We start from the raw sequence: 57,671 nt of genomic DNA, 5'->3' as shown, positions 1-57,671 counted from the left end.
GACAGCGCAGAACGTGTGGAAGGAGCAGAACGCGTGGCAGCAGCCGAGCAGTTGGATGTGAACCCGGTGGAAACCGCGGACGTGTCCGTAGCCGAACCGGGGGACGCGACCGGGAGGAGCGCCCGGGTCGAGTCCGCGGGCCAGGTGTGGAACACCGAGCTCACCCCGCTGTCCTTCCTGCGCCGCTCCGCCGACGTCTTCCCGCGCAAGCGCGCACTCGTCTACGGTCCAGAATCGTTGAACTATGAGGAGTTCGCCGCGGCCGTCGAGCAGCGGGCGCACGCCCTGCGCGCCGCCGGTGTCGAGCCCGGCGACCGGGTCGCCTATCTCGTGCCGAACCTGCCGGAGATGCTCATCGCGCAGTTCGCGGTGCCGCTGGCCGGGGCCGTGCTCGTGTCGATCAACACGCGACTCGCCGCCGAGGAGGTCCGCTACATCTGCGACCACAGCCAGGCGCGGCTGCTCGTCGTCGACGCCGAGCTGTGGTCCACCGTCGCCCCGGTGGCCGACGTCCTCGGGACCGTCGAGCGGATCGTCGTCGCCGAGGACCCGCTGCTCGCGGCGGGCGCCGCTGCGGATGCGAAGGCCGAAGGCGCGGCAGGTGAGGCGGGGGGCGCCGCAACGGGCACCTCGGGCACGGATGCCGGGCCGGCCCGCACCTCGGGCACGGATGCCGCGGCCGAGGCGCTCGCCCACCCGGCGACCGTCTCCCTCGCCGAGTTCCTCGCCGGCGCGGACGCGCACACCGCGGACCTGCCGTGGACGGTGGCCGACGAGAACGCGACGTTGTCGATCAACTACACCTCGGGCACCACCGGGCAGCCCAAGGGCGTGATGTACACCCACCGCGGTGCCTACCTCAACGCGATGAGCGAGATCATCCACTCCCGCCACGACCACGCGAGCGTGTACCTGTGGACGCTGCCGATGTTCCACTGCAACGGCTGGTGCACGGGCTGGGCGGTGGCGGCCGCCGGGGGCACCCAGGTGTGCCTGCGCGAGGTCCGCGCCGAGGTGATCTGGGGGCTCATCGACCGCGAGGGCGTCACCCACCTCAACGGGGCGCCGACGGTGATGACGACGCTCGTCAACGCCCCCGAGGCGCACCCGCTCGACCGCACGATCGTCGCCACGGTGGCCGGCGCGCCCCCGAGCCCGACGATCATCTGGCAGCTCGAGGAGCTCGGCTTCCGGATCGTCCACGTGTACGGCCTGACCGAGACCTACGGTCCGCACACCGTGTGCGAATGGCAGGACGAGTGGGACGGCTACGATCGGCGGTCCCGGGCGCGCGTGCAGTCGCGGCAGGGTGTGGGGATGCTCCACACCGACCCGATCCGCGTGGTCGCGGTGGGCGGCGGGGACGAGCTCATCGACGTGCCGGCCGACGGGCGGACGATCGGGGAGATCGTCATGCGCGGCAACAACGTCATGAAGGGCTACTTCCGCAATCCCGAGGCGACCGCGAAGGCGTTCGCCGGCGGCTGGTTCCACTCCGGGGACCTCGGGGTCATGCACCTGGACGGGTACATCGAGCTGCGCGACCGGGCGAAGGACATCATCGTGTCCGGCGGGGAGAACATCTCCACCGTCGAGGTCGAGCAGGCGATCGTCGCACACGAAGCCGTGCTCGAGGCCGCGGTGATCGGCGTGCCCGACGAGAAGTGGGGCGAGCGGCCCAAGGCCTACGTCGTGCTGCGTGCGGGTGCGGAGCTCGGGGCCGGGGAGCTGCTCGACCACGTGCGCTCGCTGCTCGCACGGTACAAGACGCCGCGCGAGGTCGAGTTCGTCGAAGCTCTCGCGAAGTCCTCGACCGGCAAGATCCAGAAGTTCGAGCTCCGCGAGGCCGCCTGGTCCGGGCACGCCAGTCGCATCCAGGGCTGAGTCCAGTCGTCCCCGTCCGAAGTGCAGTATCTGAAGGTTTCTGAGAGCGGATCCGCGAATATTCGCAAGGTGTGACCGGTGTGTGCACTGCGGCTGCCGGTGCAGTCGCATACTGCGCGGTATCCGAAGAGCGACGCGCAATTGCGCGCTCGGTTCGGGATACCGCGCAGTCGGGCCTCGGGGGGGTGCCGGGCGCCGGGTGCCGAGTCGTCAACCGGCACCCGGTGCGCCGCTGTTCAGGCCTCGCGGAGCCCGAGGGGGCGTGCCGGGTCGTCGGCGAACAGGCGCCAGCGGTCGATGAAGGGATGCGTGTCCGTGCGCGAGGTGTAGTCGAAGACCCGCACCGGGTGGGTGCTGTCCCAGGCCGGCCAGCCCGGGTCGCCGCTCGCGGCGAAGCGCACCCACGCCTGCCGCATCTCAGCGCCGAGGTGCCGGTCGCCGTCGTGCGGACGCGGATGGGTGACGGCGGCGAAGCTGCCGTCGAAGTTCCCGAACAGCGGCGCGATGTCCGCGGCGTGCGCCGCTCCGATCCCGCCGTCGGGCCGTGCGGCGAACACGTAGACGAAGGTCCGACCGCCGGAGTCCGAATGGGCCTGGGCGGCATCGAGGGTCGACACGGTGAACATGCGGTCGGTCTGCACCGCCTCGAAAAGGGTGTCCGGGGACGGGCCCTCCGCCGTAGGCACGCCCGGTTCGGCGCTCGCGTCCGCAGTCGGTTCGGCAGCCGCACCCTCACCCGCACCCTCACCCGCACCCGCACCTGAACCCGCCCCCGGACCCGCACCGATACCTGCACCTGCGCCGGATTCCGCTCCTGCCCCGCCCAGCAGCGCGGTGTACTCCTCGCCCCGACCCGCCGGTCCGACGAGCGCGACCCGCTGGGCGGCGCGCGCCTCGGACGCGGGGGCCGAACCGGCGGTGAAGAAGCGGAACTCCTCGGTGGTCTGCCCGATGAGCACCTCGATCCCGGCGGCCGCGCCGGCGCGCAGCGCCTCCCACGGATCCGTGGGCACCACCTCACCGTCGACGACCGGGCACAGCGGCGGTGCGAAGGTCACCGCGAGCCCCCAGCGTGCGGCGTGGCGGGTCTGCCCCCGCACGAACCGGGCCATGAGGTCGGTGCACTCCGCCGGTGAGAGCGCGGCGAATCCGGCAGCCGTCGGCTCCACCCCGGCGAGCCCGGCGAACTCCGCGGTCACCTCGGTGGCGAGGCCGGCGTCGAGGACCATGGCCGGCGGGCTCTGCAGGACGGCGCGGGCGAACAGGCCGCGCGCGGCGGGCATGGTGAGGAGCATGTGGATCGACCCGGCGCCCGCGGACTCGCCGAACACCGTGACGCGCGCCGGATCCCCGCCGAACGCCGCGATGTTCTCCCGCACCCATTCGAGTGCCGCGACCTGGTCGAGCAGGCCGCGGTTCGCCGGGGCGTCGGGGAAGTGCGCGAACCCCTCGATCCCCAGCCGGTAGTTGAGGGTGACGACGACCGCGCCGGCCCGGGCGAGACGCGAGCCCTCGTAGGCGGGGTGGGCGGAGGAGCCGTCGACATAGGCGCCGCCGTGGATCCACACGAGCACCGGCAGGCCGGGACCCGCAGTGGCGCCCGCGGCTCTCGAAACCGAGGCGCCCGCCGCTCTCGACACAGAGGCACCCGCGGCTTCCGTCGCCGAAGCACCCGCTCTGCCTGACGCGGTGCCCTCCGCCCTGGCCTCCGAGGCGACCGCGCCCGCCACCTCTGCATCCGGGGTCGCCTCTGCCGCCGACTCCGCTCCCGGCAGCTCCGGCGTCCAGATGTTCAGGGTCAGCCAGTCCTCACCGTCCCGGTGCGGTGCGACCGCGGCGGGCCCCAGTGTGCTGAAGCGCGGCGGCGGCGGGCCGAACTCCGAGGTGTCGAGCACCCCGTCCCACCGGGGCACGGACTGCGGCGCGGCGAACCGCAGGTCCCCGACCGGCGGAAGCGCGTAGGGGATGCCGAGGAACTGCGAGCACCCTGATGCGGCGCGGCCGCGGACGGGGCCCGCAGGCGGTGTGACGAGCGGTGCAGAGGTGCGCGACGCATCGGCGGGTTCGATCATGCTCGCACGCTACCAGGAGAAACATTCGCGGCTGAGACCGGGATCACATCGATCCATAACAGTTCAGACCATAATGATCAGAACTGGCATTCGGTAGGAACCGATGAGTAGTGTGCATGTACACTCCTTGTGTATATCCGGGGAATCAGCAGTCCTCCCCCACCGTCCTCCGCGTCCACGCGCGGTGAGCGCCCCGGGTCGTTTCGCGCACCAGAGGAAGGGACTCCGATGTCCTCCATGTCCAACCGTCGTCCTCGCCGCTCGCTCCGTCGCGGAGCCGCCGGCATCTCACTCGCACTGGCGGTCGCACTGGCACCCGGCGCCGTGCCCACCATCCTCATGGCCCCCGCCTCCGCCGCCGTCAGCGCCGACGGGCAGACCCAGATCGGTGTGCCGGAGTACCGTGCGGCCGGCAACGATATGGTCGACAAGCTCTATGCCGACGCCGACGCCGGAGTCCCGCGTCCCGGGAACATGGACATCTGGCCCACCGACGACATCAACCAGAGCCTCAACATCCAGACCCAGTCGAACCAGCAGTCCTGCGCCGTGACGATGATGGGCCAGTCCCAGGGCTTCCCCATGCGGGCCGACGGCGTCTACGCCGATGTCGACCGCAATTTCGCGCAGACGACTCCGCGGGTCACGCGCAACTTCTACGATCAGCGTCCGCACTTCGACAACGGCTACATGCTCACCCGCCCCGCCACGGATGCCGATTCGGAGGACAGCCTCACCACCTCCGGTCGCGTGCAGGTCACCAGCGCCGATGCCGGTTACCTCACCCTCGCCATGGACGGCTGGGGCAACAAGATCGGCGTCTCCTCGCCGAACAACATCATGCAGCACTCCCGCCTGCGCCTGGCGACCAAGGAGCCGATCGAGAACTTCCGACTCGTCCTCCGGATGGACAAGCACGCGAAGGTCGACACGCGCATCACCACCATGGGCAACTGGAACGGCTGGTGGGCGCCGGGCTACACGCAGGCTCCCTCCAGCAACTTCACCATCACCTACGAGACCGATGCGGACGGCCTCACCTACGCCGTCATCGAAGCTGACGAGGTGCCGGCCGAGTCGTGGGCCACCGTCACCTTCCGCGGCGAGGTCCTCGCAGATGACTTCGCCGAGGGCGGCCAGCTCTACTCGTGGTCGGCCGCGACTGCGGACTTCTCCACCCTCCAGTGCGAGGCGCCGCTGCCCCAGTGGGACAAGCAGACCGTGCGCCCGGGCGACTCGGTGACCGTCGAGAACACCGGGGACGCCATCCCGCAGGGCACTCAGCCGGATGCGACCACCGCCGTCGCGACCCCGCCCGAAGGCTGGGGCGAGATCGCGATCGACGCCGAGACCGGAGTGCTCACCGCCGAGGTCCCCGGCGACGCGGCCCCCGGCGACTACACCTTCCCCGTCGAGATGACCTACGGCGACGGCACCACGAAGACCGTCGAGGTCACCATCACCGTGCTCCCGATGCCGACCTACGAGGACACCACCGTCCAGCAGGGCGAGGAGAAGACCGTCCCCGTACCCGTCGACCAGAGCGGTGAGCCGCTGCCCGAGGGCACGGAGTTCGCCCCCGGTGAGGGCGGCCCGGACTGGGCGACCGTGAACGAGGACGGCACCATCACTGTCAATCCCGGATACGACGTCCCCGAGGGCGAGTACACCGTGCCCGTCGTCGTCACCCGCCCCGACGGCTCGACCGAGAACGTCGAGGCGAAGGTCACCGTGGAGAACCCGAACGATCCGGCCTACGAGACCGAGACGGTCGATCAGGGTGAGACGGTCACCGTCCCCGCGCCGACGAACCCGGACGGCTCGTCACTGCCGGAGGGCTCGGAGTTCGCTCCGGGTGACGACGTGCCGGACTGGGTGACGGTGAATGAGGACGGCACGCTGACCGTGTCCCCGGGCACGGAGGTGACCCCGGGCGGGCACACCTTCCCGGTGGTTGTGACCTACCCGGACGGCTCGGAGGAGACGATCCAGGTCACGGTGGTCGTCAACAACCCGAACGATCCGGCCTACGAGACCGGCATCGTCGATCAGGGTGAGACGATCACCATCCCGACCCCGGAGAACCCGGACGGCTCCGCGCTGCCCGAGGGCACCGAGTTCGCCCCCGGCGAGGACGTGCCGGACTGGGTGACGGTGAACGAGGACGGCACGCTGACCGTGTCCCCGGGCGCGAATGTGACCCCGGGCGGGCACACCTTCCCGGTGGTTGTGACCTACCCGGACGGAACCTCCGAGACGATCGACGTCACGGTGGTCGTCAACAACCCGAACGATCCGGCTTTCGAGACCGGCATCGTCGATCAGGGCGAGACGATCACGATCCCGGCCCCGTCCAACCCGGACGGATCCGCGCTGCCCGAGGGCTCCGAGTTCGCCCCGGGTGACGACACGCCGGACTGGGTGACGGTGAATGAGGACGGCACGTTGACCGTGTCCCCGGGTGCCGATGTGACCCCGGGCGGGCACACCTTCCCGATCGTCGTGACCTACCCGGACGGCTCGGAGGAGACGATCCAGGTCACCGTGGTCGTCAACAACCCGAACGATCCGGCCTACGAGACCGGCATCGTCGATCAGGGCGAGACGATCACCATCCCGACCCCGACCAACCCGGACGGCTCCGCGCTGCCCGGAGGCTCTGAGTACGCCCCGGGTGACGACACGCCGGACTGGGTGACGGTGAATGAGGACGGCACGCTGACTGTGTCCCCGGGCGCCGATGTGACCCCGGGCGGGCACACCTTCCCCGTCGTGGTGACCTACCCGGACGGAACCTCCGAGACGATCCAGGTCACCGTGGTCGTCAACAACCCGAACACTCCGATCTACGAGGACGGCGAGGTCGACCAGGGCGAGACGATCACCATCCCGACCCCGGAGAACCCGGACGGCTCACCGCTGCCCGAGGGCACCGAGTTCGCCCCCGGCGACGACACGCCGGACTGGGTCACGGTGAACGAGGACGGCACGATCACGGTGTCCCCGGATGAGTCGGTGACCCCGGGTGACCACACCTTCCCGGTCGTGGTGACCTACCCGGACGGCTCCGAGGAGACGGTCGACGTCACTGTCACCGTGAACAACCCGAACGATCCGGTCTACGAGAACGGTGAGGTCGAGCAGGGTGAGACGATCACCATCCCGACCCCGGAGAACCCGGACGGCTCACCGCTGCCCGAGGGCACCGAGTTCGCCCCCGGCGACGACACGCCGGACTGGGTCACGGTGAACGAGGACGGCACGCTGACCGTGTCCCCGGGCACCGACGTGGAGCCCGGCGAACACACCTTCCCGGTCGTCGTGACCTACCCGGACGGCTCCTCCGAGACCATCGAGGTCACCGTCACGGTCACCGAACCCGGTGACAACGGCACCGGACCCGGTGACGACGACAACGGCTCCGACGACTCGAACCCGGGCGACGGCCCCTCGGACGAGCCCGGCCCCAAGCCCGGTGACGACGGCGACGAGGCGCCGAACCAGGACCCGGGTGACCGGGACCAGGGTGACCGGGACGACAGTCCGCTGCCGCGCACCGGAGTCGACGTCGCTGCGACGATCGCCGCCGCGGTGCTCCTGCTCGGACTCGGCGCGGGCCTGATCCTGCGCGCCCGCCGCCGCAGCTGACACCCGGCTCGCCGGAAACCCGGCGGACCCGACACCGCGCCCGCGCCGACACCACGTCGGCGCGGGCGCGGTCCGTTAGGCCGCCGGGCCCGGTGGACCCTGTGAACCGCGCGCCGGGCACCCAGCGCCCGGATCCCTCCCGCCCCTGCCGAACGAATTCCGAAATCTCGGACATTCCGTTCTGCGGAAGCACTGTCGTCCCCGCGCGGGTGCGCGAGACTGAGATGTGCGGATCGAGGAGGATCCGCACCCGTCGACCCGACAGGAGGCGCCCGTGGCCCTGCTCATCACCGCGATCCCGGAACTCGTGACGAACGATCCCGAGGCGCCCGACCTCCTCGGCGTCATCGAAGACGCGGCCCTGCTCGTCGAGGACGGCACCGTCGCCTGGGTCGGCCCCGAATCCGAGCTCCCCGCCGAGGTGCGCGCTCGGGCGCAGGAGACCGTGCGGGCGGGAGGGGCCGTGATCCCCGGCTTCGTCGACAGCCACAACCACCTCGTGTTCGCCGGTGACCGCTCCGCGGAGTTCGCCGCCCGGATGGCCGGCGAGTCCTACTCCGCCGGCGGCATCCGCACCACCGTCGCCGCCACCCGCGCCGCCTCCGAGGCCGAGCTCGAGGCCAACCTCGTCCACCTCGTGGAGCAGGCCGAGCGCTCCGGCACCACGACCTTCGAGATCAAGACCGGCTACGGCCTCACCACCGCCGACGAGATCCGCGGCCTCGAGATCATCCGCCGCCACACCGACGAGGCGACCCTGCTCGCCGCCCACGTCGTCCCGCCCGAGTTCGCCGACGACCCCGACGGCTACGTCGACCTCGTGATCGAGGAGATCATCCCCGCCGCGGCCGGCCTCGCGAAGTGGATCGACGTGTTCTGCGAGGAGGGCGCCTTCACCGAGGAGCAGACCGCACGCATCCTCGACGCCGGCGTCGCCCACGGGATGCACCCGCGGCTCCACGCCAACCAGCTCACCGCCGGCGGGGCGCTGCAGCTCGCCGCCGCCCATCGGTGCGCCTCGGCCGACCACGCGACCTTCGCCTCGGACGAGGACCTCGCGGCGCTGGCCGCCGCGGGCACCGTCGTCACCCTGCTGCCCGGCGTCGAGTTCTCCACCCGCCAGCCCTACCCGGACGCCCGCCGGTACCTCGCCGCCGGGGTCACGCTCGCGATCGCGAGCGACTGCAACCCCGGCTCGTGCTTCACGAGCAGCATCCCGTTCTGCATCGCACTCGCCGTGCGCGACATGCACTTCACCGTCGAGCAGGCCGTCTGGGCCGCCACCGCCGGAGGTGCGGCCGCCCTCGAACGCACCGACGTCGGCCGCCTCACCCCCGGGTCCCGGGCCGACCTGAGCATCCTCGACGCCCCGTCCTACCGCCACCTCGCCTATCGGCCCGGCGTGCAGCTCATCGCCGAGGTGCACCGCGCCGGTGAGCGGATCGCCGGCTCCCCGGTGAAGAACTCAGTTGAAAGGGCCACCCGATGACGCAGAATCCCGTCGACCTCGACCCGGACGGCCTGACCTTCGCGCAGGTCGTCGCCGTCGCCCGCCATGACGCACCGGTCCGCGTCCCCGAGCAGGTGCGCGCGGCCGTCGCGGAGTCCCGCCGCGCGATCGAGGCGCTCGCCGACGCCCCGCGCCCCGTCTACGGGGTGTCCACCGGATTCGGCGCGCTCGCCCAGCGCCACATCCCCGCCGCCCTGCGCACCCAGCTCCAGAAATCCCTCATCCGCTCCCACGCGGCAGGCGTGGGCGACCCGGTGGAGCGCGAGGTCGTCCGAGCGCTCATGCTCCTGCGCGCCCGCACGCTCGCCACCGGGCGCACCGGGGTGCGCACCGAGGTGCTCGACACCTACGTCGCGATCCTCAACGCCGGCATCACCCCCGTCGTCCACGAGTACGGCTCGCTCGGCTGCTCGGGCGACCTCGCGCCGCTGTCGGCGTGTGCACTCGCCGCGATGGGCGAGGGCCCGGTGACGGTGCGGGACGCCGACGGCACGGAGCGCCGGACCACCGCCGCCGAGGCGCTCGCCGCCGCCGGCATCACCCCCGTCGTGCTCGCGGAGAAGGAGGGCCTCGCCCTCGTCAACGGCACCGACGGCATGCTCGGGATGCTCATCCTCGCGCTGTTCGACCTCGAGAACCTCCTCACCGCCGCCGACCTCACCGCCGCGATGAGCGTCGAGGCCCAGTACGGCACCGACCGGGTGTTCATGCCCGACCTCCACACCCCGCTGCGCCCGCACGCGGGGCAGGCGGCGAGCGCGGCGAACATGCTCACCGCGCTCGCGGACTCCGGGATCGTCGCCGGCCACAAGGACTCCACCCACCTCGTGCAGGACGCGTACTCGCTGCGCTGCTCCCCGCAGGTCACCGGGGCCGCCCGCGACACCGCGGCCTTCGCCGCGCAGACCGCCGCCCGCGAGCTCCGCGCCGCGATCGACAACCCCGTGGTGCTGCCCGACGGCACCGTGTCCTCCAACGGCAACTTCCACGGCGCCCCGCTCGCCCACGCGCTCGACTTCCTCGCGATCGTCGCCGCCGACGTCGCATCGATCGCCGAGCGCCGCACCGACCGGTTCATGGACGCCGCCCGCAACCAGGGCCTGCCGCCGTTCCTCGCCGGGGACGCCGGGGTGGACTCCGGGCTGATGATCGCCCACTACACGCAGGCGGCGATCGTCAGCGAGATGAAGCGGCAGGCGACCCCGGCCTCCGTCGACTCGATCCCGTCCTCGGCGATGCAGGAGGACCACGTGTCGATGGGGTGGACGGCCGCCCGCAAGCTCCGCACCTCGGTGGTCAACCTCGCCCGAGTGCTCGGCATCGAGTACTACACCGCCGCCCGCGCGATCGACCTCCGCGCCGAGGCGCCCGGCCCGGTCACCGGCGCCCTCCTCGCCGAGCTGCGCCACGAGGTGCCCGGCCCCGGACCGGACCGCTTCCTGTCCCCGGAGCTCGCCGAGGCGATCGAGCGGGTGGCCGACGGGCGCGCCGTCGCGGCCGCGGAGACCGCGACCTCGCTCACGCATACGCTGGTGGACATCGACGGGACGGTGCTCGACGGCCGGACCGTCCCGACGGACTGAACCGAGCCGCCCGGCCGACGGGGGCCGGTGACCGGTCCGGCCTGCCGGTGGGATGATCGGCGGGCCGAACCGACGACGAGACGAGGAGCCCCATGCCCGAGGTGCCGGCCCTGCGACGATCCGTCGCGATCCTCCGCCACCTGGCCGGGTCCAACCGGCCGGTGAGCGCCGGGGCGCTCGTGCGCGCCCTCGAACTGCCGCGCTCGAGCGTCTACGAGCTGCTCGCCGTGCTCGAGGAGCTCGGCCTCGTCACGAAGTCCTCCACCGGCTACCTGCTCGGCGCCGGAGTGTCCGAGCTCGGCAGCGCCTACATGCGGACCAACCCGCTGCAGCGGATGGCGCAGCCGATCGTCCGCGAGCTCGCGGAGCAGACCGGCGCGACAGCCCAGCTCGCGGTGCTCCGGGGCTGGGAGACGGTGTACCTCGTCAAGGAGCAGGCGGTGCGCTCCGCGGCGGTCATCACCGCGACCGGGGTGCGCATGCCCGCCTACCTCACCGCCACCGGCCGGGCGATCATGTCCGCGCTGTCCGGACGCGAGGTCCTCGCCCTCCTCAGCGGCGAGGACGCGTTCGTCAACCGCACCGGGCGCGGGCCCACCTCGCTGCGGCAGCTCAACGAGCTCCTGCGCCGCACCCGGGAGCTCGGATACGCGGTGGAACGCGGCGAGATCAGTACGGAGATCACCACCGTCGCCGCCCCGGTGTTCGACGTCCTCGACCGGCCGATCGCCGCCGTCGGTCTGTCGGTGCGCGCGGAGGAACCCGGAAGGCCGGGGGATACCGGGGGAGCGGGCGATACCGGAGAACCGCGGCACACCGGGGGAGCGGGGGGCCCGGGCGGGTCCAGTGGCGCGCGCACAGACGGCCGGGGCGCCTCGGTCGCGGAGATCGACATCGCCGGCGACATCGCCCCGCATGTCGTCCACGCCGCCGCCCGGCTCACCTCCAAGCTGCGCTGAGGCCGGCGGGCTGCGCTGAGGCCGACGGGCTGCGCTCAGTTCGCCAAGCTGCGCTGAGGCCGGCGGGCGGCGCTGAAAAGCCGGCGGGCCGTGCGGTGAGAACTCGGCCGCCGCGGCCCTGAGACCGACCTGAGCCCGCGCCTCGTCTTCGATAGGGTGGCGGGACCCTGACGAGGAGGAGCTCCCGGTGACAGACCCCCCCAACGCCCCCGCCGCATCCGCCGCCGCGGCACCCACGATCCACGCGAACCCGGAGGCCCGATCCTGGCGCACCGAGCACGCGCCGGAGGTCATCGACTTCCACCGCTCGATCCCCGGCTACGCCCCCACCCGGCTGATCGAGGTGCCCGCGCTCGCCACCGAGCTCGGCATCGCGCGCGTGCTCGTCAAGGAGGAGTCCGCCCGCTTCGGACTGCCCGCGTTCAAGATCCTCGGCGCCTCCTACGCCGCCTGCCGTGCGCTGTCCGCCCGCCTCGGCTCACCCGAGGCCGCTCTGCCGATGGACGAGCTCCGCACCCGGCTCGCCGAGCGGGCGCCCATCGAGCTCGTCGCCGCCACCGACGGCAACCACGGCCGCGCCGTCGCCCACACCGCCCGGCTGCTCGGGCTGCCCGCGCATATCTTCCTCCCGGCCGACATCACCGCCGAGGCGAAGGCCGGGATCCGAGAGGAGGGTGCGGACGTCGACGAGCTCAGCGCCCCCTATGACGCGATCGTCGCCGCCGCGGCCGAGTACACCGACGCCGGAGAGGCCGCCGGTGAGGAGCGGCTGCTCATCCAGGACACCTCGTGGGAGGGCTACGAGGAGATCCCCCAGTGGATCGTCGACGGCTATTCGACGCTCCTGGTCGAGGCCGAGCAGCAGCTCGCCGAACAGGGGATCGAACGGGTCGACCTCGTGGCGATGCCGGTGGGCGTGGGCTCCTTCGCCGAGGCCGTCGTCCGCCGCTGCCGGACCGCCGACGGTGGGCTGCTCTCAGGCGGGACCGCTGCCGACACCCGTCGAGAGGTCAGTTCCCTTCGGAATCCCGCGGAGAACCGCAGCGAAGTGACCACTCGAGCGGAGGAGGCGCCTGCGCCGAGTGTGCTCAGCGTGGAGCCGACCGCCGCGCCGGGCCTCATCGCCTCGCTCGCGGCCGGTGAGCTCACCGCCGTGCCGACCGGGGCGACGATCATGGCCGGCCTCAACTGCGGCACCCCGTCCGCCGCGGCCTGGCCGGTGCTCCGCGCCGGCATCGACGCCGCGGTCACCGTCGACGACGCCCAGGCTGCGCAGGCCGTCCGCGACCTCGAGGCGCACGGCGTCGACGCCGGGCCCTGCGGGGCCTCGACCCTGGCCGGGGTGCGCGCCTGGGCTGCCGAGCATCCGCTGTCCGCCGATGCCACCGTGCTGCTGCTGAGCACCGAGAGCCGCCGCGCGAATCCGCTCCCGGCAGGGATGGGAGGAGCGGTGCCGTGCCGCCACTGACCGGTGACCCACAGCCGGCCGGCGGCCCTCAACCCGGCGTCAGCCCGCAGCTGACCGGCACCGTCGAGCGGGTGCGCACCGGGTCCGTCACCGTCCAGCACTGGTCGGGCCGCGAGATCTCCACCGGCGCCCGCAAGACCCCGCACCCGGGTCCCGTGGCGCTCGAGACGCTGGGCCTGAGAGGCGACGCGCAGGGAAACCGGAAGGTCCACGGCGGTCCCGACAAGGCCGTGTGCTGCTACCCGGCGGAGCACTACCCGCGCTGGGCCGCCGATGGGATCGCGATCGGGGAGGACGGCTTCTTCGAGAACCTCACGGTGTCCGGTCTGCCGGAGGACGCGGTGCACCTCGGCGATGTCTTCGCGCTCGGCACCGCGCGCGTCCAGGTCACCCAGCCGCGCCGGCCCTGCACCACGGTGTCCGCGCGCTGGGGCGATCGCGAACTGCCGCGCCTCATGCAGTCCACCGGCCGCTGCGGCTACTACCTGCGCGTCCTCGAACCCGGTGCGGTGGGTCCCGGGGATGCGATGGTGCTGGAGGAGCGGCTGCCGGATTCGATGTCCGTCGCCGAGGTCAACCGTGTGATGAACGTCGACCGGACCGACCGGGAGGGCATCGAAGGCCTCCTCGCCTCGCCCGAGCTCCCGGAGAAGTGGCGCACCCAGCTCACCCGGCGGCTGCACACCGGCACGGCCGAGGACGACTCCACCCGCCTCGGCGACTGATTCCCCGCCCACTCCGGGGCCGCCCGTCTCGGCGACTGACCCCCCGCCCACTCCGGGGCCGTCCCTGCCGCCCGACGGCGGCCGGCATCGCCGCCCTGCCCCCGATGCAGGTGTTTCTCGAGATGACAACTGAACATCGCTCGTGAGCGGGCGCTGGGAGTGGGATTCGATCGTGTTCTGCAGGAACACTCGCATCAGCGATCCGCGCGCCCCTGCCGCCCGGCAGGGTGCAAGACGCCCTGCGGCGTAGAGTAGGGGCATGGCTCGGCAGTATTGGACGGAGGCCGCGCATCGCGGCGCATGGCGCGAGGTGCCCGAACCCCACGTGCCCGACCCCGCTGAGCACTGCTGCCGCCGACCCCGCCTCCACCGATGCTTCCGCCGCCTGGCTGCGGGTGCGGACCACCGCCTCGGCGATCTCGAAGGGCACGGAGACCCTCGTCCACACCGGCTCCGTTCCGGACGCAGTCGCCGCGCTCATGCGTGCTCCGCACCAGCTCGGCGACTTCCCGTTCCCCGTGTCCTACGGCTACCTCGCCGTCGGAGTCGTCGACGAGGGTCCCGCGGAGTGGCTCGGCGCGCGCGTGTTCGGACTGCTGCCCCACCACAGCCACCATCTCGTCACCGCCGAGGACGTCCACCGGATCCCCGACGGCGTGAGCGACCGGCGTGCGCTGCTCGCCGGGGCGGCGGAGACCGGCATCAACATCCTGTGGCAGGAGCCGCCGCGCCTCGCGGACCGGGTCGCGGTCGTCGGCGCCGGGATGATCGGCGCCGCCACCGCGCTGCTCGCCGCGCAGATGCCGCTCGCCCGGCTCGAGGTGGTCGAGACGAACCCCGAGCGTCGCTGCCTGCTCACCGGGCTCGGCCTCACCGCCGTCCACCCCGACGAGGCGAGCGGCGACTGCGACATCGTCATCCACACCTCCGGCTCCGAGGCGGGACTCGCCCGGGCGCTCGCGCTCACCGGCGACGACGGCACGGTGGTCGAGGCCTCGTGGTACGGCACCCGCAGCCCGGCCGTGCCGCTCGGCGCGGACTTCCATGCCCGCCGGCTGTCGATCGTCGCGAGCCAGGTCGGGCAGGTCGCCGCCGGCCGCCGGCTGCGCCGCACCCGGGTGGAGCGGATGCGCGCCGCGCTCGCCGCCCTGGCCGACGAGCGGTTCGACGCACTCCTCACCGGCACCTCGCCGTGGCACGCGCTGCCGCAGGTGATGGAGGAGATCAGCGGGGACACCGCGCTCGCCGCCGCGACCCTCTGTCACGTCATCGACCACACCGCCCCGGAGCCGGAGGCGCCTCCGGCCGGCGGTGCCGACCCGGATTCCGACGCCGCCCCCGGAATCCCGCACTGACCACTGACCTGCGCCCCCACCGAGAGGACCCCGGATGTTCAGCCTCACCGTCAACGACCACGTGATGATCGCCCACAGCCTGCCCGACGAGTTCTTCGGCCCCGCCCAGGGCGTCCACGGGGCGACCCTCACCGTCGACGCGACCTTCACCCGCGCCGAGCTCGACCCCCACTCCGTCGTCCTCGACATCGGCCATGCCTCACAGCTCCTCGACGAGGCGCTCGCCCCCCTGCGCTACGCGAACCTCGACACCCATCCCGACTTCGCCGGCCGCCTCTCCACCACCGAGGCCGTCGCCCGCTACATCGGCGAGCGCCTGGCCGCCGGCCTCGCCGAGCAGCCTGACATCGGCATCACCGTGAGCATCGTCGAGAACCCCCGCGCCAGCGTGTCCTACACCGTGCCCGGCCGCACGTGACCGTTCACCTCCTCGAACCTGCGCTCGGCCGCGTGAGCGGCGGCCTGCGCTACAACGCGGCCATCGCCGAGGCGGCCGCGCCGCAGATCCTCCGGCACACCGTGCCCGGCGCCTGGCCCGAGCCCACCCCGGGGGACACCGCCGTGCTCGCCGGGATCGTCCGCGGGCTCGACGGGCCGGTGATCCTCGACGGCCTCATCGGCTGCAGCCTGCCCACGCCGCTCTCCGGCCCGATCGTGCAGCTCGTCCACGCCCCGCTCGGCAGGGCCGCCCCCACCACCGGCGCCACCACCGGCCCCGGCACCGACCCCGGTGATGACCCCAGCCACGTCCCCACGGCACGTGACCGCGAGCGCGCCGCGCTCGAATCCGCCGCGGCCGTGGTCACGACGAGCCGCTTCGCCGCCCGTGAGCTGGCCGAGCTCTACGGGGTGCAGGCGCATGCGATCCCACCCGGGGCCGCACCTCGACCCGTCGCCGCGGGAGGCGACGGCGGGAACCTCATCTGCGTCGCCTCGATCGAGGAGAACAAGAACCAGCTCCTCCTCGCCGAGGCGCTCCGTGCACTGGCGGAATCCGGCACCACCGGCTGGCACGCCACCTTCGCAGGCCCCGTGACGGATCCCGCCTACGGCGAGCGCCTGCGAACGGCCCTCACAGCACTGCTCGACGGCAGCGCCGCGCAGCCCGGTGAGCTCGACGAGCCCGCCCTCGCGGAGCTCTACCATGCGTCCGACCTGCTCCTCCTGCCCTCGCGCCGCGAGGCCTTCGGGATGGTCGTGAGCGAGGCGGCCGCTGCCGGGATCCCCGCGTTCGTCACCGCCGGCACCGGCTCCGAGGAGGCACTCGCCGCCGGCCGCGCGCTCCCTCCCGAACCGGCCGCCTGGGCCGACGCGCTGCGCGACTGGCTCACCGACCCCGCCCACCGTGCGGCCCTCCGCCAGGAGGCGCTGCAGCGCCGCGCAGGCCTGCCGACCTGGGACGATGCCGCCGCTGAGCTCCTCGACCTGGTGCATGGCCTGCGATGAGCGCGTCGCCCGCACCCACCACCATGACCCCGAGCGAAGGACGCCGATGACCGCCGCCGACCACGACTGGCTCGACCTGCGAGCCCCCTTCGACGACGCCGCCCGCGAGCACTCGCTCGCCCTCCTCGACCAGGCCGTCGAGGCGCTCGCCGGCACCGCGGAGGCGGAGCCGCTCATCGTCATCGACATCGGCGCCGGCACCGGGAACTCCGCCCGCTGGTTCGACCGCGCCCTGCGCCCCCGGCTGCCCGGGCGGGAGCTGCGCTGGATCCTCCTCGACGCGGACGCCGCATCGCTCCGGGTCGCCTCCCGCTCGATGCCCGACGCAACCACGGCGACCGCCCCGATCACCGAACTGCCCGCCATCGCCGCCGAGCACCTGCCCGGGACCACCGCCGCGCACGACTCCGACGGCTCCGCCGCTGAGCACGCGCCGGGTCCGCCGGCCCCCGCCCGCCTGCTCATCAACTGCAGCGCGGTGCTCGACGTCCTCGCCCCGGCCGATGTCGAGGCGGTCGTCGACACGCTCACCCGGTTCTCCGGCCTCGGGCTGTTCCTGCTGAGCATCACCGAGCACTGGCCCCTCGATCCGCCCGACCGGCGCGACGCGCTCATCGAGCACGCCTTCTCCGAGCACCAGGCCCGCGAGGGCCGGCTCGGCGACGCCGGCGGAGCCGTGCTCGCAGCCGCCGCACGCCGCGCCGGAGCCCGCGTCACCACGGGAGCCAGCCCGTGGAACCTGCAGGGACCGCGCGATCGCGAGTTCCTCACCCGTTTCCTCTCCGAACGCACCGACGCGGTCATCGAAGAGGATCCGGAGCTGCGCCCGATCGCCGCCGCCTGGCTCGCCGACAGGCTCGAGCAGGCCGGGACGGATCTCCACGTTGCCGTCGAGCACCTCGACGTCCTCGTCGACGCCCGCGGCTGAGGAGCCGGCGTGCGCAGCGAACCCGAGGTGCGCAGCGGACCCGGAGCGCCCGACGGACCCGAGGTGCCCGCCGGACCCGAGGTGCGCAGTGGATCCGGTGTGCCCGGCAGGACGACCTGGCTGCGGCGGGTGCTCATGCTCGCCGTCACCGCCGTGCTCCTCGTGCTCACCGCGCGGCTCGTCGGCACCGAGGCGCTCCTCGCCGGCTGGGACGTCCTCACCCCGGCGACCATCGCCGCGGCGCTCGGCTGCGGGCTCCTCGTCACACTCGCGCAGGCACTGCGCTGGACGCTGCTCGCTCGGGAGAAGGGCATCCCCATGCGGTATGCGCGGGCCGTGGCGGACTGCTGGTCCTCGAGCCTGGGGAACATGGTGCTGCCCGGCGGCATCGCCGGTGACGCGGCGCGGGTGGCGGTCTACCGCGGTGCCGGCGACCGGCGCTGGTGGTCACCGGCGGCCGCGCTCGGAGCGGAGCGGCTGACCTCGACGACCCTGCTCCTCTCCCTCTCCGCCGTGATCCTCGCCGGCATCTCAGCGCGGTTGGCGGTGATCGCCGGAGCGGTCGCGGTCCTCGCGCTGGCCGCCGCGCTCGCCTGCATGCGCGGCATGGCCGCACGCACCGCGGTGCTCGTGTGGGCTGCGGCGGCGGTGGGCGTCGGCGCGCTGCTGGGCCTCTATCTCATCGGGATGGCGGAGCTCGGCGGACCGGTGGCGCCGGGCGCGGCAGCGGTGGGGCTCGCCTCGATGAGCGTGCCGCTGGGAGTCGGCGGCTGGGGAGTGCGGGAGATCAGCGCCGGGGTCCTCGCCGGCGAGCTCGCGGTGACGGCCGAGTGGGCGGTCACCGCGGCGACCGCCTACGGGCTGCTCGCGACGATCTCCACCCTCCCGGGCGCGGTGACCCTCCTCCTCGCGGCCCTCAGGCGCCGTCGGCCGGCCGCGCCGGCCGTTCGGCCGAGTGCGCCTGCGCCGCATCGCTGAGGACGAACTCGGTGCACACGTCCTCGCCGAACGCGTAGCGGCGGAACGGGGTGCGCATCGCCTGGGCCATGACGGGCGAACCGCGGAACCGGATCCCGGGCACCCCGTCGCCGATCAGCACCGGGGCCGAGGTGAGGAAGATCCGGTCGAGCACGCCGGCGGCGAGGAAGTCCGAGACGGTGCGGCCGCCGCCCTCGACGAGGATCGAGCCGGGCACCCGCTCGCGGACGAGCGCGATCACCGCCGCCGGGTCGACGGGCTCGCCGTCAGCGGAGTGCGGCAGGCGTGCGACCTCGACGTGATCTCCGATCCCGGCGGGCACCTCGGCGTCGGGGCCGACGAGCCACAGGGTCGGGGCGTCGGGAGAGCGGAGGACGGCGCTCCCGGCGGGGATGCGGGCGTGCGGGTCGAGGAGCACCCGCAGCGGGTTCGTGCCGGCGACCGCGCGGACGGTGAGCTGCGGATCGTCGGCGACGACGGTCCCGGCGCCCACGACGACGGCGTCGACGGCCGCCCGGAGCCGGTGGAGATGGGTGCGGTCGGCCTCGCCGGACACGAACTCCGCGTCCCCGCCGCGTGCGGCGATGAACCCGTCGGCGCTCTGCGCGAGCTGCGCGACGACCTCGCTGTGCGCGGCGAGCGCGGCGTACAGGGGCAGGTCCTCGGGGTCGTCGCCCACCGGCTGCCCGGACAGCGAGTCGTGGCGCATGCGGCTGCGCTTGGTCTGCAGATAGCGGACGTTCTCCGGCCGGTCGGGCACCTGGAGGGCGAGGCGCTCCGGCACCTCGATGCCGAGCCGGGCGAGCGCCTCGGCCTTGGTCGGGTTCGAGGACAGGAGCCGGATCCGCGGGCAGTCGAGCTCGTGGAGGATCGCGGCGGCGGCCCGGTAGTCGCGGGCGTCGTCGGGCAGGCCGAGCGCGCGATTGGCGTCGACGGTGTCGAGCCCGTCGTCCTGGAGCGCATAGGCGCGGAGCTTCGCGGCGAGCCCGATGCCGCGGCCCTCGTGGCCGCGCAGGTAGAGGAGGATCCCGGTGCCGGCGGCGGCGATCGCCTGGAGCGCGGCCTCGAGCTGGTCGCCGCAGTCGCAGCGGTGCGAGCCGAGCGCGTCCCCGGTCAGGCACTCGCTGTGGAGGCGGACGAGCGGGGCCTCGACGGCACCCGGGTCGCCGCGGTACATCGCCACGTGCGTGACGCCCTCACTCGTGTAGGCGCGGGTGGTGAACACACCGTGGTCGGTCGGCAGGGAGGTCTCCGACTCGAGGACGAGCGCGGGCAGGTCGTTCTGCGCCGCGCTCGGGCTCGCGTTCGGCCCGTCGTCGGGCTGGGGCAGTGAGGACATGGGTCACAGTCTACGAGGGTCGCGCCCCGGGAACCGACAAGGTGCCTGGGCCTTCTGCGCGGTGCCGCTCGAGCCACACGATGTCCCGGCCGAAGGACCAGCCGAGGGCCAGCAGCGCCGCACCCGTGCACAGCACGCCGAGGATCGGGAACGCGAGCGCGGGCGGGGAGCCGGCCGTGAGCAGGAGGACACCCTGGGAAGCGGCGACGACCTTGCGGGCGCGAGACGGCGGGAGCGCTCGCCGCCACGCGGGGCGGAGCAGGGTGACCCCGCGGAACCCGTAGAACAGGAGACCGGGGAGCGCGCACCACCAGCCCCACAGGGGGACGAGGCCGAGCGCCAGGACGAGGACGACGAGCGCGTCGACGGTCTCGTCGTAGGCCGCCCCGGCTGCGGTCTGCCCGCAACGGCGCGCCACCGAGCCGTCGACCGCGTCGAGGGCCAGGGCGAGCGCACCGACCGCGACGGCGGCCCACCCGAAGCCGGGGCCGTCGACGACGAGCGCGGTGAACACGAGGAGGAGGCCGAGGCGGAGCGTCGTGATGTCGTCGGCCCGGCCCCACGGCTCGCACCGGGCGAGGCTGCGGCCGGCACCGAGCACGGCGAGGAGCACGGTGAGCCCGGCCATGAGCGGTGTGGGGGTGAGGAGGAGCGCGGTGACGAGCGCGAGGGCGAGGACTCCGAGGGGGAGCAGGCGGGGCCGCAGGCGCTCGCGCTTCACGGCGAGTCGCCGCCCTCGAGCCCGGCGGCCATGGAGGTGAGGAACTCGATGACGACCGCGCGCTGCTCGGGGGTGAGGCGGGCGGCGGCGTCGAACCGGCGCGCCTGCTGCCGACCCACGGTCTCCATCGCGGTGTGCCGGGTCTCCGGGGTGATGCGGATGGCGAGGGCACGGCGGTCGCTCGGGTGCGGGGAGCGGGTGATGTGGCCGGCCCGCTCGAGCCGGTCGAGGAGCTTCGTCGTCGAGGCGCTCGACACGTGGAGATGCGCGGCGATGGCGCCCGGGGTGGCGACAATGTCGCGGTTCTCGCACACGATGAGGAAGTGGAGGGCGCGCATGTCGTTGCGGCCGAGCTTCATGTATTCGAGCGAGGCCTCCATGAGCCGGTTCTCCGCATCGCGCAGGTTCCCCAGCGCCTGCATCACCGCGCTGATCTGCGCGAGGTCCTCCTCGGACACGCGGCTGCGGTCGACGAGCCGGCTGTCCGGGTCGTTCGAGGCGATGTCGTAGACGTGCGCGGACCCCGTCTCCGGACGTGCTGATCCGGCCCCGGCGTGCGAGGCGGCAGCGGGGCGATCCGGCGCGTTCATCCCGTCATAGTAACCCGGTTGATGTCATGCTAGGTTTATTGTTTGCCAGGCTAGATAAATCTTCCGGAAGGTCTCCCCTCATGGCGACTCGCGTGCCCACTTGGCTGCGCATCCTGCTCCCTGCCGTCCTCATCGTCCTGTGGGTGGCCGGTGCCGGCCTCGGCGGGCCGTACTTCGGGAAGGTCGAGGAGGTGTCGTCGAACGACCAGACGACCTTCCTCCCCGAGTCCTCCGACGCCACCCAGGTGCAGGAGCGCTTGGGCGAGTTCACCGGCAGCGATGCGATCCCCGCCGTCGTCGTGTTCGTCGGGGACTCCGAGCTCTCCGACTCCCAGCTCGAATCGATCCAGGAGGCCGTCGACGGCTCCACCTCCGTCACCGGGGTGGCCGACGACGTGTCCCCGGCCATCCCCTCCGAGGACGGGCTCGCCGCCCAGGCCTTCGTGCCGATCGAGGACGACGCCGACGTCGGCGAGGTCATCCCCGAGCTCGGCGACGAGCTGCGTGCCGAGGTGGGCGATGACATCACCGTCTACGTCACCGGCCCGGCCGGCTTCACCGCGGACCTGTCGGCCGGCTTCGCCGGGATCGACGGCCTGCTGCTGGCGGTCGCCCTCATCGCGGTGTTCATCATCCTCGTGTTCGTCTACCGCTCGATCCTGCTGCCGATCATCGTGCTCTCGACGTCGATGTTCGCGCTGTGCGTCGCGCTGCTCACGGTGTGGTGGCTCGCCTACTACGAGGTCATCCTGCTCAGCGGGCAGACGCAGGGCATCCTCTTCATCCTCGTCATCGGCGCGGCGACCGACTACTCGCTCCTCTACGTCGCGCGCTACCGCGAGGTGCTGCGCGGGGAGCGGGGCAAGTGGGCGGCGACGTGGAAGGCGATCCGCGGGTCGATCGAGCCGATCCTCGCCTCCGGCAGCACCGTCATCGCCGGCCTCCTGTGCCTGCTGCTCAGCGATCTGAAGTCCAACAGCACGCTCGGCCCGGTCGCCGCGATCGGCATCGTGTTCGCGATGCTCTCCGCGCTGACCTTCCTGCCGGCGATGCTCTATACCTTCGGGCGCGCGGCGTTCTGGCCCAAGCGCCCCCACTACGACCCCGCCGCCGTCGAGGCCGAGCACGGGATGCCGAAGAAGGGCATCTGGGCGCACGCCGCCCGCACCGTGGCCAAGCGGCCGCGCACCATCTGGATCGCGACGACGATCGTGCTCGCGATCGGCGCGGCCTTCGTCCCGCAGCTCAAGGCCGACGGCGTGCCGCAGTCCGACCTCGTGCTCGGCGAGTCCGAGGCGCGCGATGGCCAGGCCGCGCTCGGCGAGCACTTCCCGGGCGGCTCCGGGTCCCCGGTCTACGCGATCGTGGCCGAGGACGAGATGCCCGAGGCAGCGCGGATCATCGCCGGCAGCGCGGACATCGACGAGGTCAGCGTGACCGCCGCCGATTCCCCGGCCGGCACGGTCCCGCTCGACGAGAACGGCGAGATCGAGCTGCCCGAGGGCGCCGGTCCGCCGGAGGGTGCCGGTGCGCCGGAGGGTGCGGGCGCCTCGGACTTGGACCCGGCCGACTTCGAGCCGACGGTGCTCGACGGCCAGGTGCTCCTCCAGGCGACCCTGACGCAGGCGGCGGACTCCGCGGAGGCCTCGGACACGGTGCGCGAGCTGCGTGAGAAGCTCCACGAGCTGCCGGGCGAGGTGCTCGTCGGCGGCGTGACCGCGACGTCGATCGACACGAACGATGCCGCGATCCACGACCGGAATCTCATCATCCCGATCGTGCTCGTCGTCATCATGTTCATCCTCATGCTGCTGCTGCGCTCGATCCTCGCGCCGGTGCTGCTCATCATCACCACGGTGCTGTCCTTCGGCACGGCGATGGGCGTGTCCGCGCTCGTGTTCAACGGGATCTTCGACTTCCCGGGCGCGGACCCGGCGGTGCCGCTGTACGGGTTCGTGTTCCTCGTGGCGCTCGGCATCGACTACAACATCTTCCTCATGACGCGGGTGCGCGAGGAATCCCTGGTCCACGGCACGCATGCCGGCGTGCTGCGCGGGCTGGCGGTCACCGGCGGGGTCATCACCTCGGCGGGCGTCGTGCTCGCCGCGACCTTCGCCGCGCTCGCCGTCATCCCGATCCTGTTCCTCGCCCAGCTCGCGTTCATCGTGGCGTTCGGCGTGCTGCTCGACACCTTCGTCGTGCGCACCCTGCTCGTCCCGGCGCTCACCTACGACATCGGCAAGACGGTGTGGTGGCCCTCGAAGCTCGGGAAGTTCGACGGGCCGAAGGGTGCCGCCGAGGCCGCAATCCGCGGCGAGTCCGACGGGACCGACGGGCCGGGCGGTGCCGGTGGGACCGGTGGTTCCGGTTCGGGCGGTACCGGTGGTGCGGGTGGTTCTGGTGCCGGTGGCGGCTCCGGGGCGGGCGCCTCGGGATCCGGCAGTCCGGGCGAGAGCACCGGCAACTACCGGGAGGGGAAGAAGACCTACCTCCTCACCCGCGGCGACTGAGACTGCCGCGGCGGTCGGCCCGACGGCGGTTCGTCGCCGGCGCACTGCGCCACCGCAGTCTCCGCTGTCATCTCGGGTGCGGACCGTCGGCGGTGGCCACTCGCTGCCTGAGGCGCCTCAGCTCTGCCGGCCGTGGGCGCCCAGGCGGGCGGCGAGGAGGCCGAACACCACGGAGAGCACGACGGTGCCCAGGGTGGTGAACCCGTAGGCCGTCTGCATCGGCATGAGCTGCGCGAGACCGGCGAACACCGTCGACAGGATCGCGATCCCCAGGCCGATCCCCGTCTGCTGCCCGGTGGCGATGAGCCCGCCGGTGAGGCCGGCGACCTCGTCGGGCACGGCGGCCATGACGACGGACACGAGCGGGCCGAGCATGAGCCCCTGACCGCCGCCGATGAGCACCGCGCAGAGCTGGAACCACAGGGCGAACGGGGTGAGCTCGAGCAGGGAGAGGACGCCGAGGCTCGCGAGCCCGGCCGCCTGCAGGACCGAGGCGATGACGAGGACCCGCGGGCCGCCTCGGGCGGGGCCTCCGAGCCGGGAGACGAGGCGCGGGGCGACAGCGGAGCTCGCGACGAAGGCGAGTGCGAGGCCGAGGCTGACGAGCCCGGTGCGGAACGGGGAGTAGCCGAACCCGATCTGCGTGAGGATCGCGAAGTTGTACATGAACCCGCCGATCATGAGGAACAGCAGGCAGGCGAGCGTGACGCCCAGGCGCACACCGGGTTCGCGCATGACCGGGGCGGGGAGGATCGCGGGGCGGCCCGTGCGCTCGCGGCTGCGCGAATGGGGGACGAGCAGGAGCAGGCCCAGGACGGCGGCGGCGAGGAGGATCGCGGTGCTGATGAGCGGGCCGGTCGTGGTGAGCGGGGCGGAGACGTCGATCGCGGCGCCGTTGGTGAGGCCGGCGATGAGGAGGAAGAGCGCGGTGCCGAGGATGATCGAGCCGCGGATGTCGAGGCCCATCGGGTTCGCCGAGCGGGTCTCGGTGAGGCAGCGGGCACCGACCCAGGCGAACACGGCGAGCACGCCGACGCTCGCGAACGCCGCCCGCCAGCCGAAGGTCTCCCCGAAGGTGCTGTTGACGAACCCGCCGAGCACCTGGCCGCCGACGGTCCCGCTGCCGGCGAAGACGCTGTAGAGGCCGACCGCGCGCAGGCGGCTCTCCCCGGTGAGGATCGCCTGGATGCTCGAGAGCACCTGCGGGGTGGTGGCCGCCGCCGCGCAGCCCTGGAGGAGCCGGGCGATGAGGAGGAGCTCGAAGTTCGGCGCGGCGGCGGTGAGGAGCGCGGTGACCGCGAGACCCGCGGTGCCGAACTGGAACATGCGGCGGCGCCCGCAGCGGTCGCCCAGCCGGCCGCTCATGATGAGCCCGGCGGCGAAGGTCGCCGAATACGCGCCGATGACCAGGGAGGTGCGGGTCTCCGGGATCTGCAGTGCCGTCTGGATCCCGGGTGCGGAGATCGAGGCGACCGCGATGGTGTACGTCGCGAGGAAGGTCACGACGTAGAGCGGCCAGACCGTCGACCGAGGTGCGGGCGGGGTGGGATTCACTCCGGTCGGTGGGGTGCGATGACGTCTTCGAAGAGGCGCTCTGCGATCGGGGCGAAGTCGACGTCCCCCTCGGTGTACCAGGAGTCCATGTCCGAGGTGTCGCCGCCGTTCTCCTTCGCACCCGTGACGCCGAGGCAGTTTCTGTCGACGGCGAGTGCGGCCGCGCCGGGGGCCAGGACGAGTGCTCGGGATCTCATAGTGCGCCTCATGCTCGACATCTCCTTCGATGTACGTGAGCCGTGCTCGTGCGCGGCTGCCCGGTCGTGACTCTGACCGAATGATCGTTAGGTCGAACCTAACGTGGGTTGGCGCCGGGGTCAATGATCGGCGGCTCGACTACTGTGGCCGCATGACGATCCTCGTGACCGGATTCGAGCCCTTCGGCGGTGATCCGGAGAACGCCAGTGAGCAGGTGGTGGTGAGGCTGCGGGACCGGTCCTGGGACGCCGAGGTCGAGCTCGCAACGGCGATCCTGCCCGTGACCTGGGACGGGGCTGCTCCGGCACTGCTCGAGGCGATCGCGGCGCACCGGCCCGATGCCGTCGTCGCACTCGGTGAGGCCGGTGGGCGGGCGGAGGTGACGCCGGAGCGGCGCGCGCGGAACCTCGGGCACGACCGGATCCCCGACAACGCCGGCGTCGAACGCCCCGCTGCACCCCTCGACGAGGGGCCCGAGTGGCTCGACTCGCGGATCGACCCCGCCGCTCTGGTCGAGGCGATCCGGGGTGCGGGCGTCCCCGCCGGGACGTCCGGGGATGCCGGTGCCTTCCTCTGCAACGCCGTGTTCCGCACGCTGCTGCGCGACACCGAGCTGCCCGCGGCGTTCATCCACCTCCCGGCCGTCCGCACCCGAGGTGCCGCCACGGTGGGCAGCGAGACCGACCCGGGTGCGGCGGCGGCCATGCCGGAACTCACCTTCGACCAGCTCGCCGAGGCCGTCGCCGCGTGCATCAGGGTGGTCGTCAGCGCGTAGGGTCGAGCACGATCTTGCAGACCCCTTCGGCCCGGCTGTCCATGAGCGCGTAGGCCGCGGGCCCTGCGGACAGCGGCAGGCGGTGGGTGATGACCGCGGCGGGGTCGAGCCGGCCGGTGCGGGTGAGCTCGAGCAGCGTCGGCAGCTCGAACTGGACGGAGCACAGCCCGATGGCGAACTCGAGCTCCTTCACCTGTGCCCGCTCCATGTGGAAGGGGTACGCCTTGTTCTGATTCACCCCGACGACGCTTACCCGTCCCGCGCGGCGCACGATCCGCTGCGCCATCTCGATGGTGGCATCGGCGCCGACGGCCTCGATCGCCACGTGGGTGCCGAGCCCGCCGGTCCACTCCCGGACCTGGGCCACCGGATCCTCGGCGTCGACGACGCGGGCGCCCTGCGCGGCCGCCATCTCCCGGCGAGCCGGCACGGGATCGATGCCGATCACCTCGGCCGTGCCGAGGAGCCGGGCGTGCTGCACGGCGATCTGCCCGATCGGACCGAGTCCGATGACCGCGACAGTGTCGCCGGGGGAGATCCGGGCCCGCCGGGCCCCGTACCAGGCTGTCGCGGCGGCGTCGGTCATGACCACCGCCGCATCGTCGGAGATCCCGTCCGGGATGATCACGGTGTTGCGGTCGGCATCGGGGACGGCAACGAGTTCGGCCTGCGAGCCCTGGAGGGTCGCGCTGAGCCCGTAGCACTTCTCCAGCGCGCCGCTGCGCGAGCGACACAGGCTGGTGCGCCCGGCATCGCATTCCGGGCAGCGGGTGCATCCGACGGAGGCCGGTACGAGCACCCGGTCGCCCACGCGACGGCGGTCGACGCCGGTGCCGACCTCGGCGATGACGCCGACGGCCTCGTGCCCGACGCAGAAGCCGAGGTCCTCGCTGAACCCCTGCCCGTGGTAGATGTGCAGATCGCTCCCGCAGATGCTCGCGCGCGTCACGCGGACGATCGCCGAGCGGTCGTCGGAGAGGCGGGGGTCCGGCACCTCGCTGTACCGGATGTCGCGCGGACCGTGGAAGGTGAGGGCTTTCATGGGGGTTCCCTGTCTGCGGTGGATTCGGTGGGGCTGAGGTTTGAAGAAGCGTCGAACAGTTGTTTGGGACATTAACAGCGGGGTCTGCCGGCGACAAGAGCGTGCGTAACGGGCGCGGGTGCGAGCCGAGGAGCGCCCGCGATGGTTGTGCGAGAATTCAGTTGAACCGAACAATTGATCGGTTCTTCAATGCCCCGCGGCCCATTGCGCGCAGCTTTGCGCGATGAGCCCGACCATCTCCGACGAACAGGACAGGTGACATGACCGCCAATCCCCTCGATCGCTTCCGGCTCGACGGCAAGATCGTCGTCATCACGGGAGCCAGCTCCGGCCTCGGAGTCGGGTTCGCACGCGCCGCCGCTGCGGTCGGCGCCTCGCTCGTCCTCGCCGCACGGCGCGAGGACCGGCTCGACGCACTCGCTGAAGAGCTGCGGGATGCGGGGGCGCCAGTGGTGACGAAGCGCACCGATGTCTCCGTCCAGGCCGACTGCGAGGCGCTCGCCACGGCGGCAGTCGAGAAATTCGGGCGGATCGACGTGCTCATCAACAACGCCGGGATGGGGCCGGCCGGGGTGGCGCTGCGCGAGGACCCGAAGGTGTTCCGGCAGGTCGTCGACGTCAATCTCAACGGGACGTATTGGATGGCCAGGGCCTGCGCGCCGCACATGCCCGAGGGGTCGTCGATCGTCAATCTGTCGAGCGTCCACGGCCATGCCGCCTCGCGCTATCCGCAGGCGCACTACGCGGCGAGCAAAGCCGGTGTCCTCGGACTCACCCGCGACCTCGCACAGCAGTGGTCGGGGCGGAAGGGGATCCGGGTCAACGCGCTGTGCCCCGGGTACTTCGCGAGCGAGATGACGATGTCCGACGGCGGTGACCTGCTCCAGGAGATGGTCGCCGGCAATGCGATCCTCACACGGTTCGGCGAGCAGCATGAGCTCGATACCGCGATGCTGTTCCTCGCCAGCCCGGCCTCGTCGTACATGACGGGCCAGTCGCTCATCGTCGACGGGGGCCTGAGCGCGACGGTATGAGGCGTTGGAGCGGGGTGGTGGTCGCGGGAGTCACGCCCGCCGCTGTCTTGTGAACGATGGTCGCAATCATTGAAATTGGATCACTTGCCTGAGATCATTTGGCCATGAGTGCGAACCGAGAGCGATTCTTGTTCAATTTAAATATCGATTTTTCGGTTCATGGTACCGAATGGCTCACTTTGTTTTCTGAAGCTGTGTCTGAGCAGTCGTCGGCATGGTCAGTGGTTGGCTGGAGCTACTCATCGAATGACCCGCAACTGAAGGTTGATATAGGCGTGGATTCAGGATGTGCCGTTATCGAAGTCCTTGTGGCACACAGCGAGCGTCCCGTGCGTGTAGTTGCGGATGAAGGGCCTAACCTGGATGAATCCAGCGTCGAAATGATATCTAATGCGATTCGCATCGCCGAATCGCGGGTGGGCAAGTCGAATAAAGAATTTGAATGGAGTGCGGTCCTGCTCCAGCGTCCGGGACCGAGAGGCGTTGCTGAGCGATTAGACAGACCTTTTTCAATTGGACGAAATAGGCTTGCACCTCTTGATTTCGTTTTCCGGGATCCCTACCCAGTGAATCGTCATGACAGCTTGCATAGCTACGGAGTTCATCAATCAATCCCAGTACGAGTGGTAGGTCGTTCTCCGGGATACTCGTGGCGAGAGGATGCGTCGAAGAACGCAGCAAGGACTTTACGTGATATCTGTGCCATCCTGGCCGTGAGTTGGGAGTTTCATACGTATGAGGTAGTTGAGGCAGCGGCTCCGATTGATTGTGGAATTCGTCAAGCACGGGAATGTAGGCCTTGGCTGAGAGGTGCCCAATTTTTTAGGAATGGCGAAGTAGATTGGGCGAGTCATTCGATCAACGATTGGTACGATGTTGCGATTGAGAAAGTAAATCACGAGCAGAAGTTGAGATATGCGGTTGACGCATTCCTTGAAGCTCGATATGTGGAGGATCTGCATCCGTCTCTTGCGGTAGTGGCGTATACAGCTTCTATTGAGGTTGTGGCGGGCATGCTTTTTAAGGCTCAACGTTGCGCCGCTTGCGGTTCACACATGGAAATAGCTCGACGATTTCGCGCCGCATTGCGTGAGGTCCTTTCGGAAGGCGCAGCGGCTAGTTTGGAAAGAATGTACAATTCCCGGTCTAGGACCGTTCATGACGGTCGACTGCACGGGCGAGAGACCACTCCTGGTTACTGGGGGTTTAGTGTGTTCCCAGATGATGTGAGTGGCACCTTCAGCTGGGAGGTGATGCATTTGGCGACAGCGGCTCGTCTACTTCTTCTCAGAGCTCTGACTGGTGGGCTACCACCGCAAAGAGTGCTCTCGACTTCACTCCGGCAACCTTAACTAACCTTACCGAGAACCTTGCCTGCAACAGCGACTTCCTTCTCAGGGCAGTTTCGTTAGTTGAGCCCGTTCAAGCGCTGAGCGAAGCGACATCGTTGGCTGGAGCTTGGATTGACGGGAGAACGCGCGACGATCAGACGCTTTTCTCCGGCCGACTCAGATGGAAGACGGTGCATTGGACTGCGTAGAAAAGGACGAGTAGGGGTCTGCATGGCTCCTATTACTGCAGAGCAGAATTGCTCTGGTTGTGACGAAGATGTACTTGTATTTTTCGGCGGTGCCCGCGCCGGAGACCGACATGTGAGACCGTGATATTCTTTTCGGAATTGAACGAACGATCACTTGGAGTCAATGATGACGATCCGTGGTGCGGCGCTCATCGCCGGTGCCTTCGAGCACCCGCTGCGCAAGATCCCCGACAAGTCCGTGGCGCAGGTCCACGCCGAGGTGGCCGTCGGTGCGCTCGCTGATGCCGGGCTGACCCTCAGCGATGTCGACGGGTACTTCTGCGCCGGGGATGCCCCCGGTTTCGGTGCGCTGTCGATGGCCGACTACATGGGTCTGCACGTGAGCTATCTCGATTCGACCGAGACCGGCGGCTCGTCCTACCTGGCTCACGTCGGCCACGCGGCGGCGGCGATCGCGGCCGGTAAGTGCGAGGTGGCGCTCGTGACGATGGCCGGCCTGCCGGTCTCCGCCCCAGGTCCCGGCGCGGTCACCCCGAGCGCCCCGGAGTTCGCGTTCGAGAACGTGTTCGGCACGACCACCCCGTCGATGTACGCGCTCGCCGCCCGCCGCCACATGCACGAGTTCGGAACGACGAGCGAGCAGCTCGCCGAGGTCAAGGTCGCCGCCTCCCTCCACGCGCAGCACAATCAGAACGCGCTCCTGCAGAAGGTCGTCACCGTCGAGGACGTCATCAACTCCCCGCTCATCGCCGACCCGCTCCACCGCCTCGACTGCTGCGTCGTCACCGACGGCGGCGGCGCCGTCGTCGTGGTGAGCCCGGCGGTCGCCAAGCGCCTCGACCGGCACGCCGTCGCGGTGCTCGGCCACGGTGAGGCGCCGAAGACCGCGAACCGCGGGCGGATCGACCTCACCCACACCGGTGCGGTGTGGTCCGGCCCGCTCGCCTTTGCGGAGGCCGGCGTGACGCACGCGGACATCGACTACGCCTCGATCTACGATTCCTTCACCATCACCGTGGTGGAGACGATCGAGGACCTCGGCTTCTGCCCCAAGGGGCAGGGCGGCGCGTTCGTCGCCTCGGGCGCGCTGCGCGCTCCGGACGGTGGGCTGCCGTTCAACACCGACGGCGGTGGTCTGTGCAACAACCACCCTGCCAACCGCGGCGGGATGACGAAGATCCTCGAAGCGGTGCGCCAGCTGCGCGGCGAGGCGCACCCGGCCGTACAGGTGCCCGACTGCGAGATCGCGCTCGCGCACGGCACCGGCGGATCGTTGGGAACCCGGATGGGCAGTGCGACGCTCATCCTCGGACGGGAGACATGATGAGCGAGACAGTGGACACCCACGGCGCTGAGGCGCACATCGGCAGCGATCTGCTGGCCCCCACCCCGCCGATCTCCGCAGAGACGCGTGCGTTCTGGGAGGCGACGACCCGGGGCGAGCTCCAGGTGACCCGCTGCCGGACGTGTGAGGAGTACACCTGGTACCCGCGCGGCTTCTGCCCGCACTGCGGCGGGCTCGAGGTCGAATGGGTCCGGGTCTCCGGCAAGGGCGAGGTCTACAGCTGGAGCGTCGTGCGCCGTGGCGGCCTGGGCGACTACCGGGGCGCAGAGCCCTACGTGCTCGCCTACGTCGAGCTCGCCGAGAGCGTGCGGATGATGACGAACATCGTCGACGTCGACGAGAGCGCGCTCGCGATCGGCCTGCCGGTCGAGGTGGTGTTCCACTCGACCGAGGGCGAGGCGGCGTTGCCCCGCTTCGCGCCCGTGCAGGGGTGAGGGTTCTCTCCTCAGAACCCCTGCCGACCGACCTCGTGCGAGGCCTCAGCCGGTCTGCCCGGGCGAACCCTTCTGCAGTTCGGCTCCCATCGCCCCGATGACGGCCTGGAGCCCCTTGAGCGGGCGGACCATGACGGTGAAGTCGGTGATCTTCCCCTCGACGTCCCATTCGATGATGTCGACGCCGCTGACGTCGAGGCCGTCGACGGTGGCGCTGAACTGGAGCACCGCGGAGTTCGCGTCGTACCACTCGTGGTCGTAGGTGAGCGTGGGCCGGAGCACCTGGGTCGCCGCCCACAGGTAGGCGAAGGTCTTCTCCGCACCCTCCTGCGGGGTGTGGACGGCAGGGGAGCGGAAAGTCACCTCGGGGGAGAGGAGCGCGCGGAGCTTCTCCGGCTCGGGCGAGCGGACGAGATCGTGCCAGGCCTGGATGGGGGCGGGTGCTGCAGCGGTCATGTGCGGGTTCTCCTCGTGGTCGTCGACTCTGACGGTCTGTACGAGTGTATTGCGTGCGCGTGATACTTGCTGAGACGCCGAAAGAGTGATCCGAGCTGCAGGGACGATGCTCCGCTTCTCACCAGTAGGCGGTGATGGATCGCCCACCTGCACAGACCGTGCCCGTAGACTCGGGTCGCATGAACGCAGAGCACCGGTACACCGATGACGGCCGATACATCGTCGTCAACGGCCGCCGGTGGCGGGCCACGGATCCGGAGATTCCACCGGACATCAAGAGCGAACTCGTCGGCGAACTGATGCGGGCCCGGCGGCAGATCAAGACAGCCGGTGATTCCGCGCGTCCCCGGGTGCACGAAGCGAAGATCGCCCTGGGTGAGCGCGGCGAACCGTGGTGGGAGCCGACCGATGAGGGTCGGCGGCGTCGGGCAGAAGCTACCATAAACGCTCTTCTGCGGGTTCGCGACGGAGGTCCCGTATGCGCGTCCGAGGTGGCGCAGACCGTCGGCGGTGCGGGATGGAAGAGCTGCGAATCTCTCGTCGAGGCCGTGATCCGCGATCGGCAGCACACTCAGGCATGGGTTCCGTGCCCGAGCAGTGACGAGATGCGTGTGCGAAGTCCATCGGGTGACGGTGATGGGTGACCGACTGCCCTCACCCCGCTCGACGCGAGCACTCGGTCACTGCGGCAGGTTCGCATTCTCCGCGTAGTTCAATCGAACGCGACTGCGATGACGATGGATGTCTGATGGGCGCTTGAGAAATGTGATTCCGCTCGGTATCGGGCTCAACTGGGAGAGAAATCGAGTTGATCTGACCGAACAGCACGACCCGTGTCTGAGGTCCATTGCATACTGTGACGAGTGGTACGCAATACGTACTGTCATCGTTCTCTGAGGTAGGTATACGTGTCGGCAGAACCCATCGACAAGACTGTTGAGCTCGCGGCGGAGCAGAAATATTTCGATCGTGCGATGCGCAGGCACGTCGACGCGCAGCACCAGATCAAGAAGTCTCAGGCCGGTGCCGGAGGCAGTGCTGCGGACATCAGGGCCCTGAGCAGGGCTCTCAAATCTGGGGACACACTCGGACCGAATGACCCGGTGGCGATCGGACGAGTCGATACGCAGGATGAGCGGAAGATATATGTCGGGAAATCGGCAATCCTCGACGAGAACCGCGACCTGCTCGTAGCGAGCTGGAAATCCAAGGCGGGGAACTGGTTCTACTCCGCAACACCGGAGAACCCGGGCGGGGTGAACCGAAAGCGCACATTCCGGACGGACCGAAACACAGTCAAGGACTTCTCCGATCTGGTCTTCGCGCAGCTGGAGAACGAGATCGCTGCCCTTGAGCGCGGAGAAGTTCGGCTCGATGATGAGCTTCTCGAAAGCCTGGAAGCCGGCCGCACCGATTCAATGGGCGACATCGTTCGCACCATTCAGGCTGCTCAGTACGACGTCATCGCTCATACACCGAAATCACTGCTCATCATTCAGGGCGGTCCGGGCACCGGTAAGACTGCAGTGGCGCTGCACCGAGTGTCCTGGCTTCTCTTCAATCAGCAAGGCCTCCGACCGGAGGACGTGCTGGTTGTGGGGCCCAGCACCACACTCGTCAAGTACATCCAGGACGTTGTGCCGTCCTTGGGTGACGATGGGGTCCGGCATGCAGCGCTCGAAGATCTTGTGCGCGACTTGGTCGTCCCAAGGCACACGGAGCAGCCGGCGAGGGCTGCGCTCAAGGGTGATGCTCGAATGCAGCACGTGCTTGCGGAGGGGCTTCGCTTGCGAGTGCGAACTGGCGGCGAATCTCTCAAGGTCAAGCGTTCGAACACCGCGGGTTCGATTCAGATCTCCAGCATGACTGTGCGCAATCTGATCAGGCCGCTGTCCTATCTGCCATACGGGGAAGGCCGACACCGGTTCATCGAAGCTCTGCGCGGGGAATGCCTGCGGTCGCTCGGAACTCGAGCTGACGTGAGCTTCGAGCGAGAGTTCGACACCAGCTCCTTCAACCAGCAGGTCGATCGAGTATGGCCCAGCCTGTCACCGCTCCAGTTCCTCCGGGAGCTGTTCGGATCTCGCAATCGCACCAGTGCAGCTGGGGGCCATGAGCTGACATCTGAAGAACTGAACCTGCTGTATCGACGCCCTCAGCGGTACATCTCCGATGAGCCGTGGTCGATCGAGGACGCATTCCTCCTGCATGAGGTCGAAGCCCTGATGGACCCGGGCAATCAGCTGAGATTCGATCACATCGTCGTGGACGAGGCGCAGGATCTCAGCGGCATGCAGCTGCAGGCGCTCGCCCGTCGATCGCGGACCGGAGCGATGACGCTTGTCGGTGATATCGCGCAGTCCACCGGACCATTCGCCAGGAACTCCTGGAATGAGATCATCGACGCTTTGGAGAAGAAGGGTGTGCCAGCGAGTCGGCGGACGCTCAAACACGTCTACCGCGTGCCGAACGAGATCTTCCGGATCGCCGTTGCATTGCAGAGCGAGATCGCTCCAGACCTGGATGCGGCAGAATCAGTTCGATCGTCCGGTTCCGAGCCACGAGTATTGAGTGCCTGGAGCGGCGATGTATCCCGAGTCGTGCTCGAATGCGCGCGTGAGCACTCAGCGGACGGGCTCATGGTCGGGGTCATCGCGGCTGCTCCCATGCTCGCGGAGATCGCCGCTCGAATGGACAGCGAAGGTGTGCGGTACTCGATGGCCGACACCGGAACGCTGGGCAAGAACATCAATCTCATCCGGCCCGAGACCGCAAAGGGACTCGAGTTCGACGCCGTGGTGATCGCGGATCCGAAGGGCATCTACCACCTGGATTCCGGAGCCCGGCTCCTGTACATCGCACTGACGCGATCGACAGCCCGGCTGGACATGATCCTTGCAGGTGAGAACGTTCCGGCGCTGTTGCGACCGGTGCTCCCGTCGTTAGAGGTGGTTTCCGCCCCGCCGCCGTTCGATGTTGATGACAGGTTCGACCAGGAAAATTCCAACTCGGATGAGGTCGATGAACTGCTGCCACTGGCCCATGGCGTCGTCGTCGGTGCGAAGGGATCACCGCCCTTGGATTCCGCCCCGCTGCGTCATTTGTCGGATACGTCGGCATACGAATCTCCGGCATCTCCCAAACAGACCGCTGCAGTGTCTATCGCTGATCGCTTGATCGATGTCATGGCCGACACTGTGGTCGCCGAGTTGCGTGCAGTCATTGCACCCGGTGAGGTGATCAGGGTTGCTCGCCGAATCGTCGAGCTGCTCGACGATGAGGAGCCTCACCCCGCCCGCAGCACGAAGAACACGTACGAGTAGTACTCGCCGAACCGGTCGTACATCGCGGCCTCGTCGAGACCGGAGTCGAGGAACGCGTCGATCTCCGGATCGCGGCCGTGCGCTTCGCTGAATGCCTCGGACCGCTCCCGGATGGGCGTGTAGTAGCCATCCGTCCACGCCTCGGGCGGCAGGACGAAGTGTTCGATGCACGTGTACCCAGCCCGGGCGGCTTCCGCGAGCTTCTCCTCCACCGTCCCGATGCCCGGATAGCCCTCGGCCCAGTACTCCTCGATCTCCGGCGGCCGGTCATCCGTGAGCCAGCACAGCTCCGACACCACGAGCGCACCCCCGGGAGCGAGGAACCGCTTCCAGTAGCGCAGGCCCGCCTCGAACCCCACGGTGTACGCGCTGCCCTCCGACCACAGCAGATCATAGTGCTCCGGCGGCAGGTCGAGGTCGATCATCGACGCCTCGAGCGTGGCGATCCGGTCCGCGACCCCGGCCGCCCGGGCGCGCGCCTCGAGCTCCTCGAGGAACTCCGGCAGGATGTCCACGGCCGTGATCGTCGCCCCGGTCTCCTGCGCCAGGACGAGTGACTGCGCACCCGTCCCGCACCCCAGATCGAGCACCCGCCGGACCATGTCGACCCCCGGTACCAGGGAGAGCGCTCGCCGCGTGCTGTCGTCGCTGCCCGGCGCCTGCCGGGCGGCGTTGCGGTGGAACTCGATCATGTAGTCGGGGATGCTCATGCGGCCCATCGTTCCACGCATCGCTGACACGGGGATGCGTGTATGCCCGGGATTCGACACAATCCCAGGCCACCGTGCACAGCACCAGCTCCGTGATGCAGCTCCGGCCCCGTCCGCAGCAGAGGTGCAGCAGAGGACGGGGCCGGAGCCGGCGGATCGGCAGACGCGCCGCTGCCGGGACCCGGCGGGCACCTCGGCCGAGGCGCCCGCCAGGCGTCATGATCAGTTGCCGATGGGCGGGGGAGCGACGTCGCGAAGCGCCTCCCCGGTGTGGATGACCGGTGCCTCGGCGTCCGTGTCACCCTTCTCAGCGGCCGCCCTCTGCGCCTCGAGCTTCTTCTGCGAGGGCACGGTGAGGATGATCGACGCGAGGGCAATCACCACCATGAACACGTTGAACAGCAGGCCGATCGCTCCGCCGAACCGGAGCGCGATGGTGTCCTGCCGGCCGATGAACAGGCCCCACGACTGAACGAACTCCGGACTCACCGCCTGGCCGGCGACGCAGAGCGCGGCGGATACTGCGACACCGATCGCGCTGCCGAGCGAGGAGGCCATCGTGTAGATGCCGGCCGCCAAGCCGACCTGTGCCTCGGGCACGTTCGACAGCGCGGCATCCGTCGACGGGGTGGCGTAGAAGCCCAGGCCGATGCCGAACAGGGTGAACCCGATGACCGCGAGCACGATGTACTGCTCGATGAGGAGGAACGTCGCCGAGCACAGGAGCACGCCGACGCCGGTGATCATCGCGTCCCGCACCAGCCCCCGCCCCCGGTCTCACCCCTCCGCGTCGAGGAACTCCGCACTCGCCACACTCGGGCCGGGCGGTCCGAAGGTCTCGATGAGGACGTCGGCGTCCCGGTACGAGGCGTGTCGCACCCAGCCCGGCTGTGCGGCGAGTGCGGTGTGGATCGCCTCGGCGTCCCGGTAGGCGCCGGGGATCGGATGACGCCAGTGCACGGCGACCAGCACCCCGCCCTCCTCGAGCGATTCCGCAGCGCGCGCGAGCGCATTCTCGAACTCCGCGTCGGCGAGGTAGTAGGCGAGCTCGCTGAGCACGATGAGGTCGAACCGGCCCTCCGGCCAGTCGTCGATCCCCGCGACCCGGAGGTCGACGTGGTCGGCGGGCACCCGACGGCGCGCCGACTCGATGGCCTGCGGGATGATGTCGGTGCCGATGAGCTGCTCGCACCTCTGCGCCAGCTGCGCGCTGAGGACGCCGATCGAGCATCCGGGCTCATAGGTGCGGCGGAACGTGCGCCGGGGCAGGATCGCGAGGGTGAGGGCGTACTTGCGCTCCTCGTACCACCGGTCGGCGAGGTTCCACGGGTCCTCGCCGTGCGCATAGAGGGCCGCGAATCCGCCGCCCGGATGCGGGAATACGATCTGGCGGCGGCGCAGCATCCGCTCCCGCACCTGCGGCGGCAGCACGACCGCGGTCTCCGGATCGTCGCCGGTCCGATCGACCGGCACCCCGTGCTCGAGGCTGATCTGCGATCGGAACGCTGCCACCGCCCGCTCGCGCGCGGTGAACAGCTCGTCGTCGACATCGATGGCGCGGGCGGCGTCCCACTCCACCTCGAGGTGCGCGCCCGGCAGTGAGTGCTGCCACAGCCACACCGGGAACTCCACGACACGGACGCTCGGGAACCGGGCGGCGGCACGGCGGGCGGCCCGGCCGCTCGCATCGTGATCGGGGTGCCCGTCCACACACAGCGGGGCCGCGAGCCATGTGCCCGCCGGCTGCTGTTCGAGGACCGCGGCGATACCGTCGACCGCCTGGTCCTCGCCGCCGGCGACATGACCATCGGGCAGGCCGAGGCGGATGCGGCGGATCCCGGCGCCGCTTCCACCTGCGGGTGCCAGCCTGTCGAACTCGGCAAGTGCCGCCTCGGATTCCCGGGTGCGGATCCGCGCGAGCTCCTCCGGGTCGATGGCTGCCGCCGGGTGGGAACCCTCTCCATCCGTCACGGCGACCACGGTCACCGGAACGCCCGCACGCACCGCCGCGCCGAGCAGCGCGCCGGCGCCGACGACCTCGTCGTCCGGGTGCGGGGCCACGACGACGAGCGCGGGCATGTCCACCGGCGCCCACCGGCCGTGCCGATCCCGCTCTCCCGCCCAGTGGGGAACTCCGGCCTCGAACGCGGCGAGGTCACCCGCCGAGGTGGTGGGCGCGTCCCGGCCGGAGAACGCGGTGGGGTGATCCGCCTCAGTCATCAGTGCCGCGCAGCGGGGTCGAATCGAAGCCGATGAGCGCGTCCCAGTGAGCTGCTGCGACGACGTCCACGTCGGCAGTCCCAGGCCCGTTCCCAGGCCCGGTTCCGGTGCTCGTACCGGCGGCGCCTGCCCGCTCGGCGTGGGCGCGCACCTCGGCGGCGATCGTCGCCTCGTCCGCCTCGGCATGGGTCTGCCGGATGTAGACGCCGAGGTCTGCCACCCGCTGGGCGTGCTCCCCGTCCGAACACAGTGGTCCGGCCCCGAGCGCCCGGCCGACCCGGTCGATGACGCCGGCTGCCATCCGGTCGATCCGCGTGCGCACGGTGAGCGCGCGGGCCATGAGCAGGCCGCGTTCGTCGTCCGGGTCCGCGTCGACGAACGCGGCCGTGTGCTCGAGGAGGCTCCAGCCGGCGGCGAGCTCGGCGGCGACCGCACCGGCATGGGCCCGGACGAGCGGAGATGCGTTCGCCCGCGCCGCCCGCTCGAACAGCGGGGCGGCCACGGCGCGTGCGCCGCCGAACCAGCAGGCGGCGACCCCCACCCCGCCGTGCCAGAACCCCGGCCGCTCGAGGTAGTCGGCGTGGCCGCCGAGGCGCCGGGCGGGCACGTCGTCGAACTCGACCCAGCCGGAATCGCTCGCGGCCATCCCGACCGCAGGCCAGGTGTCCGGCACCGCCCGGACCCCCGTCTGCCGGAGATCGACTGCGAAGAGGGCGACCTCCGCGGGCGAATCCGGGGTGCGTTCCCGGGTGGTGGCGGTGACGAGCGCATGGGTGCACAGCGAGGCGCCCGAGCACCACGGTTTGGTGCCGTGGAGGACCCAGCCACCGGGCTGTCCTGAGCTCTCCGACGCGGTGAGGAGCGGCCGGGGCGGTTCGGCCGCCCACACGCCCCAGTGCGAGTCCGCGGTGACGAGCTCGGGAGCACCCAGATCCGTGGTGATCGCGATCGCGTCGGCATGGGCCTCGATGAGACGGCCGGTCACGATGTCCTCTGCGGTGAGCCGCGCGAGGTGCTCCCAGCGGCGAATCGTCCCGCCGCGCCCGGGCAGCGGCAGGGTGAGGGTGCGGAGCCGGGTCGCGAGTTCCCCGCGGGCAGTCGAATCAGTCGGGTGAGCGGTCATGGAACCATCGCCTTGAGGTCGTCGGAGAAGCCGCCGGGGGAGCGGCCGTGGGTGCGGCGCGAGGTCGCCACCGGGATGTCGAGCGCCCAGGCCACGGACAGGCCGGAGGCCGCAGCGCGCTGGACGAGGTCGACGTCCTCGTGGAGTGCGAGGGCGCTGAAGCCACCGAGCGCGCGGTACGCCTGCGCGGTGAAGCCGAGGTTGGCGCCGTGGATGTGATGGTGCCGGCCGGCCTCGATCTTGAGGGAGTAGGCGCTCGTCCACCGCTCGTGGAGGGGGTCGATCGCCGGGCCGGGTTCGAGGACCACGGTGCCGGCGACGAGGTCGGCGCCGGAAGCGCGATAGGCGAGGTGGCGGGAGAACCACGTGGACGGGACGGTGCTGTCCGCGTCGGTGGTCGCGAGCCACAGCGCGCTGCCCGCGGAGTCCGTGGGATCGCCGACAGCGCTCGCGCGACCGAGGAGGTGCTCGAACCCGGCTCGGCGGGCCGCACCGACGTTCCGTGCGTCGATCTCGACGACCTCGGCCCCGGATCGGTGGGCGATCACGGCAGTGGAGTCGGTGCAGGCGTCTGCGACGACGATGACGCGCGGCGCGATCCGTGCGGTCGCGGCGGCGGTGCGGAGGGAAGCGAGGGTGCGACCGATGAGCTCCGCCTCGTCGTGCGCCGGCACGACCACGCAGCACTCGACGCTTGCAGCTGACACCGGTGCCTCCCCTGACGAGTGCGCCGTCAGGCGCACGCTCGTGGCACAAGGAGCCTTGTGCCCGGGAGCCATCTTAGCCGCCGTGCCCGAGAAGAAGGCTCAGATCCGACCTCTCGGTCAGCTCCAGTGCGCGGCCGACCGGCTGCGCACACTGTCGCGGAACTGCGCAGTCGACTTCTCAAGCAGCTCCCCGGTGCCCCAGTCGAGGATCACGGCGTATTGCCGGACGACATCGTGCACAGTGAGGTCGCCCGACCTGAACCGCGCTGCGACCTCAGCGGGGTCCGCATCGAGCCGGTCACCCCGCTCGCTCCGGATCCGCGCACGCAGATCGGTGGTCGCGTGGTGGTCGATCTCGAACTCGTCGAGCTCGGCATCGATCTCCCGGATCACCACCCCGTAGTCGATTGCGGCGCGATCGATCGAGACGTACTCGTCGATGACGTCCTCGAGCACCTCCTCTGCAGGGCGTTCGAGAGGATCGCCGAATCCTCCGCCGCCCGCGGAGGGCCGCTCGAAGACGTCCCCTGGGGCGAGCGCCACACTGGAGAATGTCGCTCCGAGGTATTTCGCGTCAGCGGTGCCGGGGTTGAGCCAGACTCCGTGGGGGACGGAGGGCAATCCGCCTTCGATGCCCCAGGTCACCGACCGTCCACGGTCGCAGCAGTAGCTCATGACCGTGCCGCTCGCATCCGTGAGAATGCCGCCCTTCTCGATCCCGCAGCCGCCCCGGAACCGTCCCGGCCCTCCGGAGTCGGTGCTGATGGCGTGCTTGGTGGTGATAACCGGACTCAAGCGCTCCTGGCCCTCGAGCGGTTGGACTGCCAGTCCGGTGCCGAACACGGGTGCGGTCGCGGAGGACCCGTCCTTGGTGGAGCGTCCGCCCCACCCGCCGGCCATCCAGTCGTACCACATGAAATACGGGTTGCCGGCGACCCGGCTGTCGTGGCCCCCGACGAGCAGGTACTCCAGATTGAACGCGCAGGCCATGGCGCGTTCCGGCATAATTCGACTCCACAGCTCGAACACCGCATTCATGACCTTCTCGTACGGTCCCGAGCAGAACCCGGTCACCGCGTGCGGCCATCCGGCGTTGACGACGGTCCCCTCCTCCCCGATGTCGGCGGTCACCGCCTGATAGAACCCGGAGTTGAGCGGCACCTCGGGGAAGAAGGTCTTCGTGCCGGCGTAGACCGCCGAGAAGGTCGTCCCGTAGCCAGAATTGAGGAAGGTCGAGACCGCTGGAGCAGAACCGGTGAGATCGTAGTGGATGCCGTTGCCGTCCAAGGTGAGTTTGACCCGGATCGGCACCAGCCCTTCGCCCTTCGCCGGGTCGGCGTCGATGTAGTCGACGGTCTCCCACTCGCCCCGGGGCAGATTCTTGAGGCTGGCGAGGACCGTGCGGCAGACGTAGTCCTGGGTCTCCTGCATCGCGTCGAGGACCGTCTGCTTCGAGTACTTGTCGACCAGACGGAGGACCTCGCGCTCACAGACCGCTGTCGCCTCCGACTGGGCGTGGAGGTCGCCCATCGCTTGGTCAGGCGCCCGGGTGTTGGAGACCAGGAGCTGTGCGACGTCGTGGAGGAACTCCCCGCTGCGCCAGATCCGGACCGGCGTGATGCGCAGCCCTTCACCGAAGTGCTCGCTCGCCGAGACGTCGAACGAACCGGGAACACTGCCTCCGATATCGGCCCAGTGACCCTTGTTCTGGGCGAATCCGATGATCTCGTCCTCGGCGAAGATCGGACGGATGAAGCTCACGTCGTTGAAGTGCGTTCCGCCGCGGTAGGGGTCGTTGATCGCGAACACGTCCCCGGGATTGATGTCGTCGCCGAACTCCTCCATCACGGCTTTGCACTGGAAGTGGAGGGTGCCGACGTGGACGGCGATGTCGGCGCTGCCCTGCATCACCGTGTTCCCCTCGCGATCGCACAGGGCCGAGGAGAAGTCGCGGGAGTAGATGACGAACGAATAGCACGTGCGAAGGATCTGCTCGCTCATGAGATCGACGCTCGTCGCGAAAGCATTCTTGAGGACTTCGAAGGTCACCGGATCCAATGCCCGGTGCGATGCGGTCGAGGAGTCGGCCCGCTGTGCCGTGTCCATGGTGGTCATCGCGCACTCTCGCTTTCATCGTGATCGGTTTCCGGCTCGGACGCGGTGTCCCGGTCGGTGAGGACGATGCGGATATTCATCCATTCGTCGATCTCTGCACGGGCATTCGGCGGCACCACTGTCGTCGAGTCGAGTTGGCTGATGATCGCGGGCCCGGTGAACTCCGTCCCGGCGGCCAGTCCCGCGCGCTCGTGGACCGGGGTTGGGATCCATCGGCCCTCGAAGTACACGTCTCGGACCTCGACCGGCTCGCCCGGGCTCTGCGGTGCGGTGTTCTCGGGCCGGAAGCTGGGCTTGGGGGTCTTCCCCAGGGCCTTGAGGTGGATCTGGTAGATCTCGACCGGGGTGTCGTCCTGACGGAACGCGTACTGCTTCTCGTGCTCCTCGTGGAAAGTCTGCACAGCCGCCTGCAGCGCATCGGGATCGGAACCGATCGGGACCTGGAGGGAGCGCCACTGGCCCTGGTACCGCATGGAGATCCCGCGTTCCAGCACGGCCTGGTCGTCGCTCACCCCTTCATGGCGCAGGCGTTCCGCGCCCTCGGACTCGAGGGCCCGGAACTGCTCGGCGAGGTCTTCGGCGTCGACCTCGGATGCACTGGCGGTGAACATCTGCGACAGGTCGTGCTGGATGTCCACGAGGAGGCAGCCCAGTGCCGAGGTGACACCCGGGCTGGGTGGCACGATGACGACCGGGATGCTGAGCTCGCGCGCGACCTCGGCGCCGTGGAGCGCGCCGGCGCCGCCGAACGCGATGAGCGCGAAGTCCCGCGGGTCGAGCCCGCGGCGGATCGAGACCAGCCGGACCGCATCGGCCATGTTGGCGTTCGCGACCTTGAGGATCGAGTCCGCCGCCTCGTCGACCTCGAGTCCGAGCGGCTCGGCGATCGTGCTGCGGATAGCCTGCTCTGCACGCCGACGGTCGAGGGTCATCTCGCCGTCGGCCAGATCGGTGCCGAGACGGTTGAGCCAGAGGTTCGCATCGGTGTTCGTCGGTTCCTCGCCGCCTCGGTCGTAGCAGGCAGGACCGGGTGCGGCACCTGCGGACTGGGGGCCGTTGCGGAGCGAGCCGGCGATGTCGATGTGCGCGAGGGAGCCGCCGCCGGCACCGATGGTGAGCACCTCGATGCTGGGGAAGACGATGGGGTGGCCGTACTCGACCTCCCATTCGTTGGTCACGCGCAGTTCGCCCTCACTGATGAGGGAGATGTCTGTCGAGGTGCCGCCCATATCGAGGCCCACCGCGTTGACATACCCGCACTGCTCCGCGATGTGCTTCGCGGCGATCGCCCCGGCGGCGATGCCCGATGCCGCCAGCCTGACGGGGAACTTCTTGACCATGGTCGAGGTCATGGAACCGCCGCCGGAGTGCAGGAGCAGCAGTTCTCCGGCGTAGCCGCCAGCGGTGAGCTTCTCGTCGAGCTGCTCGACGTATCCGGACACCAGCGGGCCGAGGACGGCGTTGGCGACGGTGGTGTTGAAGCGGTTGTGCTCGAATATCTCCGGCAGGATCTCCGCCGAGGTCGAGACGTTCGCATCGGGGAGGTGCTCGGTGAGGATCGCGCGCATCCGCTCCTCGTTCTCGGCGTTGGCGTAGGAGTTGAGGAAACACACTGCAACGGTGTCGACTCCCCGCTTCTTGAGCAGTGCCGCCAGTTGCCGCGCCTCGTCCTCGTCGAGGGGTTCGACGACGTTGCCGGTGTAGTCGATCCGCTCGGACACCTCGAACCGGTCGCGGCGCCGGATGTACGGTCCGCTGACATCTCGGTATGCATCCCACAGGTCGTCCTTCGTGCCGTCGCGGATCTCCAGGACGTCGCGGAAGCCCTTCGTGGTCACCATGGCGGCCTTGGGGAATTTCCTAGTGATGAGCGCGTTCGTCGCGACGGTGGTCCCGTGCGAGAAGAGCTCGACCTCGGAGAGGTCGATCCGGGCGCGTGCGACGCCGTTGAGGACTGCCTCCATCGGGTTGTCCGGGGTCGAGGGGACTTTTGTCACTCTCATGATCTGGGATTCTTCATCGAAGATGCAGACGTCCGTGAACGTTCCGCCGACATCGACTGCGACTCTGAGGTCTGCCACATCCACTCCTTCATTCGTGATGTGGTTCATATCCTGGGTGTGCGGAGTTGCCTCGTCAATGGATCAACTCAAGGATCCGACGGGTATCCTTGGGGAATCCACAAAGCAGGGAGTCTGAGGTGGAACGATCCCGGGAATGGGTGCTCGACCAACTTCTCATTGCGATGGCGCAAGAGGACCCGCTTGAATCTCTCGTGCGTCGCGCAGCGCGGGTCTGCAATGGTTCGGCACTCGTGATCAATGAGCACGGTGAGATCGTGCGAAGCGTCGGCGCTGCTCCGGGACAGCTGGTGTCCCGCTGGGTTCTCGACCCCCGGACCGGGCGGAAGTCCCTTGCGGACCGTGAGGTCGTCGGCGACGGTGGATCCGGCATCGCCGGGACCGTCGGCAAGTGGCAGGTCCATGCGCACCGGGTGTCGATTCGCCGAAGGACGTACGCGATCGTCGTCGCCGTGCTCCCGGGGAACCCGCGCTCCGAGATGCCGGCGCTCGTGCTCGATTGCGTGGCGAAGCTCCTTCGCTCTTTCGAGAGCCTGGAGACGTTCGCGATCACCACGCGACGCGAGGAATCGGCTCAGGTCCTCAAGGAGCTCATCGTCGGGGTGAGCCCCGGCCGTGAGGGGTCGATGTGGAATCGGCTCGCCGAGTTCGGCTTCGCGGCGTATCAACCGCTGCGCATCGCCCGGGCTTCCATCGTGACGGGGGTCGGAGATGCGCCCAGCCCGAGTTCACCGCAGACGATCCCGGACGGTGTACACCTAGGGCGTGTCCGATAAATGGTGTAGCCATGCAATAGCCGCGTTGAGTACGACTGCTGCGCGGTAGACGATGGCGAGTTTGTCGTAGCGGGTGGCCAGGGCCCGCCACTGCTTCAGGCGGCTGTAGCCGCGCTCGATGACGTTCCTGCCCCGGTACTTCTCGGCGTCGAACTTCGGCGGCCTGCCGCCCTTGGAGCCGCGGCGCTTGCGGTGGCCCTGTTGATCTTTCGGCTCGGGGATGACTGCTTCAATCCGGCGGCTGCGCAGGTAGGCACGATTGGCCCGCGAGGAGTACGCCTTGTCGCCCAGCAGTGCTGTCGGCCGGGTGCGGGCGCTACCGAGTCCGGGGCGCTGGACCCGCAGCTGATCCATGAGCGGGATGAGCATCGGGCTGTCGCCGTCCTGGCCGGCGGTGCACACGGTGACCAACGGCAGTCCGTGGCCGTCGACGAGCTGATGGGTCTTTGTCGACAGCCCACCCCGGGACCGGCCCAGCGCGTGGTCAGGCGGCTCGACGTCCGGATTCGTGTAGTTCGACGAGTCCCTTTTTTAGGCGCGTGATGTTCGTTGCGTGTTGATGAGCACGCGCGATCGTGGAGTCCACCGACAGCGACCAGTCGAGCTGGCCGGCAGCGTGAGCGGTCAAGCGGGCCAGCGCGGTGTCCCAGGTGCCGTCGCCGGCCATCCGGCGATGCCAGGTCCATACCGTCTGCCACTTGCCGAACGTCTCGGGCAGGTGAATCGCCCCGGGGATAATAGAGGCAGGGAGATTGGAAGAAGGAGTTTCTCTCATGCCAGTGAAGTACACCGACGAGCTCAGGGCTCGTGCAGTAGAGCTCGTCATTCACGCTCAGGCCGATCCCGCGACTGCCAACGGCTCGATTACTCGGGTCGCGAAAGAGCTCGGGTTGAGTAAGGAGACCTTGCGCGTGTGGGTGCGGAAGCACAAGGAATCCGGCAGGATCACACCGTCGGAGTCTGTGGATCTGGAATCGGAGAACCGACGCTTGCGGGCGGAGCTGGCCGAAGCCAGGCGAGCGAACGAGATCCTGCGCAGAGCATCGGCTTTCTTCGCGGCGGAGCTCGACCGCCCATCAAGGTGATCGTCGACTTCATCGACGAGAATCGTGACGAGTTCGGAGTCGAGCCGATCGTGCGGGTCCTGCGCGGGACTGCTGCACGGATCGCTGTGAGCTCGTACTACGCGTACAAACTGCGCCGGCCCTCGGCCCGGGCTATTCGGGACTGCGATCTCATGGTCGTCATCCGGGACATCTACGAAGCGAACTACTCCTGCTATGGAGTGCGCAAGATGTGGAAAGCGATCAACCGTGATCACGCCGACCGGTTCGGGCCGGTGGCCCGCTGCACGGTCGAGCGCTTGATGCGCCAACTGGGCATCGATGGGGTGCGGCGCAAACGCAAACGTCCCAAGACGGCATCGGCCAGAGCCGAGGAGTGCCCGGAGGACCTCGCCTGGCGGGAGTTCACCGCGCCTGCACCGAACTGCTTATGGGTGGCCGATATCACCTATGTGCCGACGCGCTCGGGGTGGGTGTACACGACGTTCATCCTCGATGTGTTCCATCGCGAGATCGTCGGCTGGCAGGTGACGAACCATATGCGTGAATCCCTGGCCCGGGACGCGCTCACGATGGCTCTGGCGGCGAAGTACCGGGCCGGGCACGATGTATCCGGGCTCGTTCACCACTCGGATCGCGGAGTCCAGTTCCGCTCGATTCGCTATGGCGAGACGCTGGCTGAGTCTGCGATCGTGGCATCAGTGGGTTCGCGGGGCGATTCCTTCGATTGTCAGTCTGTTTCTGCCGCGTCCCGCAAGGATGAGGTAGTCCTGGCCGGAGTGTTCTGACCCTTGCTTACGATTGGCCCGCAGGGTGCCTTGGCGTTGATCTGTCGAACCTCCGGCCGGGCGCAGTACCGCTGCCGCCGGATCGGGCGTGACCTGATAGGAGCCTGGAGCCTCGTCAAAGCGTCCCCATGACAGTCCTGTCCACCCGCCGGCGACAGCGTGTGACCACGCTAACCGATGAAGGAGACAGCACCCCATGGAACAGATCGAGCCCGCCCGTTCCGGGCACGTCGTGATCGGCGTCGATACCCACAAGCACATTCATGTCGCCGCGGTGATGGACTCGATCGGCGGGGTCCTGGCGACTCTCACGATCGCGACCGACGCTGCGGGGTTCAAGCAGCTGCTCGAGTGGGCGTCGTCATTCGGGAAGATCATCGCGTTCGGAATCGAAGGCACCGGCTCCTATGGTGCCGGGCTGACCTCGTTCGTCCGCCGGAACGGACACAAGGTCGTCGAGGTCTCCCGGCCCGATCGGCGGCTGCGCCGACTGAACGGGAAATCCGACACGCTCGACGCGGAGAACGCTGCCCGGGCAGTACTTGCCGGGTTCGCGACTGCGGTCCCGAAGACCGCTGACGGGGTGGTGGAGATGATCCGGCAGCTGAAAGTCGCCCACGATACCGCGGTGAAAGACCGCACCGGGGCGATGGTGACGCTCAAGGCGCTGCTCGTCCACTCGGACGAAGAGCTACGGCGTGAGACAGCACGGAAAACGCAGAAGATGATCGCCCGTCACTGCGCCGCGCTCCGCCCACGCGGATTAGAGACGCCAGAGGACGCGAACCGGCACGCACTCCGATCGATCGCCAGGCGCTGGATTGCCTTGAACGAGGAGATCAAAAGCCTGGAAGCGCAGATCGAGCAACTCGTCGCCCAACGCGCCCCGCACCTGCTGGACGAGTTCGGCATCGGCGTCGACACCGCCGCGGAGATCCTCATCGTCGCCGGGGACAATCCTGAACGGATCCGCAGCGAAGCAGCGTTCGCGAAACTCGCAGGAATCAGTCCCGTGCCCGCCGGGTCAGGAATGAGCAGCGGTAAGCATCGCATCAATCACGGCGGACATCGGCAGCTCAACGCCGCGATCTACCGGACCGTGATCGTGCGGATGCGGTTCCACGAGCCGACCATCGCCTACGTCGCTCGCCGAACAGCCGAGGGCAAGAGCAAACGCGACATCATCCGGTGCTTGAAACGCTACGTCATCCGCGAGGTCTACCACCTCATCAAGACCAACCCACGAACAGGCGAAATCACGGCTTGACAACTATAGGAGCATCAACGCGATGGCCGAGGCGCTGAACTCGGTGTACAAGGCCGAACTGATCGACCGGCGGGAGTGGTCGGGAGTGATCGAAGTGATGGCCGAGACGTCGAAGTGGGTGGCTTGGTACAACCACGTCCGACTGCATTCGGCGCTGCACTACCGGCCGCCGATCGAGGCGCATTCTGATTGGATCAAACAGCAGACCACTACAGGCGTGGCCGCATAGGAAACCAAGAAAAGAAGCCTCTACCAAACCCAGGGCTTGACAAGGTCCCGCCAGGCGATCCCGCATCGGTAGCGGTAGATGATGCCCTCGACCATCTGGCGGGCATCAGCGAAGGGCCGGCCCCTGCGGCCGGTCGGAGCAGGCAGCAAGTCAGCGATCAGCGACCATTGAGCATCCGTGAGCAGTTGGAATCTCGACATGCTCCCAGGCTCTCAGTCAGCGAACCACATCATTGTCAGACACGCCCTAGCCGAGAAGATCGACGGGGCGGAGACGCTGATGCGGACGCTCGACCTGGAGGAAGGCAGCTACCTCGTCAAGGCGAAATCAGCGGCTGATGAGGGCGTGGTGATCACCGGACTGCCGACGGCTCCCGTGGAAGCGACCAAGGCCACGCTGGCCCGGGTGCAGGTGCTGGGAGCGTCGGCGGCTCTGGTGCTGGCGGGCCTGCTAGGCTGGTGGTGGGTCCACCGCTCCCTGCGCCCCCTCGCCGAGGTGTCCCGCGCTGCAGCCGAGGTGGCCGAGCTGCCGATGGGGTCGGGTGAGGTGTCTCTGGCACAGCACCGCGTGCGTGATGAGCTGGCGCGTCCGGGCGACGAGGTCGGCGAAGTCGAACACCGCGTCGTAGCTCGCGTTGCCACCACCACCGAACGCAGCGAAAGCCGCGGCCAGGTCAGTCGCCGACCCTTCAACGAGGTTCACCCGACCGTGGTACCGAGTCAGCTGGCGGCGTGCCTTGACGATCATCGCCGGGTCGAGGTCGACGGCGTCGACCGGTGCGGCGCCGAAGACATCGAGGATCAGCTTGGTGCCGGACCCGGGGCCACAGCCAAGTTCGGCCACCCGAGCGCCCGGGGTGCGACCACCCAGCGCGATCAGACGCCGAGCCTCGAAGCGCTGGAGCAGGCGTCGCGGTGGTGAGTCGACCAGCGCCGCCTCCATCCGGTTCATACGCATGTCACCCTCCGAGGGTCCAAGAGTATGCTCCGGTCTTCCTCCGCGGTGCCGGCCGCCGTTGTCGCGTGCTGTGTTCGGGTTCCTCGCGCTCGTCGCCGGCCGACCGAAGAGGCGCTCGAACGGGTGGGAGCACGTCCTCTTCCCGATCGTCTTGATCGGTCGCGGTGTGTTCATCCTCGTCGAGGGCGCGTGCGGCTTGTGGACGGTGAGAGCGGGCGCATCGAGGCGACGTGATCCGCTCCCCGAACCATCGCTGCTTCGTGCTATCATCGTCGTATGGCGATTGATGGTGTTGCTGAGACCACCGTTTGGTCCGAAGACCGCAGTGCTTATGCGGCGCTGTTCCATGCGCTGGCCGAGCCGACGCGCCTGGCGCTGCTGGAGCACTTGGCCAGCGGTGAGCACCGCGTGCGGGATCTGGTCCACCACATGCATCTTGCGCAGTCGACAGTCAGCAAGCATTTGGCCTGTCTGCGTGACTGCGGACTGGTCACCGTGCGCGCGGAGGGGCGGTCCTCGTGGTTCTCGCTGGCCGATCCGGCCCGACTGGAGGATCTGGTCGAGAGCGCGGATGAGCTGCTGAGGGCGTCCGGGGTGTCGCTTTCGTTGCGTGACCACGATCATCACGAGCCGATCGTTGGGGAGGATGAGGGGTATGGCGGAAACTGATAGGGGTGGGCACGTGCACAGTCATGTCCCGGAGCGGGCTGATCGGGGGACGCGCCGGCGGCTGGTGATCGCGTTCTGCATCATCGCCGTCATTGTTGTGGCGCAAGCGGTGGGCAGCGTGATCACCGGCAGCCTGGCTCTGCTGACGGATACCGCTCATGCGCTGGCTGATGCGTCCGGGCTGTTGGTGGCGGTCATCGCGGCGACGATGATGCTGCGTCCGCCGAGCAGTGAGCGGACGTGGGGTTTCGCCCGGATCGAGGTCATCGCCGCGCTCGGGCAGGCTGTGCTGCTGCTCGTGGTCGGCACCTATGCCGCCGTCGAGGGTATCCGCAGACTGTTCGAACCTGCCGAGGTGCCCGGCACGGAGCTGCTGGTGTTCGGGGTGATCGGCCTGGTCGCCAATATCGCCGCGATCGCTGTGCTGGCATCCAACCGCGAGGCGAACTTCAATATGCGTGCGGCGTTTCTCGAAGTGCTCAACGATGCCCTGGGGTCTCTGGGCGTGATCATTGCGGCGATCGTGATCGCGACCACCGGGTTCCAGCGCGCCGACACCATCGCCGGATTGTTCATCGCGGCTTTGATCGTCCCCCGCGCGTTCCGGCTGCTGCGCGAGACCGTGCGGGTGCTGATGGAGTTCACTCCCAAGGGAGTCGATCTCGAAGACGTCCGCGCCCACATCTTGGAGCTCGAGCACGTCCGCGATGTGCACGATCTGCACGCCTCGATGATCGGCACCGGCCTGCCGGTCATCTCCGCGCACGTCGTCGTCGACGACGACTGCTTCGAATCCGGTCACGCCCCGCAGATCCTGGAGGCGATCCTCGCCTGCGTCAAGGAGCACTTCCCCGTCGCCTTCGATCACGCCACGATCCAGGTGGAAACGGCTGCCCTGCGAGACCGGGAACTGCCCGCAGTCCAGCACGCCTGACGAACCGGGTGTTCGGCATCGCCTCCAGCCGGCGAACCCGACTGCGATGGGCCGCAGTCGATGCTGTCTGTCTGGTGTTAGGTCCGCGGTACCGCCGTGGTTGATGGCGGGGCGATCTGGTGCCGGAAGTGGTCATGATCGCCGGGGGATGGGACCGGCCGCTGCTCCCATGGGGGACGGGGCAGCGGCCGGTCGGTCTGTTCAGTTGAAGGAGACGTGGACGTGGTCCATGTGGTTGGCGGTGGCCGAGCCACGGTCCTCCATGGCCCGTCCCTCCCAGCCGGTGTAGGGAGCGTAGATCTTCTGCTTGTAGATCACGTATTTCACTCCGAGCTCGGACGCGTGCTTGATCGCGAACTCTGTGATCTGCTGACCCGTGGGATCGGTGATCATGATGTCGAGGGCCTGGCCGGTATGGTGGTCGGATCCCGGATCGTTGCGCGGTCCGCCGAAGGTTTTCACCTCGGGGAACTCGGCGCAGACCGCCCGGTAGCCCTTCTTAGCGTTCGCGGTGAGCTTGGGTTCAATCTCGGTGGACACCGAGCAGGGCTCATCGGAGAGGCCCGAGGATTCGCGGCTGTCGGAGCGCGAGGACTTCGAACCCCGGTCCGAGGATTCTCCGCCGGAGGTCTCCGACGACGCGCTCTCCTTCGGGGGCTCAGGGGCCGGCAGCGCGGCCTTCACCTCTGGCTTCTGGTTGTACTTCGGATCGTCTTCGAGGGACTTCCGATACTCCTCGGCGGCCGCCTCCCGCTCCTTCTCACGTTCCTCGGCATCCTTCGTGGGAACGTCTTGGGCGCCGGGATCCGCGCTGGCGGTGGCTGCCTGCTCCTCGGCCGTGACGACGCTGGCGGTGTCCGTGGGTGCGAAGGCGAACGAGGAGGCCACGATCGCGGTCGTGGCAGCTGCCGGCAGTGCGATGGCGGCGACCATCGGGCGGCGCCTGACGGACTTGAGAACCCCGGTGGCGGTGCTCGGCTCCTGACTATGGCGACCGGCATGCTTGCGGTCGCCCGCGGCGACGTTCCGGATCAGGGTGCGCGCGTTCGCGCTCCAGGACGGCTTCGGATCCGAGTGCTTACCCATTCGACTAAACCCTTAACGCAGTTGTGACCATTTCGTTATCTTCGAGTGTACTGACGCACGAGGAGATGACAAAACGGTAACGAACGAGATAAGGGTGACGAGTGTCACGTGGTGTTGCGCGGGCGACATACCGCCACCGCGCCGGCTGGGTCGTCTCAGAGGGGGGAGGTGAAAGCGGGGAAGAACCGGAGGTAGACCGAGGCGGCTACCGCGATGTAGATGAGGGCCACCAGCGTCCATGCCCAGTCTGCGGTGAACCGGACCAGCCCGGCGGGGGCGGGGATGATGCCGTGGACGAGGTTGCGGATCGTCAGGAGGAGGAAGAGGGGGATCATCGCGGCCCACACGACCATGCAGTACAGGCACAGGAGGTAGAGGCTGAAGAGGGCTTGGGACCACAGCCAGATGACGAAGACGGTGCCCAGGCTCACAGCGACCTGCAGACCGATCCAGTACCAGCGTCCCAGCTGTGCTCCGGCGAGGACGGCCATGGCGGTGGTGATGATCACGGCGAAGGCGACGATCCCGATCAGCGGATTGGGAAACCCGAACAGCTCGGATTGCCAGCTGCCCATGACCTTGCCGCAGGAGACCCACGGATTGATGTCGCAGCTCGTGACGTGCTCCGGGTCCCGGAAGAGCGCCAGCCGTTCAGCGACGAGTACTGCCGAAGCCACCCACCCGATGATGCCCGTGACCAGCAGCAGGACCGCGAAAGGGCGCGGTCGGGCGAACCGGGGACTACTGGCTTCAGCGGGGCGATGATCGAGCGTGGCGGTAGCGTCCGGCATGGCCTGTCACTCCGCAACGGCTGCGTCGAGCGCAGCGCGGAGCTCGTCGAGACTGCTCGGAGCGAGGAGTTGCCCGTCGAGGAAGAACGTCGGCGTTCCGCTCACGTTCAGGGCGATGCCGTCGGCCAAGTCGAGTTCGACCCGATCCTGGGTGGCCGGATCTTTGACTGCCGCGTCGTAGGCTTCCATGTCCAGGCCCAGGTCTTCGGCGAAGGAGCGAAAGACCGCGCTCTTGTCGTCGGCGGATTCGCCCCATTCGGGTTGGGTTTCGAACATCTGCTGGTACATCGGTTCGTAGGCGCCTTGCTGGGCGGCGGCCTCCACGGCCAGGGCCGCGTTCATCGCGTTGCGGTGTCCGGGCAGCGGGAAGTAGCGGTGGACGAAGGTCACGGAGTCGGCGTACTCGACCCGCAGCTCCTCGACGAGGGGATAGGCGGCCCGGCAGCCCTCGCATTCGAAGTCGAGGAACTCCACCAGTACCGCTTTCTCGTTCGGCGCCTGCGACAGCACACGGCTGTTCTCGCGGACGAGCTGCCCGGTCTCTGCCGTCCCTGCCGGCGTGGCGGACTCGGTGGTCGTGTCGGGAGCGTTGCCGCGCACGATGACGACCACGACGATGGCGGCGATCACGGCGGCCGCCATCAGGATCCAGACAAGGGACTTGCTCTTCACGAGAACGCTTCGGTCGGCGGGGTTCATGGATGATCCGTTCTGTCCGGTCGGCGGGAGGCAGTGGAGGAGGGTTGGAGGGCACCCGCAGTGCCGGCGGGCGTCGGGCGTGGTCGGTGCAGGAGGAGCGTGGTGAGCAGAATCACGAGCGGGGTCACTCCGGCCAGCAGCACCGAGGTGCCCGCACGCTGTTGATCGGCGGCGATGGATGGCCCCCAGGTGCGGGCGAGGTTGCCGAACCAGTTTACCTCAAGGACGGGGGTGACACCGAACGCGAGCACGGTCGCCCAGAGCAGGAGCACCCCGGCCAGTCCGGCCACGGCAACGGTGCGCCGGGACAGTGTTCGTGCCGCGGTTCGGGGGCGGGTCACCGTGGTCATGAACCAGAACCCGATGAGCAGGAAGTACAGGTTGGCCATCTGGTGGGCGATCCAGAAATCCAGGGCCAGGCGCAGCAGCGGGGTGTAGTAAAGCAGACCGAGCGAGACGGCCACCACCGCACCGCTGAGCAGCGGGTTCCGCAGCGCTGGGCCGGCGGCTGAGCTGGCGGCGTGCAGCCATTCCCGGGGTCCCCGGCTGCCGTCGGTGCGCCGCTGCACGGTCAGGGCCAGCAGGTCCAGGGGAGCGCCGAGGGCCAACAGCAGCGGGATGAGCACGGTGATGGCCAACAGCATGACGGTGTGCACGCTGATGAGCACCATGCCGTAGATCGTCGGGGCCGCGCAGGTCACATAGACCAGGACGAGCAGTCCGGTCAGCCAGCTGGCGGTGTGCTGCCACGGCCACCGATGCCCGGCAGCGTGGGCCTTGCGCACCCCGAGGAGATACACGGCGGCCGCGGTGAGGGAGAAGGCCACCCACAGCCAGTCCCACCGCCACTCGGTGAACCACCGGAACCAGGTCAGGTCCGGCGGCAACAGATAGCCGGTGAGGATCTCGGCCGGGGTGATCGCCGGTTCCGGCTCCCGGGGAACCGGGGGTGCGGTCCGGCCGAGGGCCCCGGTGACCCCGATGACTCCGCCCATGATGAGCACTTCGGCGATGACCAGCCGCCACGCCGTCTGCCCGCCGGACTTGCGCCCGACCTGGGCGATGGCCCAGCTGCGATGGGCCAGCCCGATGGCGCCGAGCAGCAGGGTTGCGGCGAGCTTGATGAGGATCAGCTGACCGTACCGGCTCAGCAGCCCCTCCCACCCGCCGAGGCGGAGCACGGAGTTGAGCACGCCGGAGGCCAGGACGAGGAAGAACGCCACACCGGCCAGCACCGAGAAGCGGGAGAGCACCGATTTCGCCAGGTGGGCACCGTGGTTGGAGGCGAGGATCGGCGCGGTGACGGCCAGGGCCGCCACCCCGCCGACCCACACCAGCACGCCGAGCCAGTGCACGGCCAGCGCACCGACGCCGGCGAAGTGATCGTCGCTGCCGGCGGCGTGCCCGATCAGCGAGATCGGGACGATGGTGGCCAGGGCGAGCAGGGCCGTGCCGGCCAGGCCCGTGGTGGAGCGGACAAGGAAGGTCAGATTGCACACGAGGAAGGCAATGAGGGTGATCGCACCCCACGCCTGCCCGACGAGCAGATCAGTCAGGAAGTAGGCCAGCTGGCTGGCGAACTCGGCACTGTCCGACACCGGCTGGCCGGCGAGATTGGCATACGTCAGCACCAGCACGACCACCGCAGCCCCCAGCCACACGAGGGACACGACGGCGGCGACCGCCCGCACGCGGACGAACGCCGGGTGCGGGCGCGAAGGCCCGGGCGCCGACTCGTCATCTCCGGGGGGCAGGATCGTTGCCACGAAGATCAGGCAGCCAACAACCACGGCCAGCGCCAGGTGGTGCACGGTCAGCGCGATCGGCAGCGCCCAGCGCACGAACGCGCCGGGATCCAACGCTTCGCGTTCTGCCGCCGCCCCGGAGAACGCCGCACTTGCCACGACAGCGGCAACCGCGACCGCAAAGGCGGCCACGAGCCAGGCCGCGGAGCGCCAGCGCCCGGTCCCGGCCGGAGTTTCGGCCGGGGCACTACCCATCGGATGGCATTCGGAGTCCGGGGGCACCGGTCATGCCTCGTCGCTTTCCAACCGCCGGCGGCGGGCCACCACGGCGACGACGACAAGCCCCAGTGCGATGACGAGGAGGGCCAGGACGATCACGAAACTGAGCGGCACTCCCGTGTCGGCTTCGTCGGCGGCCGCCTGCTGAGTCTCCGTCTGCGGCTGCTCCGGCGCGGCGGGCTCGGCCACGGGCTGCGCCGGCTGGGAAGCCTCGGCCCCTGTCTGCCCCGGGTTGGGGGAGGAGGAAGCACCGGCACCGTCGGTCGCGGTGAAGGAGAACGAACCGTCGATCGGATGGGAATCCGAGGACACGACCCGCCAGGTCACCGTGTACTCACCGGCGGGCGCCTCGGGATTAATCGGCTGGACGGCCATGTTGCCATCGATCTCGACGCCTCCCTCGGCCCAGTTCGTCCCCGCCGCGTCCTTGATCAGGATCTCCGACCCCATCGACAGAGGAGCGTTGGAGAAGGAGACCTCAATCGCCTCGGGGACGGCATCCAGGCTCTGCCCGTCTTCGGGATTCGTCCCGGTCACGACGTCATGCGCCGCCGCCGGGGCGACCGGCAGCAAGACGACCGCCAACAGCACTGCCAGAACGCTCACGAGGCGGCTGACCGGCCGCACTGCAACTCTGCGAATCAATTTCTACCTCCTGTAGAGAACGGGGTCAGGGTACCAGCCCGCGCAGGTGACTGTGGGGGAGCAATGGCGAGCCCTGGGGTGGAAAGCACCTGGCTCATCAGATGATCGTCTGGAAGCCGCCGATCATGCCCTGCAGACTGTTGACCCACTGGGTCCACACCCCGGTGACGAGCAGCAGTCCGATGATGATGAGCATCCCGCCGCCGATCCGGCTGATCAGGATCTGATGGTCTCTGGCCCATTGCAGCCTGCCGGTGCCCTTGACGATGAGCACGGCCACGACGATGAACGGCACCCCGAGTCCGAGGCAGTACATCAGCGTCAGCGCCGCGCCACGCCAGATGCCGTCGGTGCCGGTGGCGCCGAAGCTGGTCGACAAGGCCAGCACCGCCGCCAGTGTCGGCCCCATGCACGGGGCCCAGCTGAGCGCGAAGGTGGCACCCAGGGCGGGGGCACCCCACAGCCCGGCCGGTGGGCGCTTGCTGATCTGGGTGCTGCGCTGGAACATGCCGATGCCGCCCATGAACACGATGCCGGCGAGGATGACGACGATCCCCATCACCCGGTTGAGGACATCGGCCCACTGGCTGAGCAGCACGCCGGCCACGCTGAACGCCAGGCCCATGGCGACGAAGACGACGGCGAAGCCGGTCATGAACAGCGATACCCCGATGATGACCTTGCTGGGTTTCCGGTCGGTCAGTGCGGTGGCGCCCAGCCCGGTGATGTAGCCGACGTAGCCGGGAACCAGCGGCAGAACGCAGGGGGACAGGAAGGACACCGCCCCGGCCAGGATGGCCACCGGGATCGCCAGCAGCATCGGTCCGGTCAGCACGGTCTGCGAGAACACCTCCCCGATGGGGGCCGCCAGTGTCATGCCGACTCGTCCAGCACGTCAGCGATCAGCGCTTTGAGAGTGGACTCATCGACCGCCCCGACCACCCGGGCCGCCGGCCTCCCCTGAGCGTCGAGGACGACCGTGGAGGGCACCGCCTGCGGCGGCAGCACGGTGCTCAGTGCTGCCACACCGACCCCGTCCTGATCCAGCATGGACGGAAACGTCAGACCGAAGGTGTTCGCGAACGCCTCGGCGGCTGGGGCCTGATCGCGGACGTTGATGCCCAAGAACCTCACGCCGTCGTCCTGGTACCGCTCGTAATTGGCCTGCAGGGCGGGAGCCTCCTCACGGCACGGGGGGCACGCGGCGTACCAGAGGTTGAGCACCACCGGGGCCCCGCGCCAGTCGGCAAGATCAAAGGCTGTGCCGTCGGTGTACTCGGCGGCCAACTCGATCGGCTCACCCCGCTCGCCCACGGCAAGCTGGGTGATGACACCAGACCCGGCAACATAGCCCTGCTCGCTGCCGGCC

Annotated in this window: 49 protein-coding genes, 2 pseudogenes and 1 other annotated feature (1 of these 52 only partly in view); of the genes and pseudogenes, 26 read left to right on the top strand and 25 right to left on the bottom strand. The window is 69.4% G+C overall.

The genetic code is table 11. The features are described 5' to 3' along the window. Positions 1-33 precede the first annotated feature (33 nt). The gene (locus FDF13_RS03245; protein WP_254668885.1) at positions 34-1,884 is read left to right on the top strand and encodes a long-chain-fatty-acid--CoA ligase; all 1,851 of its coding nucleotides are present in this window, start codon (positions 34-36) and stop codon (positions 1,882-1,884) included. Between the two features lie 236 nt (positions 1,885-2,120). On the opposite strand, the gene FDF13_RS03240 is transcribed toward FDF13_RS03245, so the two are convergent. Further along, positions 2,121-3,956: a carboxylesterase/lipase family protein gene (locus tag FDF13_RS03240; protein WP_137318429.1), complete on the bottom strand. Its 1,836-nt coding sequence runs from the start codon at positions 3,954-3,956 to the stop codon at positions 2,121-2,123. 228 nt (positions 3,957-4,184) lie between these two features. On the opposite strand from FDF13_RS03240, the gene FDF13_RS03235 reads away from it, so the two are divergent. From FDF13_RS03235 to FDF13_RS03185, 11 genes are all read left to right on the top strand, one after another. Continuing rightward, positions 4,185-7,604: a Rib/alpha-like domain-containing protein gene (locus tag FDF13_RS03235; RefSeq protein WP_137318428.1), complete on the top strand. Its 3,420-nt coding sequence runs from the start codon at positions 4,185-4,187 to the stop codon at positions 7,602-7,604. A gap of 274 nt (positions 7,605-7,878) precedes the next feature. Beyond that, positions 7,879-9,093: an imidazolonepropionase gene (hutI, locus tag FDF13_RS03230; RefSeq protein WP_137318427.1), complete on the top strand. Its 1,215-nt coding sequence runs from the start codon at positions 7,879-7,881 to the stop codon at positions 9,091-9,093. Then, on the top strand, positions 9,090-10,697 hold the full coding sequence (gene hutH, locus FDF13_RS03225) for a histidine ammonia-lyase (protein WP_137318426.1): 1,608 nt from the start codon (positions 9,090-9,092) through the stop codon (positions 10,695-10,697). Before hutI ends, hutH begins: the two co-directional genes overlap by 4 nt. Positions 10,698-10,789: 92 nt before the next feature. Beyond that, positions 10,790-11,656: an IclR family transcriptional regulator gene (locus FDF13_RS03220; RefSeq protein ID WP_137318425.1), complete on the top strand. Its 867-nt coding sequence runs from the start codon at positions 10,790-10,792 to the stop codon at positions 11,654-11,656. 187 nt (positions 11,657-11,843) lie between these two features. Beyond that, a complete protein-coding gene (locus tag FDF13_RS03215; RefSeq protein ID WP_137318424.1) occupies positions 11,844-13,124 on the top strand; it encodes a pyridoxal-phosphate dependent enzyme in 1,281 nt (426 codons plus the stop codon). Beyond that, the gene (locus FDF13_RS03210) at positions 13,112-13,849 is read left to right on the top strand and encodes an MOSC domain-containing protein (RefSeq protein WP_254668884.1); all 738 of its coding nucleotides are present in this window, start codon (positions 13,112-13,114) and stop codon (positions 13,847-13,849) included. Before FDF13_RS03215 ends, FDF13_RS03210 begins: the two co-directional genes overlap by 13 nt. 395 nt (positions 13,850-14,244) lie before the next feature. Next, positions 14,245-15,204 carry a zinc-binding alcohol dehydrogenase gene (locus tag FDF13_RS03205; protein ID WP_175406838.1) on the top strand — a complete coding sequence of 320 codons (960 nt, stop codon included), beginning with the start codon at positions 14,245-14,247 and terminating at the stop codon, positions 15,202-15,204. Positions 15,205-15,238: 34 nt separating this feature from the next. Then, on the top strand, positions 15,239-15,622 hold the full coding sequence (locus FDF13_RS03200; RefSeq protein WP_137318423.1) for a 6-carboxytetrahydropterin synthase: 384 nt from the start codon (positions 15,239-15,241) through the stop codon (positions 15,620-15,622). Further along, positions 15,619-16,650 (top strand): glycosyltransferase family 4 protein, encoded by a 1,032-nt coding sequence (locus FDF13_RS03195; protein WP_137318422.1) that lies wholly within the window; start codon positions 15,619-15,621, stop codon positions 16,648-16,650. Before FDF13_RS03200 ends, FDF13_RS03195 begins: the two co-directional genes overlap by 4 nt. Continuing rightward, entirely contained in the window at positions 16,637-17,578 is a 942-nt protein-coding gene (locus FDF13_RS03190) for a hypothetical protein (RefSeq protein ID WP_137318421.1), read from the top strand. Before FDF13_RS03195 ends, FDF13_RS03190 begins: the two co-directional genes overlap by 14 nt. A gap of 9 nt (positions 17,579-17,587) precedes the next feature. Continuing rightward, the gene (locus FDF13_RS03185) at positions 17,588-18,556 is read left to right on the top strand and encodes a lysylphosphatidylglycerol synthase domain-containing protein (protein ID WP_137318420.1); all 969 of its coding nucleotides are present in this window, start codon (positions 17,588-17,590) and stop codon (positions 18,554-18,556) included. Here FDF13_RS03185 and ribA read toward each other — a convergent pair. Genes ribA through FDF13_RS03170 form a run of 3 tightly spaced genes read right to left on the bottom strand, consistent with a single transcriptional unit; the run spans position 18,495 to position 21,206 of the window. Continuing rightward, a complete protein-coding gene (ribA, locus tag FDF13_RS03180) occupies positions 18,495-19,895 on the bottom strand; it encodes a GTP cyclohydrolase II RibA (protein ID WP_137318419.1) in 1,401 nt (466 codons plus the stop codon). The two genes, FDF13_RS03185 and ribA, sit on opposite strands and share 62 nt — an antisense overlap. Positions 19,896-19,905: 10 nt before the next feature. Further along, positions 19,906-20,616 carry a CDP-alcohol phosphatidyltransferase family protein gene (locus FDF13_RS03175; protein WP_137318418.1) on the bottom strand — a complete coding sequence of 237 codons (711 nt, stop codon included), beginning with the start codon at positions 20,614-20,616 and terminating at the stop codon, positions 19,906-19,908. After that, positions 20,613-21,206 (bottom strand): MarR family winged helix-turn-helix transcriptional regulator, encoded by a 594-nt coding sequence (locus FDF13_RS03170; protein ID WP_137318417.1) that lies wholly within the window; start codon positions 21,204-21,206, stop codon positions 20,613-20,615. The genes FDF13_RS03175 and FDF13_RS03170 overlap by 4 nt, the downstream gene beginning before the upstream one ends. Positions 21,207-21,286: 80 nt before the next feature. Here FDF13_RS03170 and FDF13_RS03165 point away from each other — a divergent pair, with 80 nt between their 5' ends. Next, on the top strand, positions 21,287-23,716 hold the full coding sequence (locus FDF13_RS03165) for an efflux RND transporter permease subunit (protein ID WP_175406836.1): 2,430 nt from the start codon (positions 21,287-21,289) through the stop codon (positions 23,714-23,716). 117 nt (positions 23,717-23,833) lie between these two features. Here FDF13_RS03165 and FDF13_RS03160 read toward each other — a convergent pair whose 3' ends face one another. Both FDF13_RS03160 and FDF13_RS14635 read right to left on the bottom strand, forming a co-directional pair. Next, on the bottom strand, positions 23,834-25,270 hold the full coding sequence (locus tag FDF13_RS03160) for an MFS transporter (RefSeq protein ID WP_175406835.1): 1,437 nt from the start codon (positions 25,268-25,270) through the stop codon (positions 23,834-23,836). Continuing rightward, the gene (locus FDF13_RS14635; protein ID WP_175406834.1) at positions 25,267-25,467 is read right to left on the bottom strand and encodes a hypothetical protein; all 201 of its coding nucleotides are present in this window, start codon (positions 25,465-25,467) and stop codon (positions 25,267-25,269) included. The genes FDF13_RS03160 and FDF13_RS14635 overlap by 4 nt, the downstream gene beginning before the upstream one ends. A gap of 152 nt (positions 25,468-25,619) precedes the next feature. Here FDF13_RS14635 and FDF13_RS03155 point away from each other — a divergent pair, with 152 nt between their 5' ends. Further along, on the top strand, positions 25,620-26,243 hold the full coding sequence (locus FDF13_RS03155; RefSeq protein WP_137318415.1) for a pyroglutamyl-peptidase I: 624 nt from the start codon (positions 25,620-25,622) through the stop codon (positions 26,241-26,243). Here FDF13_RS03155 and FDF13_RS03150 read toward each other — a convergent pair. Beyond that, entirely contained in the window at positions 26,233-27,285 is a 1,053-nt protein-coding gene (locus FDF13_RS03150; protein WP_137318414.1) for an alcohol dehydrogenase catalytic domain-containing protein, read from the bottom strand. The two genes, FDF13_RS03155 and FDF13_RS03150, sit on opposite strands and share 11 nt — an antisense overlap. Positions 27,286-27,545: 260 nt before the next feature. On the opposite strand from FDF13_RS03150, the gene FDF13_RS03145 reads away from it, so the two are divergent. The 3 genes from FDF13_RS03145 (at position 27,546) to FDF13_RS03135 (ending at position 31,638) form a co-directional block, all read left to right on the top strand. Further along, the gene (locus FDF13_RS03145; RefSeq protein WP_137318413.1) at positions 27,546-28,319 is read left to right on the top strand and encodes an SDR family NAD(P)-dependent oxidoreductase; all 774 of its coding nucleotides are present in this window, start codon (positions 27,546-27,548) and stop codon (positions 28,317-28,319) included. A 1,703-nt stretch (positions 28,320-30,022) separates the two neighbouring features. Beyond that, entirely contained in the window at positions 30,023-31,183 is a 1,161-nt protein-coding gene (locus tag FDF13_RS03140) for a thiolase domain-containing protein (RefSeq protein ID WP_254668883.1), read from the top strand. Continuing rightward, positions 31,183-31,638 carry a Zn-ribbon domain-containing OB-fold protein gene (locus FDF13_RS03135; RefSeq protein ID WP_254668882.1) on the top strand — a complete coding sequence of 152 codons (456 nt, stop codon included), beginning with the start codon at positions 31,183-31,185 and terminating at the stop codon, positions 31,636-31,638. Before FDF13_RS03140 ends, FDF13_RS03135 begins: the two co-directional genes overlap by 1 nt. Positions 31,639-31,683: 45 nt before the next feature. Here the strand turns inward: FDF13_RS03135 and FDF13_RS03130 are convergent, their stop codons facing one another. Then, positions 31,684-32,094 carry a nuclear transport factor 2 family protein gene (locus tag FDF13_RS03130; protein ID WP_137318411.1) on the bottom strand — a complete coding sequence of 137 codons (411 nt, stop codon included), beginning with the start codon at positions 32,092-32,094 and terminating at the stop codon, positions 31,684-31,686. Between the two features lie 179 nt (positions 32,095-32,273). Here FDF13_RS03130 and FDF13_RS03125 point away from each other — a divergent pair, with 179 nt between their 5' ends. Then, positions 32,274-32,738, top strand: coding sequence for a DUF3253 domain-containing protein (locus tag FDF13_RS03125; RefSeq protein WP_137318410.1), 465 nt, complete (start codon positions 32,274-32,276; stop codon positions 32,736-32,738). Between the two features lie 264 nt (positions 32,739-33,002). Continuing rightward, positions 33,003-35,417, top strand: coding sequence for an AAA family ATPase (locus FDF13_RS03120; protein WP_137318409.1), 2,415 nt, complete (start codon positions 33,003-33,005; stop codon positions 35,415-35,417). On the opposite strand, the gene FDF13_RS03115 is transcribed toward FDF13_RS03120, so the two are convergent. From FDF13_RS03115 to FDF13_RS03085, 7 genes are all read right to left on the bottom strand, one after another. After that, a complete protein-coding gene (locus tag FDF13_RS03115; RefSeq protein ID WP_175406833.1) occupies positions 35,381-36,127 on the bottom strand; it encodes a cyclopropane-fatty-acyl-phospholipid synthase family protein in 747 nt (248 codons plus the stop codon). The genes FDF13_RS03120 and FDF13_RS03115 overlap by 37 nt on opposite strands. A gap of 222 nt (positions 36,128-36,349) precedes the next feature. After that, on the bottom strand, positions 36,350-36,874 hold the full coding sequence (locus FDF13_RS03110) for a hypothetical protein (RefSeq protein ID WP_254668881.1): 525 nt from the start codon (positions 36,872-36,874) through the stop codon (positions 36,350-36,352). A 30-nt stretch (positions 36,875-36,904) separates the two neighbouring features. Beyond that, entirely contained in the window at positions 36,905-38,347 is a 1,443-nt protein-coding gene (locus FDF13_RS03105; protein ID WP_175406832.1) for a bifunctional PIG-L family deacetylase/class I SAM-dependent methyltransferase, read from the bottom strand. After that, positions 38,340-39,470 (bottom strand): acyl-CoA dehydrogenase family protein, encoded by a 1,131-nt coding sequence (locus tag FDF13_RS03100; protein WP_137318406.1) that lies wholly within the window; start codon positions 39,468-39,470, stop codon positions 38,340-38,342. The genes FDF13_RS03105 and FDF13_RS03100 overlap by 8 nt, the downstream gene beginning before the upstream one ends. After that, a complete protein-coding gene (locus FDF13_RS03095; protein WP_217494892.1) occupies positions 39,467-40,177 on the bottom strand; it encodes a glycosyltransferase family 2 protein in 711 nt (236 codons plus the stop codon). Before FDF13_RS03095 ends, FDF13_RS03100 begins: the two co-directional genes overlap by 4 nt. Positions 40,178-40,294: 117 nt before the next feature. After that, a complete protein-coding gene (locus FDF13_RS03090) occupies positions 40,295-42,292 on the bottom strand; it encodes a hydantoinase B/oxoprolinase family protein (RefSeq protein WP_254668880.1) in 1,998 nt (665 codons plus the stop codon). Then, positions 42,289-44,373 (bottom strand): hydantoinase/oxoprolinase family protein, encoded by a 2,085-nt coding sequence (locus FDF13_RS03085; RefSeq protein WP_217494891.1) that lies wholly within the window; start codon positions 44,371-44,373, stop codon positions 42,289-42,291. Before FDF13_RS03085 ends, FDF13_RS03090 begins: the two co-directional genes overlap by 4 nt. Before the next feature lie 233 nt (positions 44,374-44,606). Here FDF13_RS03085 and FDF13_RS03080 point away from each other — a divergent pair, with 233 nt between their 5' ends. After that, entirely contained in the window at positions 44,607-45,149 is a 543-nt protein-coding gene (locus FDF13_RS03080; protein WP_137318403.1) for a hypothetical protein, read from the top strand. Here the strand turns inward: FDF13_RS03080 and FDF13_RS03075 are convergent. Continuing rightward, positions 45,132-45,867, bottom strand: a pseudogene (locus FDF13_RS03075) (IS5 family transposase); the annotation flags it as partial. The gene FDF13_RS03080 and the pseudogene FDF13_RS03075 overlap by 18 nt on opposite strands. Before the next feature lie 55 nt (positions 45,868-45,922). Here FDF13_RS03075 and FDF13_RS03070 point away from each other — a divergent pair. The 4 genes from FDF13_RS03070 to FDF13_RS03055 all read left to right on the top strand — a co-directional run bounded on the left by FDF13_RS03070 (position 45,923) and on the right by FDF13_RS03055 (position 48,497). Then, positions 45,923-46,234 carry a transposase gene (locus FDF13_RS03070; RefSeq protein ID WP_137318392.1) on the top strand — a complete coding sequence of 104 codons (312 nt, stop codon included), beginning with the start codon at positions 45,923-45,925 and terminating at the stop codon, positions 46,232-46,234. Beyond that, positions 46,195-46,311, top strand: a sequence feature (AL1L pseudoknot). (Overlaps the previous gene by 40 nt.) After that, entirely contained in the window at positions 46,231-47,001 is a 771-nt protein-coding gene (locus FDF13_RS03065) for an IS3 family transposase (RefSeq protein ID WP_175406831.1), read from the top strand. (Overlaps the previous feature by 81 nt.) The genes FDF13_RS03070 and FDF13_RS03065 overlap by 4 nt, the downstream gene beginning before the upstream one ends. Before the next feature lie 196 nt (positions 47,002-47,197). Then, on the top strand, positions 47,198-48,268 hold the full coding sequence (locus FDF13_RS03060) for an IS110 family transposase (protein WP_137318401.1): 1,071 nt from the start codon (positions 47,198-47,200) through the stop codon (positions 48,266-48,268). Between the two features lie 22 nt (positions 48,269-48,290). Continuing rightward, complete coding sequence (locus tag FDF13_RS03055) at positions 48,291-48,497, top strand: integrase core domain-containing protein (RefSeq protein ID WP_101652799.1); 207 nt, start codon at positions 48,291-48,293, stop codon at positions 48,495-48,497. Positions 48,498-48,538: 41 nt separating this feature from the next. Here the strand turns inward: FDF13_RS03055 and FDF13_RS03050 are convergent. Further along, positions 48,539-48,697: pseudogene (locus FDF13_RS03050) on the bottom strand (transposase); the annotation flags it as partial. A 250-nt stretch (positions 48,698-48,947) separates the two neighbouring features. Further along, complete coding sequence (locus FDF13_RS15535; protein ID WP_360318849.1) at positions 48,948-49,439, bottom strand: class I SAM-dependent methyltransferase; 492 nt, start codon at positions 49,437-49,439, stop codon at positions 48,948-48,950. A 291-nt stretch (positions 49,440-49,730) separates the two neighbouring features. On the opposite strand from FDF13_RS15535, the gene FDF13_RS03040 reads away from it, so the two are divergent. Together FDF13_RS03040 and FDF13_RS03035 are read left to right on the top strand one after the other, a co-directional pair. Further along, on the top strand, positions 49,731-50,123 hold the full coding sequence (locus FDF13_RS03040) for a helix-turn-helix transcriptional regulator (protein WP_137318399.1): 393 nt from the start codon (positions 49,731-49,733) through the stop codon (positions 50,121-50,123). A 13-nt stretch (positions 50,124-50,136) separates the two neighbouring features. Next, positions 50,137-51,057 carry a cation diffusion facilitator family transporter gene (locus FDF13_RS03035; RefSeq protein ID WP_137318398.1) on the top strand — a complete coding sequence of 307 codons (921 nt, stop codon included), beginning with the start codon at positions 50,137-50,139 and terminating at the stop codon, positions 51,055-51,057. Positions 51,058-51,258: 201 nt separating this feature from the next. Here the strand turns inward: FDF13_RS03035 and FDF13_RS03030 are convergent, their stop codons facing one another. The 7 genes from FDF13_RS03030 to FDF13_RS03000 form a co-directional block, all read right to left on the bottom strand. Next, positions 51,259-52,143 carry a ligand-binding protein SH3 gene (locus tag FDF13_RS03030; protein ID WP_137318397.1) on the bottom strand — a complete coding sequence of 295 codons (885 nt, stop codon included), beginning with the start codon at positions 52,141-52,143 and terminating at the stop codon, positions 51,259-51,261. Positions 52,144-52,298: 155 nt separating this feature from the next. Next, positions 52,299-52,934 carry a vitamin K epoxide reductase family protein gene (locus FDF13_RS03025; RefSeq protein WP_137318396.1) on the bottom strand — a complete coding sequence of 212 codons (636 nt, stop codon included), beginning with the start codon at positions 52,932-52,934 and terminating at the stop codon, positions 52,299-52,301. A 6-nt stretch (positions 52,935-52,940) separates the two neighbouring features. Continuing rightward, positions 52,941-53,633, bottom strand: a complete 693-nt coding sequence (locus FDF13_RS03020) for a thioredoxin domain-containing protein (protein ID WP_137318395.1) — start codon at positions 53,631-53,633, stop codon at positions 52,941-52,943. After that, positions 53,630-55,570, bottom strand: a complete 1,941-nt coding sequence (locus FDF13_RS03015; protein ID WP_254668878.1) for a cytochrome c oxidase assembly protein — start codon at positions 55,568-55,570, stop codon at positions 53,630-53,632. Before FDF13_RS03015 ends, FDF13_RS03020 begins: the two co-directional genes overlap by 4 nt. A 93-nt stretch (positions 55,571-55,663) precedes the next feature. Continuing rightward, positions 55,664-56,263 (bottom strand): copper resistance CopC family protein, encoded by a 600-nt coding sequence (locus FDF13_RS03010; protein ID WP_247619152.1) that lies wholly within the window; start codon positions 56,261-56,263, stop codon positions 55,664-55,666. A gap of 136 nt (positions 56,264-56,399) precedes the next feature. Further along, entirely contained in the window at positions 56,400-57,179 is a 780-nt protein-coding gene (locus tag FDF13_RS03005; RefSeq protein WP_137318394.1) for a cytochrome c biogenesis CcdA family protein, read from the bottom strand. Further along, positions 57,176-57,671, bottom strand: the 3' portion of a protein-coding gene (locus tag FDF13_RS03000) for a TlpA disulfide reductase family protein (protein WP_247619151.1). Its footprint extends 116 nt past the window's final position; only the last 496 of its 612 coding nucleotides appear in the window; its start codon lies off the right edge, out of view; it ends in the stop codon at positions 57,176-57,178. Before FDF13_RS03000 ends, FDF13_RS03005 begins: the two co-directional genes overlap by 4 nt.

It is taken from the genome of Brevibacterium sp. CS2 (assembly GCF_005280295.1).
Taxonomy (GTDB): domain Bacteria; phylum Actinomycetota; class Actinomycetes; order Actinomycetales; family Brevibacteriaceae; genus Brevibacterium; species Brevibacterium pityocampae.
The sequence above is the reverse complement of the archived record's forward strand: the minus strand, read 5'-3'. Positions and strand labels throughout refer to the sequence as shown.

What these genes read in the sequence shown, in the direction of transcription:
- FDF13_RS03125 (WP_137318410.1), top strand. Translation starts at nt 32,274, where the DNA reads ATGAACGCAGAGCACCGGTACACCGATGACGGCCGATACATCGTCGTC.
- FDF13_RS03100 (WP_137318406.1), bottom strand. Translation starts at nt 39,470, where the DNA reads ATGACCGCTCACCCGACTGATTCGACTGCCCGCGGGGAACTCGCGACC.
- FDF13_RS03005 (WP_137318394.1), bottom strand. Translation starts at nt 57,179, where the DNA reads ATGACACTGGCGGCCCCCATCGGGGAGGTGTTCTCGCAGACCGTGCTG.
- FDF13_RS03145 (WP_137318413.1), top strand. Translation starts at nt 27,546, where the DNA reads ATGACCGCCAATCCCCTCGATCGCTTCCGGCTCGACGGCAAGATCGTC.
- FDF13_RS03200 (WP_137318423.1), top strand. Translation starts at nt 15,239, where the DNA reads ATGTTCAGCCTCACCGTCAACGACCACGTGATGATCGCCCACAGCCTG.
- FDF13_RS03150 (WP_137318414.1), bottom strand. Translation starts at nt 27,285, where the DNA reads ATGAAAGCCCTCACCTTCCACGGTCCGCGCGACATCCGGTACAGCGAG.
- FDF13_RS03220 (WP_137318425.1), top strand. Translation starts at nt 10,790, where the DNA reads ATGCCCGAGGTGCCGGCCCTGCGACGATCCGTCGCGATCCTCCGCCAC.
- FDF13_RS03115 (WP_175406833.1), bottom strand. Translation starts at nt 36,127, where the DNA reads ATGAGCATCCCCGACTACATGATCGAGTTCCACCGCAACGCCGCCCGG.
- FDF13_RS03060 (WP_137318401.1), top strand. Translation starts at nt 47,198, where the DNA reads ATGGAACAGATCGAGCCCGCCCGTTCCGGGCACGTCGTGATCGGCGTC.
- FDF13_RS03070 (WP_137318392.1), top strand. Translation starts at nt 45,923, where the DNA reads ATGCCAGTGAAGTACACCGACGAGCTCAGGGCTCGTGCAGTAGAGCTC.
- FDF13_RS03030 (WP_137318397.1), bottom strand. Translation starts at nt 52,143, where the DNA reads ATGGGTAAGCACTCGGATCCGAAGCCGTCCTGGAGCGCGAACGCGCGC.
- FDF13_RS03190 (WP_137318421.1), top strand. Translation starts at nt 16,637, where the DNA reads ATGGCCTGCGATGAGCGCGTCGCCCGCACCCACCACCATGACCCCGAG.
- FDF13_RS15535 (WP_360318849.1), bottom strand. Translation starts at nt 49,439, where the DNA reads ATGGAGGCGGCGCTGGTCGACTCACCACCGCGACGCCTGCTCCAGCGC.
- FDF13_RS03170 (WP_137318417.1), bottom strand. Translation starts at nt 21,206, where the DNA reads ATGAACGCGCCGGATCGCCCCGCTGCCGCCTCGCACGCCGGGGCCGGA.
- FDF13_RS03155 (WP_137318415.1), top strand. Translation starts at nt 25,620, where the DNA reads ATGACGATCCTCGTGACCGGATTCGAGCCCTTCGGCGGTGATCCGGAG.
- FDF13_RS14635 (WP_175406834.1), bottom strand. Translation starts at nt 25,467, where the DNA reads ATGAGATCCCGAGCACTCGTCCTGGCCCCCGGCGCGGCCGCACTCGCC.
- FDF13_RS03130 (WP_137318411.1), bottom strand. Translation starts at nt 32,094, where the DNA reads ATGACCGCTGCAGCACCCGCCCCCATCCAGGCCTGGCACGATCTCGTC.
- FDF13_RS03105 (WP_175406832.1), bottom strand. Translation starts at nt 38,347, where the DNA reads ATGACTGAGGCGGATCACCCCACCGCGTTCTCCGGCCGGGACGCGCCC.
- FDF13_RS03135 (WP_254668882.1), top strand. Translation starts at nt 31,183, where the DNA reads ATGAGCGAGACAGTGGACACCCACGGCGCTGAGGCGCACATCGGCAGC.
- FDF13_RS03025 (WP_137318396.1), bottom strand. Translation starts at nt 52,934, where the DNA reads ATGCCGGACGCTACCGCCACGCTCGATCATCGCCCCGCTGAAGCCAGT.
- FDF13_RS03235 (WP_137318428.1), top strand. Translation starts at nt 4,185, where the DNA reads ATGTCCTCCATGTCCAACCGTCGTCCTCGCCGCTCGCTCCGTCGCGGA.
- hutH (WP_137318426.1), top strand. Translation starts at nt 9,090, where the DNA reads ATGACGCAGAATCCCGTCGACCTCGACCCGGACGGCCTGACCTTCGCG.
- ribA (WP_137318419.1), bottom strand. Translation starts at nt 19,895, where the DNA reads ATGTCCTCACTGCCCCAGCCCGACGACGGGCCGAACGCGAGCCCGAGC.
- FDF13_RS03055 (WP_101652799.1), top strand. Translation starts at nt 48,291, where the DNA reads ATGGCCGAGGCGCTGAACTCGGTGTACAAGGCCGAACTGATCGACCGG.
- FDF13_RS03090 (WP_254668880.1), bottom strand. Translation starts at nt 42,292, where the DNA reads ATGACCACCATGGACACGGCACAGCGGGCCGACTCCTCGACCGCATCG.
- FDF13_RS03020 (WP_137318395.1), bottom strand. Translation starts at nt 53,633, where the DNA reads ATGAACCCCGCCGACCGAAGCGTTCTCGTGAAGAGCAAGTCCCTTGTC.
- FDF13_RS03110 (WP_254668881.1), bottom strand. Translation starts at nt 36,874, where the DNA reads ATGATCACCGGCGTCGGCGTGCTCCTGTGCTCGGCGACGTTCCTCCTC.
- FDF13_RS03040 (WP_137318399.1), top strand. Translation starts at nt 49,731, where the DNA reads ATGGCGATTGATGGTGTTGCTGAGACCACCGTTTGGTCCGAAGACCGC.
- FDF13_RS03165 (WP_175406836.1), top strand. Translation starts at nt 21,287, where the DNA reads ATGGCGACTCGCGTGCCCACTTGGCTGCGCATCCTGCTCCCTGCCGTC.
- FDF13_RS03240 (WP_137318429.1), bottom strand. Translation starts at nt 3,956, where the DNA reads ATGATCGAACCCGCCGATGCGTCGCGCACCTCTGCACCGCTCGTCACA.
- FDF13_RS03140 (WP_254668883.1), top strand. Translation starts at nt 30,023, where the DNA reads ATGATGACGATCCGTGGTGCGGCGCTCATCGCCGGTGCCTTCGAGCAC.